At 67.2% G+C, this 57149-nt stretch carries 56 protein-coding genes and 1 tRNA gene (1 of these 57 running past the window's edge); 28 read left to right on the forward strand and 29 right to left on the reverse strand.

Translation table 11 applies throughout. The features are described 5' to 3' along the window. Nucleotides 1–135: 135 nt before the first annotated feature. The gene (locus tag B9C99_RS11980) at nt 136–567 is read left to right on the forward strand and encodes a DinB family protein (RefSeq protein ID WP_253250057.1); all 432 of its coding nucleotides are present in this window, start codon (nt 136–138) and stop codon (nt 565–567) included. Nucleotides 568–579: 12 nt separating this feature from the next. Here B9C99_RS11980 and B9C99_RS11985 read toward each other — a convergent pair whose 3' ends face one another. Next, nucleotides 580–1194 (reverse strand): YdcF family protein, encoded by a 615-nt coding sequence (locus tag B9C99_RS11985; RefSeq protein WP_088897996.1) that lies wholly within the window; start codon nt 1192–1194, stop codon nt 580–582. Between the two features lie 201 nt (nt 1195–1395). Continuing rightward, nucleotides 1396–1797, reverse strand: coding sequence for a nuclear transport factor 2 family protein (locus B9C99_RS11990; protein ID WP_253250058.1), 402 nt, complete (start codon nt 1795–1797; stop codon nt 1396–1398). 804 nt (nt 1798–2601) lie between these two features. Between B9C99_RS11990 and B9C99_RS11995 the strand changes: the two genes are divergently transcribed. After that, nucleotides 2602–3519, forward strand: coding sequence for an RNA polymerase sigma-70 factor (locus tag B9C99_RS11995; RefSeq protein ID WP_088897998.1), 918 nt, complete (start codon nt 2602–2604; stop codon nt 3517–3519). A 101-nt stretch (nt 3520–3620) separates the two neighbouring features. Next, entirely contained in the window at nt 3621–4808 is a 1188-nt protein-coding gene (locus B9C99_RS12000; RefSeq protein ID WP_088898136.1) for an FAD-dependent oxidoreductase, read from the forward strand. On the opposite strand, the gene B9C99_RS12005 is transcribed toward B9C99_RS12000, so the two are convergent. After that, nucleotides 4805–5578, reverse strand: a complete 774-nt coding sequence (locus tag B9C99_RS12005) for a PASTA domain-containing protein (protein ID WP_088897999.1) — start codon at nt 5576–5578, stop codon at nt 4805–4807. The genes B9C99_RS12000 and B9C99_RS12005 overlap by 4 nt on opposite strands. A gap of 300 nt (nt 5579–5878) precedes the next feature. On the opposite strand from B9C99_RS12005, the gene B9C99_RS12010 reads away from it, so the two are divergent. The 5 genes from B9C99_RS12010 (at nt 5879) to B9C99_RS12030 (ending at nt 11019) form a co-directional block, all read left to right on the forward strand. Then, nucleotides 5879–6673 carry an enoyl-CoA hydratase-related protein gene (locus B9C99_RS12010; RefSeq protein ID WP_088898000.1) on the forward strand — a complete coding sequence of 265 codons (795 nt, stop codon included), beginning with the start codon at nt 5879–5881 and terminating at the stop codon, nt 6671–6673. Between the two features lie 31 nt (nt 6674–6704). Then, a complete protein-coding gene (locus tag B9C99_RS12015) occupies nt 6705–7436 on the forward strand; it encodes an SDR family NAD(P)-dependent oxidoreductase (protein WP_088898001.1) in 732 nt (243 codons plus the stop codon). Nucleotides 7437–7462: 26 nt separating this feature from the next. Continuing rightward, nucleotides 7463–9133, forward strand: a complete 1671-nt coding sequence (locus B9C99_RS12020; protein ID WP_088898002.1) for a class I adenylate-forming enzyme family protein — start codon at nt 7463–7465, stop codon at nt 9131–9133. Beyond that, on the forward strand, nt 9130–10278 hold the full coding sequence (locus B9C99_RS12025; protein WP_088898003.1) for an acyl-CoA dehydrogenase family protein: 1149 nt from the start codon (nt 9130–9132) through the stop codon (nt 10276–10278). The genes B9C99_RS12020 and B9C99_RS12025 overlap by 4 nt, the downstream gene beginning before the upstream one ends. Nucleotides 10279–10356: 78 nt before the next feature. Further along, complete coding sequence (locus B9C99_RS12030) at nt 10357–11019, forward strand: TetR/AcrR family transcriptional regulator (RefSeq protein WP_088898004.1); 663 nt, start codon at nt 10357–10359, stop codon at nt 11017–11019. Between the two features lie 51 nt (nt 11020–11070). Here B9C99_RS12030 and eutC read toward each other — a convergent pair whose 3' ends face one another. The 4 genes from eutC to B9C99_RS12050 all read right to left on the reverse strand — a co-directional run bounded on the left by eutC (nt 11071) and on the right by B9C99_RS12050 (nt 16647). Beyond that, nucleotides 11071–11835, reverse strand: coding sequence for an ethanolamine ammonia-lyase subunit EutC (eutC, locus tag B9C99_RS12035; protein WP_088898005.1), 765 nt, complete (start codon nt 11833–11835; stop codon nt 11071–11073). Continuing rightward, nucleotides 11832–13244: an ethanolamine ammonia-lyase subunit EutB gene (locus tag B9C99_RS12040; RefSeq protein ID WP_088898006.1), complete on the reverse strand. Its 1413-nt coding sequence runs from the start codon at nt 13242–13244 to the stop codon at nt 11832–11834. The genes eutC and B9C99_RS12040 overlap by 4 nt, the downstream gene beginning before the upstream one ends. 221 nt (nt 13245–13465) lie before the next feature. Further along, complete coding sequence (locus B9C99_RS12045) at nt 13466–15895, reverse strand: ABC transporter permease (RefSeq protein WP_172414934.1); 2430 nt, start codon at nt 15893–15895, stop codon at nt 13466–13468. Further along, entirely contained in the window at nt 15895–16647 is a 753-nt protein-coding gene (locus tag B9C99_RS12050; protein WP_026061842.1) for an ABC transporter ATP-binding protein, read from the reverse strand. Before B9C99_RS12050 ends, B9C99_RS12045 begins: the two co-directional genes overlap by 1 nt. A gap of 111 nt (nt 16648–16758) precedes the next feature. On the opposite strand from B9C99_RS12050, the gene B9C99_RS12055 reads away from it, so the two are divergent. Together B9C99_RS12055 and B9C99_RS12060 are read left to right on the forward strand one after the other, a co-directional pair. Then, nucleotides 16759–17988, forward strand: a complete 1230-nt coding sequence (locus B9C99_RS12055; protein WP_026061843.1) for a sensor histidine kinase — start codon at nt 16759–16761, stop codon at nt 17986–17988. Continuing rightward, a complete protein-coding gene (locus tag B9C99_RS12060) occupies nt 17970–18620 on the forward strand; it encodes a response regulator transcription factor (RefSeq protein WP_037192291.1) in 651 nt (216 codons plus the stop codon). The genes B9C99_RS12055 and B9C99_RS12060 overlap by 19 nt, the downstream gene beginning before the upstream one ends. Before the next feature lie 5 nt (nt 18621–18625). Here B9C99_RS12060 and B9C99_RS12065 read toward each other — a convergent pair whose 3' ends face one another. Continuing rightward, nucleotides 18626–19486 (reverse strand): SGNH/GDSL hydrolase family protein, encoded by an 861-nt coding sequence (locus B9C99_RS12065; RefSeq protein ID WP_088898008.1) that lies wholly within the window; start codon nt 19484–19486, stop codon nt 18626–18628. A 159-nt stretch (nt 19487–19645) separates the two neighbouring features. Between B9C99_RS12065 and B9C99_RS12070 the strand changes: the two genes are divergently transcribed. Further along, nucleotides 19646–20959 carry a serine/threonine-protein kinase gene (locus B9C99_RS12070; protein WP_088898009.1) on the forward strand — a complete coding sequence of 438 codons (1314 nt, stop codon included), beginning with the start codon at nt 19646–19648 and terminating at the stop codon, nt 20957–20959. Between the two features lie 6 nt (nt 20960–20965). Here the strand turns inward: B9C99_RS12070 and B9C99_RS12075 are convergent, their stop codons facing one another. Further along, nucleotides 20966–21997 (reverse strand): LacI family DNA-binding transcriptional regulator, encoded by a 1032-nt coding sequence (locus tag B9C99_RS12075; protein ID WP_088898010.1) that lies wholly within the window; start codon nt 21995–21997, stop codon nt 20966–20968. Between the two features lie 120 nt (nt 21998–22117). On the opposite strand from B9C99_RS12075, the gene B9C99_RS12080 reads away from it, so the two are divergent. Both B9C99_RS12080 and B9C99_RS12085 read left to right on the forward strand, forming a co-directional pair. Further along, nucleotides 22118–23305 (forward strand): acyl-CoA dehydrogenase family protein, encoded by a 1188-nt coding sequence (locus tag B9C99_RS12080; protein WP_059382746.1) that lies wholly within the window; start codon nt 22118–22120, stop codon nt 23303–23305. Nucleotides 23306–23316: 11 nt separating this feature from the next. After that, nucleotides 23317–24450 carry a CaiB/BaiF CoA-transferase family protein gene (locus B9C99_RS12085; protein WP_088898137.1) on the forward strand — a complete coding sequence of 378 codons (1134 nt, stop codon included), beginning with the start codon at nt 23317–23319 and terminating at the stop codon, nt 24448–24450. A gap of 13 nt (nt 24451–24463) precedes the next feature. On the opposite strand, the gene B9C99_RS12090 is transcribed toward B9C99_RS12085, so the two are convergent. From B9C99_RS12090 to B9C99_RS12100, 3 genes are all read right to left on the reverse strand, one after another. Beyond that, on the reverse strand, nt 24464–24676 hold the full coding sequence (locus tag B9C99_RS12090; protein ID WP_088898138.1) for a DUF4287 domain-containing protein: 213 nt from the start codon (nt 24674–24676) through the stop codon (nt 24464–24466). 120 nt (nt 24677–24796) lie between these two features. Then, nucleotides 24797–25555, reverse strand: coding sequence for a 3-oxoacyl-ACP reductase FabG (fabG, locus tag B9C99_RS12095; RefSeq protein ID WP_088898011.1), 759 nt, complete (start codon nt 25553–25555; stop codon nt 24797–24799). 32 nt (nt 25556–25587) lie between these two features. Next, nucleotides 25588–26349 (reverse strand): SDR family NAD(P)-dependent oxidoreductase, encoded by a 762-nt coding sequence (locus B9C99_RS12100; RefSeq protein WP_088898012.1) that lies wholly within the window; start codon nt 26347–26349, stop codon nt 25588–25590. A 292-nt stretch (nt 26350–26641) separates the two neighbouring features. Here B9C99_RS12100 and B9C99_RS12105 point away from each other — a divergent pair, with 292 nt between their 5' ends. The 7 genes from B9C99_RS12105 (at nt 26642) to B9C99_RS12135 (ending at nt 31923) form a co-directional block, all read left to right on the forward strand. Then, entirely contained in the window at nt 26642–27244 is a 603-nt protein-coding gene (locus tag B9C99_RS12105) for a TetR/AcrR family transcriptional regulator (RefSeq protein WP_088898013.1), read from the forward strand. 103 nt (nt 27245–27347) lie between these two features. Further along, nucleotides 27348–28628 (forward strand): PPE domain-containing protein, encoded by a 1281-nt coding sequence (locus B9C99_RS12110; protein ID WP_088898014.1) that lies wholly within the window; start codon nt 27348–27350, stop codon nt 28626–28628. A 5-nt stretch (nt 28629–28633) separates the two neighbouring features. After that, nucleotides 28634–29377, forward strand: coding sequence for an ESX secretion-associated protein EspG (locus tag B9C99_RS12115; protein ID WP_088898015.1), 744 nt, complete (start codon nt 28634–28636; stop codon nt 29375–29377). Nucleotides 29378–29414: 37 nt separating this feature from the next. Beyond that, nucleotides 29415–29888, forward strand: a complete 474-nt coding sequence (locus B9C99_RS12120) for a DUF309 domain-containing protein (protein WP_088898016.1) — start codon at nt 29415–29417, stop codon at nt 29886–29888. After that, the gene (locus B9C99_RS12125) at nt 29888–30508 is read left to right on the forward strand and encodes an LON peptidase substrate-binding domain-containing protein (RefSeq protein ID WP_088898017.1); all 621 of its coding nucleotides are present in this window, start codon (nt 29888–29890) and stop codon (nt 30506–30508) included. The genes B9C99_RS12120 and B9C99_RS12125 overlap by 1 nt, the downstream gene beginning before the upstream one ends. Before the next feature lie 102 nt (nt 30509–30610). After that, nucleotides 30611–31093 carry a nuclear transport factor 2 family protein gene (locus B9C99_RS12130; protein ID WP_088898018.1) on the forward strand — a complete coding sequence of 161 codons (483 nt, stop codon included), beginning with the start codon at nt 30611–30613 and terminating at the stop codon, nt 31091–31093. Beyond that, nucleotides 31093–31923: an SDR family NAD(P)-dependent oxidoreductase gene (locus B9C99_RS12135; protein ID WP_088898019.1), complete on the forward strand. Its 831-nt coding sequence runs from the start codon at nt 31093–31095 to the stop codon at nt 31921–31923. The genes B9C99_RS12130 and B9C99_RS12135 overlap by 1 nt, the downstream gene beginning before the upstream one ends. Here the strand turns inward: B9C99_RS12135 and B9C99_RS12140 are convergent. The 6 genes from B9C99_RS12140 to B9C99_RS12165 all read right to left on the reverse strand — a co-directional run bounded on the left by B9C99_RS12140 (nt 31885) and on the right by B9C99_RS12165 (nt 38930). Further along, complete coding sequence (locus tag B9C99_RS12140) at nt 31885–32919, reverse strand: ABC transporter ATP-binding protein (RefSeq protein WP_088898020.1); 1035 nt, start codon at nt 32917–32919, stop codon at nt 31885–31887. The two genes, B9C99_RS12135 and B9C99_RS12140, sit on opposite strands and share 39 nt — an antisense overlap. Next, a complete protein-coding gene (locus B9C99_RS12145) occupies nt 32916–33902 on the reverse strand; it encodes an ABC transporter ATP-binding protein (protein ID WP_088898021.1) in 987 nt (328 codons plus the stop codon). Before B9C99_RS12145 ends, B9C99_RS12140 begins: the two co-directional genes overlap by 4 nt. After that, nucleotides 33899–34804: an ABC transporter permease gene (locus B9C99_RS12150; protein WP_088898022.1), complete on the reverse strand. Its 906-nt coding sequence runs from the start codon at nt 34802–34804 to the stop codon at nt 33899–33901. Before B9C99_RS12150 ends, B9C99_RS12145 begins: the two co-directional genes overlap by 4 nt. Further along, complete coding sequence (locus B9C99_RS12155; protein ID WP_088898023.1) at nt 34801–35748, reverse strand: ABC transporter permease; 948 nt, start codon at nt 35746–35748, stop codon at nt 34801–34803. The genes B9C99_RS12150 and B9C99_RS12155 overlap by 4 nt, the downstream gene beginning before the upstream one ends. A 66-nt stretch (nt 35749–35814) precedes the next feature. Continuing rightward, nucleotides 35815–37353, reverse strand: a complete 1539-nt coding sequence (locus tag B9C99_RS12160) for an ABC transporter substrate-binding protein (protein WP_088898024.1) — start codon at nt 37351–37353, stop codon at nt 35815–35817. A 32-nt stretch (nt 37354–37385) separates the two neighbouring features. Then, nucleotides 37386–38930 (reverse strand): ABC transporter substrate-binding protein, encoded by a 1545-nt coding sequence (locus tag B9C99_RS12165; protein ID WP_088898025.1) that lies wholly within the window; start codon nt 38928–38930, stop codon nt 37386–37388. A 313-nt stretch (nt 38931–39243) separates the two neighbouring features. Between B9C99_RS12165 and B9C99_RS12170 the strand changes: the two genes are divergently transcribed. Together B9C99_RS12170 and B9C99_RS12175 are read left to right on the forward strand one after the other, a co-directional pair. Then, nucleotides 39244–39320 (forward strand) — tRNA-Met (locus tag B9C99_RS12170). Nucleotides 39321–39449: 129 nt separating this feature from the next. Next, nucleotides 39450–40580: an AI-2E family transporter gene (locus tag B9C99_RS12175; RefSeq protein ID WP_088898026.1), complete on the forward strand. Its 1131-nt coding sequence runs from the start codon at nt 39450–39452 to the stop codon at nt 40578–40580. A 48-nt stretch (nt 40581–40628) separates the two neighbouring features. On the opposite strand, the gene B9C99_RS12180 is transcribed toward B9C99_RS12175, so the two are convergent. Together B9C99_RS12180 and B9C99_RS12185 are read right to left on the reverse strand one after the other, a co-directional pair. Then, the gene (locus tag B9C99_RS12180) at nt 40629–41276 is read right to left on the reverse strand and encodes a CoA transferase subunit B (protein ID WP_088898027.1); all 648 of its coding nucleotides are present in this window, start codon (nt 41274–41276) and stop codon (nt 40629–40631) included. Then, nucleotides 41273–42019, reverse strand: a complete 747-nt coding sequence (locus tag B9C99_RS12185; protein WP_016695872.1) for a CoA transferase subunit A — start codon at nt 42017–42019, stop codon at nt 41273–41275. Before B9C99_RS12185 ends, B9C99_RS12180 begins: the two co-directional genes overlap by 4 nt. A 154-nt stretch (nt 42020–42173) precedes the next feature. Between B9C99_RS12185 and pcaB the strand changes: the two genes are divergently transcribed. From pcaB to B9C99_RS12210, 5 genes are all read left to right on the forward strand, one after another. Then, nucleotides 42174–43523: a 3-carboxy-cis,cis-muconate cycloisomerase gene (pcaB, locus tag B9C99_RS12190; RefSeq protein WP_088898028.1), complete on the forward strand. Its 1350-nt coding sequence runs from the start codon at nt 42174–42176 to the stop codon at nt 43521–43523. Continuing rightward, complete coding sequence (gene pcaD, locus B9C99_RS12195; RefSeq protein WP_088898029.1) at nt 43520–44692, forward strand: 3-oxoadipate enol-lactonase; 1173 nt, start codon at nt 43520–43522, stop codon at nt 44690–44692. Before pcaB ends, pcaD begins: the two co-directional genes overlap by 4 nt. Next, on the forward strand, nt 44689–45510 hold the full coding sequence (locus B9C99_RS12200; RefSeq protein ID WP_088898030.1) for an IclR family transcriptional regulator C-terminal domain-containing protein: 822 nt from the start codon (nt 44689–44691) through the stop codon (nt 45508–45510). The genes pcaD and B9C99_RS12200 overlap by 4 nt, the downstream gene beginning before the upstream one ends. A 22-nt stretch (nt 45511–45532) precedes the next feature. Next, entirely contained in the window at nt 45533–46744 is a 1212-nt protein-coding gene (locus B9C99_RS12205) for an acetyl-CoA C-acetyltransferase (RefSeq protein ID WP_088898031.1), read from the forward strand. A 165-nt stretch (nt 46745–46909) separates the two neighbouring features. Then, a complete protein-coding gene (locus B9C99_RS12210; protein WP_172414935.1) occupies nt 46910–47344 on the forward strand; it encodes a hypothetical protein in 435 nt (144 codons plus the stop codon). A 33-nt stretch (nt 47345–47377) separates the two neighbouring features. On the opposite strand, the gene B9C99_RS12215 is transcribed toward B9C99_RS12210, so the two are convergent. The 9 genes from B9C99_RS12215 to B9C99_RS12250 form a co-directional block, all read right to left on the reverse strand. Then, on the reverse strand, nt 47378–48412 hold the full coding sequence (locus B9C99_RS12215) for an NADP-dependent oxidoreductase (protein WP_016695878.1): 1035 nt from the start codon (nt 48410–48412) through the stop codon (nt 47378–47380). Nucleotides 48413–48499: 87 nt separating this feature from the next. After that, a complete protein-coding gene (locus B9C99_RS25865) occupies nt 48500–48664 on the reverse strand; it encodes a hypothetical protein (RefSeq protein ID WP_016695879.1) in 165 nt (54 codons plus the stop codon). Between the two features lie 163 nt (nt 48665–48827). Continuing rightward, nucleotides 48828–51314: a glycoside hydrolase family 2 protein gene (locus B9C99_RS12220; RefSeq protein ID WP_088898033.1), complete on the reverse strand. Its 2487-nt coding sequence runs from the start codon at nt 51312–51314 to the stop codon at nt 48828–48830. Nucleotides 51315–51329: 15 nt separating this feature from the next. Next, nucleotides 51330–52289: a DUF1839 family protein gene (locus tag B9C99_RS12225; RefSeq protein WP_088898034.1), complete on the reverse strand. Its 960-nt coding sequence runs from the start codon at nt 52287–52289 to the stop codon at nt 51330–51332. Beyond that, a complete protein-coding gene (locus tag B9C99_RS12230; RefSeq protein ID WP_088898035.1) occupies nt 52286–53242 on the reverse strand; it encodes an amino acid--[acyl-carrier-protein] ligase in 957 nt (318 codons plus the stop codon). Before B9C99_RS12230 ends, B9C99_RS12225 begins: the two co-directional genes overlap by 4 nt. Next, the gene (locus tag B9C99_RS12235) at nt 53239–54426 is read right to left on the reverse strand and encodes an acyl-CoA dehydrogenase family protein (RefSeq protein ID WP_088898036.1); all 1188 of its coding nucleotides are present in this window, start codon (nt 54424–54426) and stop codon (nt 53239–53241) included. Before B9C99_RS12235 ends, B9C99_RS12230 begins: the two co-directional genes overlap by 4 nt. Next, nucleotides 54423–54665 (reverse strand): acyl carrier protein, encoded by a 243-nt coding sequence (locus tag B9C99_RS12240; protein ID WP_024102340.1) that lies wholly within the window; start codon nt 54663–54665, stop codon nt 54423–54425. The genes B9C99_RS12235 and B9C99_RS12240 overlap by 4 nt, the downstream gene beginning before the upstream one ends. After that, a complete protein-coding gene (gene acpS / locus B9C99_RS12245) occupies nt 54662–55090 on the reverse strand; it encodes a holo-ACP synthase (protein ID WP_088898037.1) in 429 nt (142 codons plus the stop codon). The genes B9C99_RS12240 and acpS overlap by 4 nt, the downstream gene beginning before the upstream one ends. A 236-nt stretch (nt 55091–55326) precedes the next feature. Further along, nucleotides 55327–56700: an NAD(P)/FAD-dependent oxidoreductase gene (locus B9C99_RS12250; RefSeq protein WP_059382795.1), complete on the reverse strand. Its 1374-nt coding sequence runs from the start codon at nt 56698–56700 to the stop codon at nt 55327–55329. A gap of 153 nt (nt 56701–56853) precedes the next feature. Between B9C99_RS12250 and B9C99_RS12255 the strand changes: the two genes are divergently transcribed. Next, nucleotides 56854–57149, forward strand: partial view of a LysR family transcriptional regulator gene (locus B9C99_RS12255; protein WP_088898038.1) — the 5' portion only. The gene runs 601 nt beyond the window's last position; 296 of the gene's 897 nt are visible here — the first part of the coding sequence; the start codon lies at nt 56854–56856; its stop codon lies beyond the right edge, outside the window.

Consider the following 57149-nt stretch of genomic DNA (forward strand, 5'->3'; position numbering starts at 1 on the left):
AAGATGGAAATCATCCGCTGCCTGAAACGGTATCTCGTTCGGCAGCTCTATCCACTCATCGTCCAGACGCTGCAGCCTCGACGCCAAACGACCGCCGCTTGACAGCAAGTCAATAGGAGTGTCGCAGAACAACACGTGCTGCCGCGGATCGACGAGGCTGCCGTGCACTGGGAGCCGTCGTCGAACTGCGTGGGCGTTCGGCGGGTCGACGGGCGTCTGGTCGCCGACTGGCCGGACGAAACGGCCGAGGCCCTTCCGGAGCCCACGATTGCGTGGCTGCTCTGGCACATCGAGTGGTGGTGGACGAACACCGTGGCGGTCTGCAGTGGGGGAACTGTGGTCGGGCCGGACGCCTACGAGTGGTCCGGCTCGACCGACCGCATCCGGACTCTTCGCACCGAATGGGCCGCGCTTCTCGAAGCTACCGACATCGAGAAGACGATCATCGGACTCATGCCCGAACCCTCACCTCTATGGGAAGTAGCCGGATGGGTCAACTTCGAACTGGCGAAGAATGTTTCGGAGATCAGTCAGGTACTGACACGGAAGGCGAACACGTCGAGTTGATACTTCCTGCGCTCACGCTGCGACGATGCCCGCGACCGGAATACGTGCGTCGACCGCCTGCCGGAAGTTGATCATCGCGCGTTCGAGATGGTCTCGGTTCGTCACCAGTACAGCGCCCGTGGCTCGCCGTTCGAGCAGAACGTCGTTGGTGAAGCGTGCGTTCTCGACGGTGGAGGTCGACTGCGATTCCTCGGTGATGCGTTCGGGCGGGATGCCTCGCGCGACCAGCCAGTCCTTCATGGCCTGCGCTTCGGTAACACCGTTGCGCGGGACGCCACCGGTGACGACGATCGGCGACTCCGGATAGCGTTGCGCTGCACGAAGAGCCGCTTCGAGCCGTTCTTCGAGCACCGGCCGGATCTTGCCGTCCTCGGTGAGTCCGGCCCCGAGCACGACGAGGTGCGTACCCCGCGGGTTGAGGTCGAGCATCAGCGGGAAGTGCGGTGTCAGCTTCTCGAGCTCGGTGCACGCGATGATCAGCGCGTCGATGGTTCCCTGGCACAGTGGGGTGACGGACAGTGCACCGTTCACAACGGTGTCGATGGCAGGAGTCGCCGCCGCCTGCCCCGTCGATACACCTACCGCGGCTGTGGCCGCGACTGCGGTCGCCACCACCGTGCGTCGCACAGCTCCCACGCGAGTCCCCTTCTTCCCGGATGTCGGCCGTGCCGCACTGTGCCATCTCGACGCGCACTTGTGGGAAGTGGGGGCTCGACGCGAAGAAGTCTCACCATAGGCCGGGTCGGATTCGATGACGGCTGACAATCGGTTTTACATCCGAACCACTGGGCTGTCCATGAACAACCGCGACAATCGTTGCAAGAAGCGCTATTCGGACGTATCGCTGCGTGCGGGTGTGGTGTGGGTCAGGACGCACTGCCACTTCCCGCCTCGCCTGACGAGCACGTCGGTGGTCCATTCATCCGCGTCGAACTGCTCGCCGGCAAAGTGCGCAGTGTTTGTCACCCGGGCCGTCAGGATCGCGGTGTCCCCGTGGACACGCACTCGAATCTCCCCGACCGTGTCCATCGCGGAATGGGTCAGTTCACCGGACGCGACCAATGACAGAAAGCGTCGGCCCGATTCCGTGCCGGATTCGGAGACCATCACCCAGTCGTCGTCCGCGAACTCGGCGATCCGCTCGGCGTCGTTCGACACGATGGCCTCGGCCCAGGCACGGACGAACGCGATCAGTTCGGCTTCGACATCGTCCTGGTTCGGATCGGACACGGCGCCTCCCTCGTGCGCGCTTCCCATGATTCCAGGGCACGCAAGAGCAGAACGTGTGTTCGAGTTGACGACTTCGCACACCCGTGCGACCATCCCTCCACCGACCTGAAAACAGGTCGACCCCGGCAGGTGCGCCAACACCGGACCGGGGTCTGGGCACACGACAGAAGGAACCTGTCATGCACCGTAGGGTGGAGTCTATCCACACGCCTTCGAGAGGCGTATTCCAGCAACGAGCCGCGAGCGCGTTCTTCCGCGCCGGCCGACACACACCCGCTCCCCCGGGTTCACGCCCGACGTCCTGACTTTCCAGCCCTCCGATCCACCGTGATCGGAGGGCTCGAGGCGTTTCACCTGCATCGTCGCGCACGAGGGCCGTTCCGGTAGCCGAGGCGCGTCGACGCAGCTCGTCGCTCGTCTCCCACAGTCCGACGTCAGCGCGCGGACGCTGCGAGCCGGGGCCGTTCCCTGTCTCGAAACCGACTGGGCACCAGTATCCCTCGTCTCCACAGCTGGTGGTGGAGCACCCGATCGTGCGGGTCGACACGAACGACCGGGTCCAGTACGAGCCGCACGTCCTCCGCGACGTGGGGCTATCCGTGCTGGCCGAGACGGTCTATCGGGGCATGGCGACCGGGCAGCCTTGGGGAAGGGGACGACGACTCAGGGACCCGAAGGGTCTCCGATCGGTCGAGGGCAGCCGCCCGCAGGGCGCCCGATTCGTCCCTGATCGAATTCATCCTCGTTGCGCGAACCCCGGGTGGAGTGCTGTGATCGAAGCACGGGTCTACGGGAAGGGCCGACGTGACCGGCGTCGAAGAGTTCGAGAACCTGCGTCCACTGTTGTTCGCCATCGCCTACCGCATCCTCGGGAGCGTGACCGAAGCCGAGGACGCGGTGCAGGACACCTGGGTGCGATACGAAACCTCCGGCGTCGAACCGGATTCGGCCAGAGCCTTCCTGTCCACCGTCGTCACCCGGGTATCGATCAACATGCTCGAATCTGCCCGGGCCAGGCGCGAACACTACGTCGGCGAGTGGCTGCCGGAACCGATACTCGAGGAGCCGTACGACGATCCGGCGCGCTCGGCCGAACTGCGGGAATCGGTCTCGACGGCAGCCCTCGTGCTGCTCGAACGTCTCAGTCCGCTCGAACGAGCCGTCTTCGTGTTGCGCGAGGCATTCGGATTCGGTTTCTCGGAGATCGCCGCGATCGTCGACCGCTCCGAAGCGGCGTGCCGGCAGCTCGCGGTGCGGGCTCGGCGCCACGTCGATCAAGGTTCGGCGCGGTTCGACACCGATCCGCAGGCGCACGAACAGCTCACCGCACGATTCCTCACGGCGTTCCAGGACGGCGACGTCGACGCCCTGCGCGACATGCTGGCAGCCGATGTACATCTCGTCGCCGACAGCGGCGGCAAGACACCTGCCGTACGGAAGATCGTGGTCGGCGACGAGAAGGTGCGGCGGTTGCTCGCCTCGTTCGTCTCGCCCATGGCTCAGCTCGGCATGGTGCTCGAGTCCCATGAGATCAACAGGCTTCCCGGCCTGATCGTGCGGGACGCCGAGGGTGCCATCGTGCAGGTCATGACGTTCGACGTGACGGACGGGAAGATCGGTGCGATCCGGGTCCTCACCAACCCGGAGAAGCTCGCGCACCTGGGACGAGTCGCCGACGTGCGCGCCCTTGTCCAGCAACTGCGTGACCTGCAACGCCCCTGAATTCTGCCGATTGTTCGGCGCGGCATGTCACAAACGACGTAGCTGTCCGGTCCTACATGACGAGGGCTCCCGACGGAGCCAACGAACGGATCGGAGAAGCCATGTTCAACACACGCCCCCGTGTCGTCGTCATCGGCGGTGGATATGCCGGAACGGTCGCTGCCAACCGCATGAGCAGGAAGGCTGCGGTCACCGTCATCAATCCCCGGCCGCACTTCGTCCAGCGAACCCGGTTGCACCAGTTCGCGGTCGGCAACCACCATGCATCCGGCGACTACCGCAAACTTCTGGCGAAAGGAGTCGACCTTCTGGTCGATACCGTGACCCGCATCGAACCCGGCACGCGCACCGTCCATCTCGCATCCGGCGGAACGGTCGGCTACGACTACCTCGTCTACGCCGTCGGAAGTACCGCCACGAGACGGTCCACCGTTCCCGGCGTCGAGGAATTCGCGTTCCCGGTGGCCGAATTCGAGCATGCCGAACGCCTGCAGTACGCGCTGAGCAACCTCGAGCCGGATGCCGTCGTCACGGTCGTCGGGGCCGGGCTCACCGGGCTCGAAACAGCCGGCGAGCTGGCCGAACAGGGACGTCGCGTGCGCCTCGTGTGCAGCGGTGCCATCGGTCCGATGCTGTCCGAGAAGGCCCGTGCCGCAACCTACGAACGGCTCGCGGACCTGCAGGTCGAGATCATCGAGAACGCGCGCGTCACCCGCGTCGGACCCGACGGCTTCACTCTCGACGACGACACCGTCCTCGAGAGTGCGATCACCGTCTGGACCGCCGGATTCGGCGTTCCCGAACTGGCCCGCTCCAGCGGCTTCAGGACGGATGAACTCGGCCGGATCCTCACCGACGAAACGATGACCAGCATCGACGACGACCGCGTGATCGCCGCCGGTGACTGCGCGGCACCGTCGGGAGAGCCGGTGCGGATGGCATGCCAGTCCGCCCTGCCCACCGGCCTGGCTGCGGCCGACACGGTTCTCAGCCGAATCGCCGGTGAGGAACCCGCGAACCTCGATTTCGGGTTCAACGGTGTCGGCGTGAGCCTGGGCCGACACGTCGGCGTCGTCCAGTTCCACGAGCGGGACGACACCCCGAAGGAACAGGCATACTCCGGCCGAATCGCCTCGACGATCAAGGATCTCGGGCTGAAGGCCGCGATGGCGGGTCTGCGGGTCGAGGCCCTACGGCCGGGAACGATGGGGTTCCTCGAGGGTGGCCGGCATCCGTCGAACACCGCCACCACCGAGGATCTCTCCCGCACGGAGCAGCCGATGGCCTAACACCCGCTGAATTCGCCCTCTTTCAGAACCGACAGCACTGGGTCGCCTTCACCGATCGATGTTCCCACCGAGGGGGTCTGGTCGACGACGACCCAGTTCCTGTCCCATACCTGCGCACGTCCCTGACCGGTCGCGTCGACGCTCGTGGAGTAGAACACGCCGGCGGCCTGGATGGTGTCCTGTGCCGCTTGGAGATCCATGCACACGACGTTCGGCATCACCGCGGTGGACGCGACAGCCGCGACCTGCGTGGTGAAAATCCTCGTCGCGGGAGTGGTTTCCGGAGCGACGGTCCGTGCCGTGGTGGCAGCCGAGGTCGTGTACGGCGTGGTGGTCGTCGGTGCGGCAGCGCGAGGAGTCGTACTCGCGTCGTCCTTCGTCGGCGAGTCGAGCCCGTCCGAGATGTCACCGATGATTCCCATGAGGACGATCAGTCCGGCGACGGCAGCGGCGATGACCACCCCGCGGCGGATCCTCGGAGGCTTCGGCGGCTCGGGCGGCGGCGCCATCGCCGCCCGCACATCCCCCGCGAGGAACGCGCGGTGGCCGGCTTCGGCGCGTGCGGCGATCGCGTCCTGCTCGGCCTTGATGCGCTTGCGGCGGTCGCGCAGGGGCTTGCCGATCGCGAGATATCCCAGGCCGGCCGCGAATGCCAGGAACAGGATCGCGTCGGCCCCGTTGCCGTTGACCACTTCCACGATCGCCAGCCACAGCGTGATGGCGGCGAACATCCCCGCTACGACGCGCAGGTAGGGGACGACGAACTTCATGTTTCTCCTTCAATCCGACACCAGGCCCCGTGCGCCGCTGCTTTCCCGACTGCACACGCGCTGAATGCCCTCCTGAACTGGTGTCGGATCGCCACCCCTCGTCGTTACCACGCCCAGTTGTCGATTTCGGTGGGTTGAGCCCCGGAATCCGGGGGCAGATCCACCCAAGTCGGCGAAGCGTCCCTGTGACGGTTGACACACCCTGTTCGTGAATGTAGATTCATGAAAAATGAATAGTCATTCACCCGCAGGAAATGGCTGTTCGATCAGGCTCCTACCTGCAGCGATGAAGGGGAACCCATGACCGACTTCGAAGACATCACCTACGAGATCGACGGCGCAGCCGGCATCATCACCATCAACCGGCCCGAGCGCTACAACGCCTTCCGGGGCAAGACCGTCGAGGAACTGATCAAGGCGTTCCGATCGGCCTGGGCCGACAGCCGCGTCTCGGCCATCATCCTCACCGGCGCCGGTGAGAAGGCCTTCTGCACCGGCGGCGACGTCAAGCAGCGCGCCGAGACCGGCGACTACGGGCCCACCGAGAGCGGCATGTTCGAGATCGGCTACCTCCACAAGCTCATCCGCGACATCCCCAAGCCGGTCATCGCAGCCGTCAACGGCGTCGCCGTCGGCGGCGGACACGTTCTCCACGTCCTGTGCGACCTCTCGATCGCGTCGGAAAACGCCCGGTTCGGCCAGGCCGGACCCAAGGTCGGCTCGTTCGACGCCGGATTCGGCTCTGCCTTCCTCGCCCGCGTCGTCGGAGAGAAGCGCGCGAGAGAAATCTGGTACCTGTGCCGCCAGTACGACGCCGCCACCGCCGAACGCTGGGGACTGGTGAACTGGGTTGTCCCGCAAGACAAACTGCTCGACGAGGCGAAGGCGGTCGTTGCCGAGATCGCCGAGAAGAGCCCCACCGCGATCAAGTTCCTCAAGCAGTCGTTCAATGCCGACACCGACCACCAGGCCGGCCTGAGCAATCTCGCGATGTCGGCCCTCGACCTGTTCGGCAAGTCCGAGGAGGGGCTCGAAGGAGCCAAGGCGTTCGCGGAGAAGCGACCCGCCGATTTCGCGAAGTACGTCAAGGCCTGATCCGAACTTCCCAGACCCGTAAGGATCTCCCATGAGCAACATCGCACTGGTCACCGGCGCCGGTTCCGGAATCGGCAAGGCCATCGCTCTCGCCTTCGCCGCGCAGGGTGATCGCGTCGTCGCCGCCGATCTCGACCTGGCGGCTGCCGAAGCCACGGCCAAGGAGTACCCCCAGCTGATCACGGCACTGCCGGTCGACATCGCCGACCGCGCCCAGGTCGACGAACTCCGCGACCGCACCCACGCAGAAGTGGGCGTGCCCAACGTGATCGTCAACGCTGCCGGCTGGGACCGCACCGATCAGTTCCTCAACGCCACACCGGAGTTCGCCGAGAAGGTCGTCGCGATCAACTATCTCGGCCCGGTGCACATCTGCAGCGCTTTCCTGCCCGGCATCATCGACGCAGGCAACGGTGGTCGCGTGATCAACCTCGCCAGCGATGCCGGCCGGGTCGGCAGTTCCGGCGAATCCATCTATGCGGGCGCGAAGGGTGGCGTCATCGCCCTCACCAAGTCGCTCGCCCGCGAGATGGCCCGGCACAACATCAACGTCAACTGCGTGTGCCCCGGCCCCACCGACACACCGCTGTTCCAGGCCCAGGAGGAGAAGCTCAAAGCTGCTCTAATCAAGGCCATTCCGTTCCGGCGACTCGCGCGACCCGAGGAGGTCGCCGCACCCGTCCTGTTCTTCGCATCCGAGGCCGCATCGTTCATCACGGGCCAGGTGATCAGCGTCAGCGGCGGCCTCACCATGGCCGGCTGATCGACATCGTCAGGGGAGATCGAATCATGAGCGCGTCGTACAACGCCCGGGCCTACCGGGAGTACTTCGAGAACGACTTCACGTATCTCAACGGCTTCCGGCGCAACCTGGGACGGTACGGGAACCGCGTTGCCATCACCGATCCCGAGACCGGAACCCGGTTGACCTACGCCGAACTCGGCGAACGCGTCGACCGAGTCGCCACTGGTCTGGCCGATGCAGGCGTGCAGGCCGGGGATGTCGTCGCCTATCAGCTGTTCAACAGTGTCGAGTTCGCTGAGCTGTATCTCGCCACCCAGGCGGTGGGCGCGGTGGGTTCGCCGATCAACTTCCGGCTCGCAGCCGGCGAGACCGCGTTCGTCCTCGACAAGTCCGCACCCACGGTCTTCGTCTACGACACCGAGCTCACCCCGATGGTGACGGAGGCGCTGGAACGCTCGGCGCACACCCCGAAGGTGATCGTCGCGGTGGGCGACGGCGATCCGGTCTCCGTTCCCGGTGCCACCGTTGTGCGGTACCGGCACCTGGCGGCCGAGCGGGTCGCGCTCCCGCCGTTGCACCGGACGGTGTGGGACGAGACCACCCGCCTCTACACCTCGGGCACCACCGGCATGCCGAAGGGTGTGCCGCTCAACAGCATGATCGAGATCTTCAGCGCGCACGACGTCATCATGCATTTCCCGTTGAGTCCCGAGGACAAGACGCTCAACATGACGCCGTGGTTCCACCGCGGCGGCCTGTACTCCGGAGGACCCAACCCGGTCTTCTACATCGGTGGAGAAGTGGTGCCGCTGCGCAGCTTCGACGCCGACCGCGTCCTCGACCTCGTCGCCGAGCACGGACTCACCTTCCTCATCGGAGCACCCACCAACCTTGCGATGCTCGCGGCCGCGCAGGAGGCCCGTCCGCGCGACCTGTCATCGCTGCGCGGCATCGTCACGATGGGTGCGCCGCTCGAACGTGAAGCGGCACTGCGCTACCAGCAGGTTCTCAACCCGCGGATCTTCAACGGCTACGGCAGCACCGAAGGGTTCTGGAACACCTTCCTTCGCCCCACCGATCTGCCCGAGCATGCCGGCACCGCGGGCCGAGCGTGCACCGACGACGACGTGCGCGTGGTTCACATCTACGAGGACCGACTCGCCCACCACGACGACGTCGTCGCCAAGGACGGCGAAGAGGTCGGAGAGGTGATCGTCCGCTCCCCCAAGGGTTCGAACGCCTACTTCGACTCCCCCGACCAGGAGAAGGCCAAGTTCAACAACGGATGGCTGCACATCGGCGACCTCGCGACGTGGGATGCCGGGGAGTTCGTCACCATCGTCGGACGCAAGGACGACATGCTCGTCTGCGGTGGTGAGAACGTCCATCCGGTGCAGGTCGAGGAAGCGCTCAACTCGCATCCGGGTGTGTCCGACTGCCTCGTCGTCGGCGTGCCCGACGACCGGTGGGGACGCATCGTCGTCGCGTACATCGTCGCCGGCAGCCCGGACGTCACGGCCGACGCCCTCGACGCGCACTGTCGCGAACACCCGATGTTGTCCACCTTCAAGCGACCGCGGGCCTACCGGTTCGTCGAGTCGCTGCCGGTCTCGGCCACCGGAAAGAAACTGCACTACAAGGCAACCCGAACGGCAGCCGACGAATTCGCCGCAGGATTGTTCACCGCACCCACCGACTCGAGGATCACCCGATGAATGCACGCCTCGACTACGAGACCGAGCACCAGCAGTTCCGGGAGGTCGCCCGCGACTTCGTCCGCGACAAGATCACCCCCGTGCACGAGGACTGGGAGCACGCGAGCTGCCTCGACCGGTCGTTGTTCACCGAAGCGGGCAAGCTCGGACTGCTCGCCTTCTCCGTCGACGAGAAGTACGGCGGTCCCGGCGTCGACGACTTCCGGTACAACGCCATCCTCATCGAGGAGGTCAACCGCGCCGGCAACGCCGCAGCCGGCATTGCGTTCTCCCTGCAGAACGACGTGGTGCTGCCCTACCTGACCGAGCTGACCGACGACGAACAGAAGGCACGCTGGTTGCCCGGCGTCGTCAGCGGCGAGACCGTGCTGGGTATCGCCATGACCGAACCCGGCACCGGCAGTGACCTCACCGGCATCCGCACCTCCGCGGTGCGCGACGGCGACCACTACGTCGTCAACGGAGCCAAGACGTTCATCTCCAACGGTCAGAACGGCGACCTGTTCGTCGTCGCGACCCGCACCTCCGACGACCCGCACAAGGGTCTGACGCTGCTGGTCGTCGAGGCCGACACCCCGGGCTTCTCCCGCGGACGCAATCTCGAGAAGATCGGTCTGCACGCCCAGGACACCAGCGAGCTGACGTTCACCGACATGCGGGTGCCGGTCGCGAACCGGCTCGGCGACGAAGGTCGCGGCTTCTACCAGTTGGTGCACAACCTCCCGCAGGAACGATTGTCGCTGTCGATCGGCGCGGTCGCTGCAGCCGAGGGTGTCCTCGCGCAGACCCTCGACTACGTCCGCGAACGGAAAGCATTCGGGAAGCCGGTGTCGAGCTTCCAGAACACCCAGTTCGTGCTCGCCGAGCTGGCCACCGAGCTCGACATCGCCCGCACCTATCTCGACGACTGCATCGCCGAGCACGTGTCCGGGCAGCTCACCGCCGCCCGCGCCGCGCGTCTGAAGTGGTGGGCCACCGAACTCCAGGTGCGTGTCGCCGACCGGTGCCTGCAATTGCACGGTGGCTACGGTTACATGCGCGAATACGGCGTCGCACGCGCTTTCGTCGACGCCCGTATCCAGACGATCTACGGCGGAACCACCGAGATCATGAAGACGATCGTCGCGAAGGATCTCGGGATCTGACGACCGTCCCAGCTGCACGATTCACCCCGCTGAGCACTCGGTACTGTGAATCGGACCGAAAAGCGACGAGGAGCCCCTATGACCACCGACCACGATGCACTTCCCGTGGAAGAGGCCGTGCGGGCAGTTCGTACCAGTTCCCGCCGCAAGCAGGTCCTCGACGCCGCCGTGCAGGTCATGCAGCGCACCGGTTTCCACCAGATGTCGATGCAGGCGCTGGCCGACGAGGCCGGTGTCAGCGTCGGACTGATCTACAAGTACTTCGGTGGCAAGGAGGAAATCCTTCTCGCCACCATCGTCTCGATCCTCGACACCTTCCGCGATCAGATCGAACCTGCGATGGAGGCCGCCGGCGACGACCCGGTCGAACGGCTCGCCGCCGGCATCCGCCGCTATATCGAGATCGTCGACGAGAACCTCGACGCCACCGTTCTCACCTACCGGGAGAGCCGCACGCTCGACGCTGCCGGTCGTGCCCGGATCAAGGAACTGGAGGTCGAGACGTCGGCGCCGCTGCGCTCCGCCCTCGACGACGGCATCGCCGCCGGCATCATGGAGCCCATCGACGTCGACCTGATGGTGTTCGACATCCTGCTCCTCGCCCACGGGTGGGCGCTCAAGCACTGGCACTTCGGATCCATCTACACCCTCGACGACTACATCCGCCTCCAGACCCGCCTGGTGCTCAACACGACGCTGAAGGCGGAGCGGCGCGGGGAGTACGCGCACTTCCTCCGGTAACCACCCTCGACCGAGGGCAGCAGAGCGCGAAATGGTCATCGGAGCGCGCTTTTACGCGCTCCGATGACCGATTCCCGCTCCGCTGTCGGGGTCGGTGAGTGCGGGATCCCGCGAGGTGTCCTTCAACGCCACCCCCGACGCCCCCAACTGTCGCGCGCCGTTCACGAGGGCCGCGACGACGCGCGCTGCATGCTCGTAGGTCATCCCGCCGGGCAGATGGATGTTCGACACGCAGTTGCGTTCGGCGTCACTGCGTCCCGGCCTCGGGTGGTGCGTCAGGTACACGCCGACGCTGTCGGCCACCGACAGGCCGGGACGTTCACCGATGATGACGAGCATCGTCGTGACACCGAGTTGCTCACCGATATGGTCGCCCAGCGCGACGCGCGCCTGCGTCGCGAGCACCGGCGGCGCCACCGTCAGCCCCGGCAGGGCCGCGACGATCGCCGCGAGCAGATCGGGTCCGTGGGCGTCGAGAGCGGTGGACGACAACCCGTCGCACAGCGCGATACCGAGATCGGCCTCCATGCGCGGCAGCGTGGTCCCCTCGGCGAGCTGCCGGCCGAGGTCGGGGCGACGCAGATACGTACTGCGATCTCCTGCTGCGCTTTCCACGATCAACTGCTCACCGAGCCCGAGATCACGAACCCGCTGAGCCAAGGAATGCACATCGAGCGGGACGTGCACGGCGTCGCGCGCCTCGGCATGGGCCGCCACGAATTCCAGATGACGGCGCGTCGGGATGCTGTTCCCGGTGCGTCCCAGGCCGATCCGTGCCTGGGTGTTCCGGCGCAATTCGTCCCACAGGTCGCTCACAAGGCACCTCCGAGTGCGCGCAGAGGGGACGTGCCGACGTCCACCGGCAGGATGCGACCGATATCGTCCGCCATACCCTGCCTGCGTAGCCAGTCCTCGAACTCCGGTGCCGGCCGCAGGTCGGCGGCCTCCCGCACGTACAGCGCGTCGTGGAACGACAGCGATTGATAGCCGAGCATCACGTCGTCGGCACCCGGCACTGTGATGACGAATGCTGTTCCGGCAACGGCCAACAGGGTCAGCAGGGTGTCCATGTCGTCCTGATCGGCCTCGGCATGATTGGTGTAGCAGACGTCCACACCCATAGGCAGGCCGAGGAGTTTGCCGCAGAACTGGTCTTCGAGACCCGCGCGGATGATCTGTTTGCCGTCGTACAGGTATTCCGGTCCGATGAACCCGACGACGGTGTTGACGAGCAGCGGTTCGAACTCGCGCGCAACGGCATAGGCGCGCGCTTCGAGGGTCTGCTGATCCACCGACCTGCCACCGGTTCCGAAATGGGTTCCCGACGACAACGCCGAACCCTGCCCGGTCTCGAAGTACATGACGTTGTTGCCGACGGTCCCCCGTCGCAGCGACCTGCCGGCCTCGTTGCCCTCCCGCAGCACTGCGAGGTCCACCCCGAAGCTGCGGTTGGCGCCCTCGGTACCGGCGACGGACTGGAACACCAGATCGACCGGTGCGTCCTTCTCGATCAGATCGATAGTGGTGGTGACGTGGGTCAGCACGCACGCCTGGGTGGGGATCTCGAATCGCTGCCGGATCTCGTCGAGCAGGTGCAGCAGGTCGGACACCGCGTGCGGCGAGTCGCTCGCCGGATTGATCCCGACCACCGCGTCGCCGCATCCCATCAGCAGACCGTCGAGGACGGACGCGGCGACCCCGCGCGGATCGTCGACGGGATGGTTCGGTTGCAGGCGCGTCGCGAGCCGGCCGGGCAACCCGATGGTCGTGCGGAACGCGCTGGTCACGGTCGCTGCGCGGGAGACCGCGATGAGGTCCTGGTTGCGCATGATCTTGCTGGTCGCCGCGACCATCTCCGGGGTGAGTCCCGGCGCGAGTGCCGCGAGCACGTCGGCGGAGTCCGGTCGGGCCGCGACCTCCAGGAGATGGTCGCGCAGTCCCCCGACGGTCATGTGCGAGACCGGGGCGAAGGCCGTCGCGTCGTGGGTATCGACGATCAGCCTGGTGACCTCGTCGGTCTCGTACGGCACGACCACCTCGGTGAGGAAGGTGGTCAGCGGGAGGTCGGCGAGGGCCAGCTGCGCCGCGGCACGTTCGGCATCCGAGGTGGCCGCGCAGCCGGCGAGTTCATCACCCGAGCGGCGCGGAGAGGCCTTCCCGAGCAGATCGACGAGGCCGTCGAACTCGTAGCCGGTTCCGCCGAGCTGTTGTCGGTAGATCGTCATCGAGGCCTCCCGCGTAGGACCGGTTCGACGGATGTGGACACGCAGTGGAGTGCAGCATTCCACTTTTTCGCCGTCGTGTCCGGCGAGTGTCACGAACGAAACGCCGCTGGTCGTCGCTCGAGGTCCACAACGCAGAAGTGAAGCTCACAACCCTGGTGGTCGACCATGAGGGTTGTGAGCCTCACCTCTCGGTTGTCTACCTACGGCCCCTGGGCCACGAATCACCCGACCGACGAGCGCAAGGCACGAGTCGTGGGAACAACGGCCGCTGCCGACACGATTCCTACCGAGACGACTGCTACGGTTCCTACCGCACTCCACCGGACGGACGGAGACACCGCGCGGCTCACGTCGTCGGAGAGTCCCGCTGCCACCCCGGCCAGAGCCGGCCACGCGAGAAGCACTCCCAGAACGACGCCGACCGTTGCGACCACGAACGCCTCCAGCGCGACGAGTCCGTACACCTGCCGGCGGGTTGCACCGATACGTTGCAGCAGTGCCAGTGCGGACCGCCTGTCCGCTGCAGCCATCGACGTCGTATTGACCACCGCGAGGGCCGCGAATGTCAGCGACATTCCCACCAGCGCGAGTTCGAACAAGCGGAGCAGACGTTCCTCCTCGGCGTTCCCTGCGCTCTCGAACCGAGCAGGCGTCTCGACCTGCACCGCTGTTCCCATCATGGCCTCGGAGAGGGCCTGCTGGTCGGTTCCGTCGACGTACAGGATCGGAGTCATCGCAGTCCGGTCGTGTGCAAGGGCCGTCCCATGATCCACATACGAGAAGGCCGGACCACCCGATACGACGGCCACCACGTCGAGCGGAGCGCTCGTCCCGTCCGGGAATGTGGTCTCGACCGTGGCTCCGGCGCCCAGCCCCAAGCGGATCGCTGCATCCGCGTCGAGCACGACGCTGCCGCCATCCAGCAGTTCCGGGGAACCCTCTCGAACGGTCAACCCCATCGACGAAAGCTCCTCCCCGGAAATTCCCCACGCGTCCAGCGCCCTGTCGTGGAGGATCACCGTGGTGGCGACGGGTGCGACCACATCCGTTTCACCGGCCGACCACACCTTCTCACGCGTGTCGCTCGGCATCGCAGGACTGCCGTCGGCCGGTGATACGACCAGTTCCGAGGGAATGGCAGCGGACGCGGCACCGTCGAATGCCGTGTCCATCGTGTCGACGATGCCCGTGAGCAACACCGCGAAACCGGCGAGCACCAGAATCGGCGCCATTACCGACGACACGCGGCGCGCCCCGTGTGTCGCCTCGGCACGGAACAGCTGCGCGACGGGTCCGGCGCCCGGTACGACCGCCCGCAGCAATCGTGGGAGATAGACCGGTCCGAGAGCCGTGAACCCGACGACGGCTGCCATCACGGCGACGACCGCGAACGAGACCGTCGAGCCACCACTGCCGGCAGCACTCGCGATTGCACATGCCACGGCACCGACTACGCCCACCCCGCCGACGATTCGGCGTCCGGTCGTCATCGGTGACCGCTCCGCGTGGGCTTCACGCAGTGCCTCGATCGGCTGTACCGTCGCCGCCCGCCGAGACGCGAGCCACACGCCCGAGAGGGCGACCCCTACACCGGTGGCCACCGAGGCGAGTACGGGCAGGACCGTAATCGAGAGCTCCCATCCCCGAGGCAGCATGTCGGCCCCACGCATCCATCCACCCAGCACCGGCGCGACCGCGCATCCCAGCCCGGCCCCCGCCACGCTCGACACTGCCCCCACCGCGAGGGCTTCCGTCAGCAGCATGCGTCGGACCTGTCGCGGTGTGGCGCCCACCGCGCGTAACAGTCCGAGTTCGCGGCGACGCTGTGTCACCGTGAAGGCGAAGGTGGTCGCCACGATGAACACCGTGATCATCGCGGCAAGCAACCCCATCGTTCCGAGCAACTGTGACCCGATGTTCCGCGCGCCGCGATCCGCCGAGCTCTCGGTCCTCACCAGATCCGCGCCGGTCAGCACCTCGCCGGTATCCCCGACCGCAGCCGCGAGGTCGTGCCGTACGGAAGCGGGGTCGACACCGTCGTGAAGGACGACACCCACGGCGGTCACACCGGACGACATCGACGCGGCGGTGACGTCGTCGAGATAGATCGACCGACCGTTCGCAACGCCCGACACGGTGACGGGCACCCGGCCGGCAGCAGTGAGAAGAGTGGCAGCGTCGCCAGGTTGCAGACCACTGGATTCGGGGGCCACCACCTGTCCGGCACCGGCCGGCGGTAGACCTGCGGCGATCCGTTCGGTGCCCAGCATCGACGACGACATGTTGTGGCCGAGCGGGTCGTCGTGGTCCGTGGGGGTGAGGATCCGGTCACCATCTGCGAGCTGGGCCGGAAACACCCGATCGGGGATGACCGACGCAACCCCCGCCACATTCTGCAGACGTGTGACGAGTTCGGTCTCGTCGACGTCGTCCAGCGGGCGCCGCACGGGTGTCGCGTTGTACGTCTGGCCCATCTCTTCGGTGACCACCATCAGGTCTGCGTCGGCGTACCGGGCAGATGGTCGTGGCTGCGCGGAGACGATCACGAGTAGGGTCGCAGCCAGCAGACCGATACCGCAGGCGAGGGCCACTCCGCTGCCGAGCAGCGTGCGCCACTGGTGTCGGGCCGAAGACAGTGCAAGGGAGAACATCACGCCTCCCATTCCGTCATCCGGGCACCGATACGTTGCGCGGTCGCACCCGCTCCGAACTCGTCGACCACCCGACCGTCGGCGAGGAACAGCACGCGATCCGCAGCCGCAGCGACGACCGGGTCGTGGGTGACCGTCACGACGGTTTGACCGTTCCGGTCGACAAGGTCACGGAGTTGCCGGAGCACGGTGCGGGACGACGTGATGTCGAGCGCACCCGTCGGTTCGTCGGCGAACAGCACGGATGGCCGACAGATCAACGCTCGCGCGATCGCAACCCGTTGCTGTTGTCCGCCCGACAGTTCGGACGGCAGATGGGCGGCACGATCACCCAGGCCGACGAGGTCGAGCGCCGCAGTGACCTCCTCGGCCTCCGGTTTCCGTCCGTCGAGGCGCATCGGCAGTGCCACGTTCTGTTCCGCTGTCAGCGACGGAACCAGGTTGAACGCCTGGAAGACGAACCCGACCTGACGACGGCGGAAGATCGTCGCCGTCTTCTCGTCCAGCGACGTCGTCTCGACATCGCCCACGCGTACCGTTCCCTCGTCGGGGCGGTCGAGTCCTGCAGCACAATGCATCAGGGTCGACTTCCCGGATCCGGACGGACCCATAATGGCCGTGAAGGTCCCCGCGGCGAACTCGACCGATACATCATCGAGGGCGGTCACCACGTGCTCACCCGGCGTGAATCGCCGGCAGATGCCCTGCAACACAACCTGTCCACGTACTGCGGTTCGAATCGTCGTAGTCATGGCTTCCACTCAAGCGCCCGGAGACGGTCGTGTCGGTCTCCCGGAGACGACAATGTGGAGTAGTGCAAGCACTACTGTGTCGGACGCTGCGGCGCGGTAACGTCCTCCACCGTGGAACCTCGCACCCTTCGTGCCGCGGTGATCCGGTCGCCACGGCGGTTCCTTGCATCGTTGTGGCCCTGGCGCGCCGGGCTTTATCTCGTGACGGGCGCAGCGCTCGGTGCGGTCACCGCAGCCGCCGTCGCCATCGCCGTAGTGCTGTCCGTCTACGTCATCGGCCTGCTCCTTCTGGGAGCTTCCCTCTTGATGGGCATCCCCATCGCTCGCTGGGAACGGGTGCGGCTCCGGCTCGTCGACGAGGAAGCGACATACGACCCGCACGTGCGGGTCACCGAACCGGGTCTGCGCCCGTGGTTGCGCACGCGGTTACGCGAACGAGTCACCTGGCGCGAGCTCGGATACGCGGTCGTGAACGCATCCGTGTTGTGCTGGATCGACGCGTTGGTGCTCGCACTGTGCCTGGGCGTCATCGGCTTCGGAGTGCAGGTGTCTCTGACGGAAGTCGGTGTGCCCCCGCTCTATCGAATTCTCGGCGTTCTCGTCTCGTTGGCGTTGTTTCCGATCGCGGCATACATCGTCGCGGTGTGGGCGGCCGGCCGGGCCGAGATCGCCCGGGCGATGCTGTCGCCTCGGGACGCAGAACTGGATCGCCGCCTGGAGGAGGTGACCCTCTCCCGCAGCGCCCTCACGGAAGCGTTCGACGCCGAACGCCGCCGCATCGAGCGCGACCTGCACGACGGCGCGCAACAACGACTCGTGGCACTGTCCATGTCGCTCGGAATCGCGAAGCTCGATCTCCCTGCCGATTCTGCAGCGTCCACCAGTATCGATGAGGCGCGGGAGCAGGCACGTCTCGCTCTGCAGGATCTGCGCGACCTCATCCGCGGTATCCACCCCCAGGTTCTGTCCGAGCGAGGACTTCCAGCGGCGATCGGTGATGTCGCGGCACGGTCTCCGGTCCCGGTGGACATTCGTATCGACGTGCCCCGTCTACCCGCCGACATCGAGTCCGCGGCGTATTTCGCGGTGTGTGAGGCGCTCGCGAACGTGGTCCGGCACGCCGGTGCCACTCGGGCTTTCGTATGCGGGCACCTGTCCGACGCGACCTTGATCCTCGACGTAGCCGACGACGGCGCCGGTGGCGCCGACCCCGCGCGTGGGACAGGACTCGATGGACTCGGTCATCGGTTGGCCGTACTCGACGGCACATTCACCCTCGACAGTCCTCCGGGTGGAGGTACCCGACTTCGAATGGAGATTCCGTGCCACCGCTACGCATAGTGCTCGCCGAGGACTCCCTGCTCGTCCGGGAAGGAGTCGTGGGGATCCTCCGGCGTTTCGGACACGATGTCGTAGCGGCCGTCACCGACGTCGACGGTCTTGACAAAGCCGTCGAGGACCACGCCCCGGATCTGACGATCACCGATGTGCGGATGCCACCGACACACACCGACGAAGGACTCGTGGCTGCCGTGTCCCTACGACGCCGATACCCGGAGCTCCCGATTCTGGTGCTCAGTCAGTACATCCAACCGGCCTACGCTGCGGAACTGATCGACACCGAGGCCGGCGGTGTCGGATATCTGCTCAAAGACCGGGTGGGTGAGATCGAGCTGTTCGTCTCCGACGTCGAACGTGTGGCTGCCGGTGGCACCGTGGTGGACCCGGAAGTGGTGCGCACGCTTCTTGCGACGAACCGCAGCCCGTTGTCACGATTGAGCAACCGCGAACTCGAAGTGCTCGCGCTCATGGCCGAAGGTGGTTCGAATTCGACCATCGCGGCGAAACTGATCGTCACCGATGCAGCGGTGGCCAAGCACGTGCGGTCGATCCTCATCAAACTCGATCTTCCTCCGGACATGGACGGCCATCGACGAGTGCTCGCGGTCCTGCAGTACCTGCAGCAGCGCTGAGTCGTTCAGCGCCGCACGACGCCCACCACCCGCTGCGCCATGTGCCGCATCCCCACAGCGGTGGGATGCAGAGCCTTCGCCAGCGACAGCGACTGCCGTCCCTCGTAGAAGCGCTGCTCGGAGGGCGCACACGCATCGTGTCCTTCCGAGCCGGACATGACGTCGACGAATTCCGCGCCGGCCTCACCGGCGGACCGGGCGAGTACTCGGTTCATCCGCACGAAGAAGTTCGTCACGAAGGATGCGTCGGCATCGCTGGTGGGGATGTTGGGCCAGCAGCCCCGGTTGCCGAAGACACCGCCGTGCCCGACCAGCAGAACCCGTGCGCGCGGTGCGCGTTGCTGGACGGCGGTGAGGGTCGCGGTGACCTTCGGTCCGAGCGCGCTCAGGGCGGCATCCATGCGCGAGGTGGTGCCCGGATCGGTGCGGCAGTGCGCGTCGCCACCCGGAAGGTCGGTGTAGCACGCAGAGACGATCCCCGACCAGCCGACATCGTTGCCACCGATGCTCAGCGTGACGAGATTCGTGTCCGGAGTGACCGAGTCGATCTGCGGCGGGACCGATCCCGTCGACGTCTGCTGCGGAACGGACGTGATGTGCTCGGTGCGCGCACCCGAACACGCGACATTGACGAAGCTGACGGTCTGCAACGAACCCGCGACGAGGTTCGGATATCCCGCGTCCGCGCGGGCGCATCCGCTGAGCATCGCCGCTGCGTCGAGGTAGGGTCCGGCGGCACGCGAGTCGCCGAGCGCGACGTATCGGATGCCCTGCTCGCTACCCGGCTCACTCATCGCGGACACCGGCCACACCATCGATGCAGCTGCCATGCCGGCGACGATCCCGGCTCGCACAATCGTCTTCATCCAGACCCTCCGGCAGCGTGGTTCTCCCCGGGCATGAGATCGGCACGAATTACAAACGCGTTACGAGCAGCGGGTGAAGATCACGGATGAAGCTCGCATGCACGTCCTCCCACCAGCGCATTTTGTTTACTTCCCCCTCCGAACGGCTACCGTCCCCCTGTGACCGTCCACAAAGTTCTCGACGGCCGCTACGAGCTGAGCGGTCTGCTCGGCGTCGGCGGCAGCGGCGAGATCCACGACGGTTGGGACACCCGCCTCCACCGGCCCGTCGCCATCAAACTGCTCGGACGGGAGGTCGGCAGCAGACCGGACGTACGACGTCGTTTCGAGGTCGAGGCCCGGGCCGCCGCGGCCCTGAACCACCCTCGCATCGTCGCCGTGTACGACACGGGTGAACACGACGGACGTCCCTACATCGTTATGGAACGGCTCCCCGGGCGGACCCTCGCCGACGACGTCGCCCGCGGACCCCTACCCGCCGATCGGGTGCGTACGGTGCTCGCCGGAATTCTCGAGGCACTCGTCGCCGCGCACGCGGCGGGGATCCTCCACCGGGACATCAAACCGGCGAACGTGCTCATCGCGGAGAACGGCGAGATCAAGGTCGCCGACTTCGGTATCGCGAAGAGCGTCGGCGACGACCTCACCCGCACCGGTGAACTCGTGGGGACCGTCGCCTATCTGAGCCCGGACCGCATCACCGGACACCCCGCGTCCGTGACGGACGATCTGTACGCGGTCGGGGTCGTCGGCTACGAGTCCCTGTGCGGGCGGAGGCCGTTCGCCGAGGACAACATCCTCGCGCTGGCACGGGCCATCACGCACGACCGGCCGCAGCCACTCGCCGAACTCTGCCCGGATGCCCATCCGGGGCTCGTCGCAGTGATCGAGCGGGCCATGGCACGAGAGCCTTCCGACCGGTTCCGCAGTGCGCACGAGATGCTCGCGGCATTGCAGAATTCCGACGGAGACCGCGCGGCGACAGCCCTCCTCCCGGCGGGTATGGCTGTCGGACAGACGACCACCGCAGGCACGGACCGTTCCCGTGGAGTTCTCGTCGCGGCGGGTCTGACGCTGGTCGGAGCGCTCACCGTGGGCGGTCTCGCGCTCGGATTCGGGCGGGGCGATTCCCCGCCGGCGGCCACACCGGAGACCCGGACACCGGGCATGTCCGCATCGACGCCCGAACGGGTACCGGCCACCACCGAGCTCCCGGTGACTCCCGAATCGACGGTCGTCCCGGCGCGCACAGCAGACGAGACCCCCGTGGTTCCGCCCGTCGTACCTGCTCCTGTCGCACCGTCGGCGGATGCCGGGCCTCCGAGGTCCGAACCCGAATCCCGCGGGAACAGCGGACCCGGCAACAACAACGGGAACGGCAATTCGCGGGGGAACAGCGGCAACCACAACGGCAACAACGGCAATGGGAACGGGAACAGCGGCAACGGGAACAGCGGCCGCGGTAACGGGTGAGGTCGCTCAGCTCGAGGCGCGCACCACGAGTTCGACGGGAAGTCGCGTCGATTCCGTTTCTCCGTTTCGCACGAGTTCGAGGAGCCGCTCGATGGCGGTCACCCCGATGTCGTGCGCGGGCGACCGCACTGTGGTGAGCGGAACCGGCAGCTGCGCGACGACAGGGATGTCGTTGTAACCGACCACGGCGAGATCACCAGGGATGGACAGACCCAGGTCGCGGGCGACACCGAGAATGCCGATCGCGATGGTGTCGCTGACCGCAAAGATCGCGCGGGGACGATCGGGGCGATCCAGCAGCGCACTCGCGGTCTCCACACCCCCGGCGACGTCGAAGCTCGACCGCACGATCCGTTCGGGCGGCAGCGACACCGATGCTTCCTTCAGGGTGTCGACGAAGCCGTCGCGGCGGTCGCGGGCGGTGCTCGCGTGGTCGGGGCCGGCGATGATCGCCAGGTCGTCATAACCGCGGTCGAGCAGGTGGCGAGCGGCCAGCGCACCGCCCCGGTAGTCGTCGCCCACCACGAACGGCAACCCTGCGTCGGCGTGCCGGGTGACCGCGAGGATGGGCAGCGATCCGAGTGCCAGCGATTCGACGAACGGACGCCCCGGGAGGTGCATGCTGCTCAGCAGCAGGCCGTCGACCTGCCGGCCCACGAGCAGCGCGATGGCGCGACGTTGCGCCTCGAGATCATCGGGTGGGCTCGACAGCAGCACCGAATAGCCCGCCTTCGTGGCGGCTTCCTCGATGCCCTGGTAGGTCGTGGCGACCACGCCGTCGGTGAGTCGCGGCATGACGACACCGAGGGTCGTGGTCTTGCGGGTCCGCAGGCTCGCCGCCCACAGATTGGGGCGATATCCCAGTTCGGCCGCGACCTTCCGCACCCGCAGGGCCGAGTCCGACCAGCCGTCGACCGGTTCGGGCTGGCGCAGCACGCGGGATGCCGTCGAGACGTGGACACCGGCGCGCTCGGCGATCTCCTTGAGCGTCGGGGCGCGGTCGGGACGGGGCATGCGGCTCTCCTGCTTGTGCGGCATCGAGTTCGTGTTCCGGGTTGACGCGCCCGGAGCATGCCTTTAGCGTAGGCCATGCAATCGATCGTGCAAACGTTCTCGCAATCGTTCTGACAAACGTTTCCTCGACCACCGGAGAAGGCCATGTCCAACGCTCAGTCGCTCACCCAGCTGTTCGCCCTCGACTCCCTGCTCGAGCAGGAGGAGATCGACATCCGCGACACCGTCCGCAAGTTCGGCAACGAGCGCATCCGCCCGCACGTGGCCCAGTGGTTCGAGGAAGCGAAGCTCCCGGCACGCGAGCTCGCCAAGGAACTCGGACAGCTGGGTGTGCTGGGCATGCACCTCGACGGCTACGGCTGCGCCGGCATGAGCGCCACCGCCTACGGTCTGGCCTGCCTCGAACTCGAGGCCGTCGACTCCGGCATCCGCAGCCTCGTGTCCGTGCAGGGCTCGCTGGCGATGTTCTCCATCCATCACTGGGGCAGCGAGGAGCAGAAGCAGGAATGGCTCCCCCGCATGGCCGCCGGCGAGGCGATCGGCTGCTTCGGTCTGACCGAGCCCGACTTCGGCTCCAACCCCGCCGGGATGCGCACCAACGCCAAGCGCGACGGTGACGACTGGATCCTCAACGGCACCAAGATGTGGATCACCAACGGCTCGATCGCCGACGTCGCCGTCGTCTGGGCGCAGACCGACCTCGAAGAAGGCGCCAAGGGCATCCGCGGCTTCGTCGTCCCGACCGACACCCCCGGCTTCTCCGCACCGGAGATCCACTCCAAGCTGTCGCTGCGGGCCTCGGTCACCTCGGAGCTCGTCCTCGACGGCGTGCGTCTGCCCTCCTCGGCGATGATGCCGAAGGCCAAGGGTCTGCGCGGACCGCTGACCTCGCTCGGTGAGGCCCGCTTCGGCATCGTCTTCGGTGCCATCGGCGCAGCCCGCGACTGCCTCGAGACCGCCATCGAGTACTCGCAGTCCCGCGAGGTGTTCGACAAGCCGCTCGCCGGCTACCAGCTCACCCAGGCCAAGATCGCCGACATGGCGCTCGAGGTCGGCAAGGGCCACCTGCTCGCCTACCACCTCGGCCGCATCAAGGACCGCGGCGAGATCGCCCCGGAGCAGGTCAGCCTCGGCAAGCTCAACAACGTGCGCGAGGCCATCGCGATCGCCCGCGAATGCCGGACCATCCTCGGCGCCAACGGAATCACGCTCGAGTACCCCGTCATCCGTCACGCCAACAACCTCGAATCGGTGCTGACCTACGAGGGCACCTCCGAGGTCCACCAGCTGACCATCGGCAAGGCCCTGACCGGTGAGGCGGCCTTCCGGTGAGCAATCAGAACATGGCCGAAACGAACGCAACAGCGGCGAACACGACCGGAGCATTGGCCGGGCTGGTGATCGCCGACTTCGGTCGCGTGCTCGCCGGTCCCTACGCCACCATGCTGCTCGCCGACCTCGGAGCGGAGGTCGTCAAGATCGAACGCCCCGGCTTCGGGGACGACACCCGGCACTGGGGACCGCCCTGGGTCGGCGACGAGTCGACCTACTTCCTCGGCGTCAACCGCAACAAGAAATCGGTGGCCATCGACCTGACCACCGACGAAGGACTCGAACAGGCACGCGATCTCGTCGCCCGCGCCGATGTCGTCGTCGAGAACTTCCTGCCCGGCACGATGACCCGGCTCGGGCTCGGATACGAGCAGGTCCGGGAACTCAACCCCGACATCGTCTACACCTCGATCACCGGCTTCGGCGGACACAACAACCTGCCCGGCTACGACCTGCTCATCCAGGCCGTCGGCGGCCTGATGAGCATCACCGGGCCCGACCCGACGACACCCACCAAGGTCGGTGTCGCCGTGGTCGACATCATCACCGGAATGCACGCTGCGCTCGGCATCCTCGCAGCCCTGCGGCACCGCGACCGCACCGGCGAGGGCCAGCGCGTCGAGGTCAACCTGTTGTCGTCGCTGTTGTCGGCGCTGGCGAACCAGTCGTCGGGCTACGTCGCGGCGGGTGTGGTGCCGAAGGCCATGGGCAATCGTCATCCGAGCATCGCGCCCTACGAGGTGTTCCACACCGCCGACCGGCCGTTCGTCCTCGCCGTCGGTAACGACCGTCAATTCGCTTCGCTGGTCGAGGTTCTCGGCGCGCCCGAACTCGCCACCGACGAGCGGTTCACCACGAACACCGCCCGCGTCGCGAATCGGGAGGAGCTGACAAAATTCATCAACGAGTTGCTCTCGGCCAAGACGGCCGACGCGTGGTTCGATGCTCTGACCGCAGCCCGGGTGCCGTGCGGTCCGCTCAACGACATCGCCGACGCGGTCGCGCTCGCCGAACGGCTCGGCCTGTCGCCGGTGGTGTCGATCGACGATCCCGACCGGGAGGCTCCGCTTCGTCAGATCGCCAACCCGATCCGGCTCAGCGCCACCCCCGCGACCTACCGCACCGCACCCCCGCGGTTGGCGTAGTCGGACGCTCTCGTCACTCGGACTTCTGTTCCTTCAGAGTGTGGGCGACGAGAGCGTTGGCGTGCCCGTGACCCATCCCGTGTTCCTGCTTCAGCCAGTTCACGAGCTCCATGTGTTTGGCAAGATCCGACGCTCGGATCATGTTCTTCCACTCCTCGATCGGGCGTCCGTACTTCTGCTCGATCGACGGAAAATACGACTGGGGTCCCTTGACCTTCTCGCTCATGCCGGAGAGGTTAACCGCGGCGACCGACACGGTCGGGTCGTTCCGTTCGATCCGCAACAAAAACGACCGCGGCGCCGCAGTCCCGGATGGGACGCGGCGCCGCGGTCGTACGGAAGGGGATCAGGCCTTCGGGCCACCGGCCACGTAGATGACCTGACCGGACACGAAGCCTGCGCCCTCGGACGCGAGGAACGATGCGGTGTGGGCGATGTCGTCGACCTCGCCGATACGGCCGACCGGGATGTTGGCTGCGATGTTCGACTTGAAGTCGTCGAACGACAGGCCGAGACGCTCGGCGGTCGCGGCGGTCATCTCGGTGGCGATGAAACCCGGCGCGATGGCGTTGGCGGTGACACCGAACTTGCCCAGCTCGATCGCGAGGGTCTTCGTGAAGCCCTGCATGCCGGCCTTGGCAGCGGAGTAGTTGACCTGGCCGCGGTTGCCGAGGGCCGAGGTGCTCGAGAGGTTGACGATGCGACCGAACTTGGCGTCGACCATGTAGCTCTGGACGGCACGCGTCATGAGGAAGGCGCCACGCAGGTGCACGTTCATGACGGCGTCCCAGTCCTCGACCGTCATCTTGAACAGCAGGTTGTCGCGGGTGATGCCGGCGTTGTTGATCAGGACGGTGGGCTCGCCGAGTTCGGTGGCGACCTTCTCGACGGCAGCGGCGACGGACTTCTCGTCGGCGACGTCGGCACCCACGGCGAGCGCCTTGCCGCCGGCGGACTCGATAGCCGAAACGGTGTCCTTGCAGGCAGATTCGTCGAGGTCGAGGACGGCGACCTGGTAGCCGTCGCCGGCGAGCCGCTTCGCGACGGCTGCGCCGATACCGCGTGCGGCTCCGGTGACGATGGCAGTGCGGGGCTGTGTGCTCATAGCGTTCCTCCGTAGGGGGATGGGTGGTGCCGTCAGGTGATGGTGAGTCCGCCGTCCACGGCGATGGTCTGACCGGTGACGTAGGCGGAGGCGTCGGACGCCAGCCAGACCGCAGTGGCTGCGATCTCCTCGGCATCCCCGGTCCGGCCGAGGATGATTCGCGGCTTCATCGAGTCGAGGTAGCCGGGCTGGTACTCGTCCGTCATCTCGGTGTGGAAGAAGCCGGGGGCGATGGCGTTGACGCGGATCCCCTTGCGCGCTCCCCACTGCTGGGCCAGGTCGCGCGTGAGGCCGATGACGCCCGCCTTGCTGGCCGAGTACGCGGCCTGCGGCAGGCCGGCCGTGGTGAGGCCGAGGACCGACGAGATGTTGACGATCGAGCTACCGGGCTGCATCACACGGCCGACGGCCTGTGCCGCCCAATAGGATCCGTTCAGGTTGATGTCGATGACCTGCCGGAACTGCTCGGGGGTCTCCTTCGTCGCGGGGACGGCGGTGCCGATACCGGCATTGTTGATGAGGATGTCCACCCGGCCGAGCTGCTCGACCGCATGGTCGACCATGCGCTGCGCCTGTTCGGGATCGGCGATGTCGGTCTCGACCGTGACGGCCTGCCGTCCGGCCTCCCGGACCAGCGCGGCGGTCTCCTCGAGACGGTCGACGCGACGTGCGGCGAGCACGACGTCGGCCCCTGCCTCGGCCAGCCCTCGGGCGAATGCGACACCGAGGCCCGAAGAGGCGCCGGTGACGATGGCAACGCGGCCGTCGAGACGGAAGCGGTCGAGCACGGACATACGTCATCTCCTCGCTGTGACGGGGCCTACAGGAACTGTATAGCCGACCGCCTTCTCATCCACCAAACAGCCTGTATCCAATTTGATTGGACAGCACTGCCTTTCAGAGCCAGGTCCTATTCTTCTCTTCGGCGGATCCTATGTTGCCGCAGGCATTGCAGCGCGGAGAGGACCCCGCGTCGCACCCACCGTTACCAAGTCGATAAGCACTGGCTTATTTCTAAGCGCTCGCTTATCGTGCGATGCCGTAGCGGGCTTGTCAACACCAACCGGACAGAACGGAAGCGCCCTCGTGAGTGATGCATGGGACGACGTCGTCGGCGGATCCAAGGCCGCTGCTCGCATCCGCACGGCCGCGATAGAAGAGTTCGCGGAGCACGGCTACGGCGGCACCACGACCCGCCGGATCGCGGCGCGACTCGGTATGAGTCCCGCCGCGATGTATCCGCACTACGCGTCCAAGGAAGAGCTGCTCTTCGCCATCGCCTACGAGGGCCACGCCCTCGCCCTGCAGGTCCTCGAGAACGCCGACCGCCCCGACGCCGAGCCGTCCGACCGGCTCGCCTCCGTCATCGGGCGCTTCGCCGCCTGGCAGGCGGAGAACCACCAGTGGAGCCGGGTGATCCAGTACGAACTGGCCGCGCTCGACCGCGAGCACTACCGCACGATCGTCGGACTACGACGGCAGACCACGCAGGTCGTGCGGAGTGTCGTGGACGCCGGCCACGTCTCGGGCGAGTTCACCCTCCCGGACGCCGAAGGTGTCACCCTCGCGCTGATGTCGCTCTGCGTCGACGTCTGTCGCTGGTATCCCTCGGGCCGCTACGACGACGCCGCGACGATCAGCGACCTGTATGCCGATCTTGCCCTGCGTCTGGTCGGTGCCGTGCGTTAGCATCGTCGCCACCATCGGATCGGGGGGATCTACGTGGGCAGGGGGATATCGCGCCGCCGTCGACTCCTCGAGACGCGAGAGCATCGAGGGGGAGCTGTCGTCCATGTCCACGAATGACAACGTCGTCGACCGACTACTGGTGTCGCTCGGGGTCGACGCCCCGGTCCCCGATTCCGTCTCCCGACGGCAGTCCAACTACGACACGCTCGCCGCGCGCATCGACGCGGGAGTCGATCCCGAATACATCGCAGCGTTCGAGAACTTCCACGGCATGGAGCATGCCGACATCCACCGGCTCGCCCAGAGCATCAACCCCGTCGCGATGACCACCCTGGCCACCGAATGGGCCGAACTCGGAAAGGGTTTCAGCCTCACCGTCGCGTGGGGAACGCTGATGATCCGCAAGCTCATCGGCCGGCACTGGGAGGGTCCGGCGGCCGAGGCCGCGATGGACGCGACGGTGCGATTCGGCGAATCCGCACAACAGTTGTCCGATGCCGCACGCGCGACGTCCGAGAAACTCCGCATCGCCGCCGACGTCGGCGAACGGGTGCGAGCGTCCGTGCCTCCCCCCACGGTGAACACGTCGTCGGTCCTGTACGCGCTCGATCCCGTCGCGGGTGCTGCCGCCGCCCGGCAGGAAGAGGCCGTTCGCGCCCAGGCCGTGCGGGTGATAGAAGCCCTCTACAAGCCGTACTACCGCGATTCCGGCACGGCGGTTCCGGTCCTGCCCTCCCCGTATGCCGCCACCACGAGTCGCGCCACCGAAGCATTCGTTCCCCAGGGCTACGGCACACCAGGTGTCGGCGGCGCCCGGACCGCCGGCGACCCGACGGGAATCCCGGCCGGGGACGGAGAACGTCCGGGTGGGCAGACCGCCACGGAAGTGGAGAACCGTACGGACGCATCGACGTCCGGTGAAGGTACGGACGGCCGGTCGGAAGGTTCGGATTCGGCAGGCAGGGCGGGCTCGAACGATCCTGCGGCGACCACTCCTGCATCCACCACCCCGTCAGCGAGCGGCGCCCTGGGAAGCCCGACCGGTCAGTCGTATGGCTCACCGTCCTCCGGATCGGGTGCAGGTGTCGGAGGTGGGCTACCGGGCGCCGGTGGCGTCGGGTCGGCCGGTGGCGCATCGCCCGCGGGTTCGGCTCCGCTCGTCGCGGGAGCCGCACCCACCGGCGGTACTGCGGCTCAGCCCGGTGCCGCCGCGACTCGCGGTGCCGGTGTCCGCCCGTTCGGCATGATGCCCGGCATGGCCCCCGCCTCGTCCCGCGGCGATGAACAGGACAAACGCGCGGCCGGTTATCTCGTCACCGGCGAGAACGGGAACGAACTGATCGGGTCGCTGCCCGACACCGCCCCACCGGTTCTGGGGGCCTGAGCACTGTGGACCAGCATCTGACACCCGATCGATTCCTCGCGTCGTGGACCGCCGCGGGTGGCGACGAGTTCCCCTTCCCTCTGCGCTATCGCACCTCGGCGATGTGGGAGGACGAGCACGCCGCGAACCTGCAGGCCGCTCGCGCGTGGCTGCACGAGAGACCCGATCCTGCCCTCGACGATGCGATGCGGATCCTGCTCACCGGGGAGGTCGCGGTGGAGGTCTACAGCCGCTCCACCGACCCCGTCTGCGAGGTCTTCGTCCGCGCCGCCGCGACCGGCGAGCAGGCCGTCCTCGCCCGCCAGGCTCCCGCCGCGGCCGACATCCGCATCACCACGACCACCGATCTCGCGGGTGCGATCGTCGGACACCTGCCGGTTGTGGCGGCGGGCCGCGAACCGGCACGCACCGCGCCGAGCCGGGATGTGCTCGAGCCGTCCGAGTTCGGCACTGTCCGTCGTCCGGCGGGTGGCACGCACGCAGAGTCGTTGCGCCGGTTGCTGCGTCGCGAACGCTCGGCCACCGGCAGCATCCGCATCCTGCGGTACTCGAACCCGGGGTACACACCCGTCGCCGACATCGGCTGGTTCGACGTCGTGGGCGACGGCCGGTACCTCTTCCTCCCCGGTCCCGACCTCCGCGTCGCACCGGGCACCGTCGGCGCTTTCGTCCGGGAACTGTCGGCGCAGCTGTCCCGGATGCGCAGGCCCTCGCACGAGGGTCGGAGCGGCGTTCTGCGACACCAGTGATCCCTTCCCGAAGCGGCCGTTCGTCTAGGCTGGCGACATGACGGACCGGGACCGCACACCCGACGGCAGGCCGCAGAACGCGCGTCCGCGCGACGCCCTGGGGCGTCCGTTGCCGCCGGGCGAGGAAGGCGTCGAACGTGTTCCCGAAGACCTCGATCTGGATGTCGAGGAGACCATCGCCGAAGGTCAGCGTCTCCTCGACCACGGTTTTCCGTTCCATGCCCACGAGGTCTTCGAGGCGATGTGGAAGAAGGCACCACCCGAGGAACGTCCCCTCTGGCAGGGCCTCGCCCAGCTCGCCGTGGGGCTGACCCACCTGCTCCGGGGCAACCCCACCGGCGCGGCGTCGCTGCTGAAGCAGGGACAGGCGCGGGTGCGGCACTACGAGGACGAACCGCCCTACCGGCTCGACATCGACGGCCTCGCGAGTTGGGTCGATCATCTGCTCACCGAGATCGCTCGTGACGAACCGATCCCCGCTCCCCCGACCCCGCGCCTGAGGATGCCCTGATGCCGACACTTCCCATGTTCCCGCTCGGCACCGCACTGCTTCCCGGGTCCGACCTGCCGTTGCGCATCTTCGAGCCGAGATATCAGCAGCTCGTCCAGGACTGCACGGCATCGCCGGACGGCCCCCGCTTCGGAGTCGTCCTCATCGCCCGAGGACACGAGGTGGGCGGAGGCGAGCAGCGACACGACATCGGTACTGTCGCGCGGATCATGGTCGACACCGAGGTCGGTGCGGGTCGCCGTGAACTCGAATGCATTGCGGAAGAACGCATTCGCATCACCCGCTGGCTTCCCGACGACCCCTATCCCCTCGCCGAGGTGGAGCCCTGGCCCGACACCGATTCGGGGCCGGTGGATTTCGCCGCGATCACCGGGCCGATGGGCCGACTGTACGGGGTGCTCGACCGTCTCACCGGTGGCCGGGCTCCACTGCCTCCCGCCACTACCGAGTTGCCGGAGGATCCCGGGGCGCGACTGTTCGCGCTCGCCCGGTACGTGCCGATGGGGGAAGCGGACCGCTATGCGGTTCTCGCCGCGCCGGGTCCGGCCGAACGCATGACCGTGCTGCTCGAAGCGATCTCCACCGCAGTCGATCTCGCGGAATGGAAGCTGAAGGGCTGAGACGCGTGCGTCCGCCCGGTGAGTGGGAGCATCGCTCCTCCGGTCTCGCGGTTGCGGGCTAGGGTCCGGGACACCGTTCGTCCCCGACCGGAAGGCACCCCGATGGACACCGTCGAACAACGGCTGGCCCGGCTCGAAGCCCTCGAAGAGATCAGGATGCTCAAGCATCGCTACTTCCGGGCGTGCGACGCCAAGGATCCGGAGGCGATGCGCAGGTGCTTCGTCGCCGAGGGTGCCGACATCTACTACGGGCCGGCGCTGGGTAGCTTCGACGACGCCGACGCCCTGGTCGACATCTACTCCCGGATCGCTCTCGAACGGGTCGACGACCGCTACGTCGTGCTCGACATGCATCACGGCATGCATCCGAGCATCCACCTGACCGGGCCCGACACCGCGACCGGCGCCTGGACGCTGCGGTTCCGGCAGGTGGATCTGCGTGCCCGCACCGAACGGGTCACCGCGCTCGACTACGACGACGACTACGTGGTCGAGAACGGCGAATGGAAGATCTCCCGCTGCCACGTGAAGGTGTTGTGGTCGATCCAGCGGGCCCTCACCGACGATGTGGAAGTGGTGCAGTGATGACAGAACCGAAGGTCGCGCTGGTCACCGGCGCGAGTCGCAGCGTCGGCAAGGGCATCGCGTGCGCGCTCGGCTCCGACGGCTGGACCGTCTACGTCACCGCCCGCGGCCCCGTCGGCGTCGACGGACCACTCGACCGCACCGCGGCGGAGGTCACCGAACGCGGCGGACGAGGTATCACCGTGCAGTGCGACCACCGCGACGACGCACAGATCCACGAACTGTTCGGCCGGATCGCCGACGAGCAGGACTCCCGCCTCGACCTGCTCGTCAACAACGTGTGGGCGTCACCGCCGGGGTTCGCAGGTTTCTCCGAACCGTTCTGGAAGCGTCCGATCAGCGACTGGGACAGCCTGATCGGCGTCGGTCTCCGCGCGCACTACGTCGCCTCCGTCGAAGCCGTGCAACTGATGGTGCCGCGCAACAGCGGGATGATCATCAATATCTCGTCGTTCGGCACCCGCGGCTACCTGCATTCGGTGCTGTACGGCATGTCGAAGGCCGGCCTGGACAAGATGGCCGCCGACATGGCCGTCGAACTCCGGGGCACCGGGGTGACCACCCTGTCGCTGTGGCCGGGACTGGTGAAGAACGAGGCCATGCTCGCCCGCGGCATCGACAACTTCGAGGGCTTCTCGCTGGCCAACGCCGAGACACCGGAGTTCATCGGACGGGTGATCGTCGCGCTGGCGGCCGATCCCGAGGTGAACGCGCGCAGCGGTCGCACCGTCATCACCGCAGAGACCGCGCTCGACTACGGCATCGTGGACGTCGAAGGCAACCAACCCGATTCACACCGGGACATCTTCGGAGGCGGGCCGTTGTTCTGATGAGTGCAAGTGGCAGGCGACCTGTCCCCCTCCTGCCACTTCTGTGACAGCCGGTCGACTCTCCCGGCACACCGGCATGACCAGTGGGCAACGGGTGCTGAAGGCGCACCCTGTCGGCGGGTTCGCCGGATCGGGCAGTTCTCCACTCAGGCGAATGCGCTCTCGGCGGCGTTGCCGTCCCGGGTCCGGGACGGGGACCGCGGACAGCAACGCTTGCGTGTACGGATGCGCCGGTTCGGTGAACAGACGTTCCGTCGGTCCCCATTCGACGATTCGCCCGAGATACATCACGGCCGTGGTGTGGGCGATGTGACGCACCACCGCCAGATCGTGCGCTATGAACAGGTAGGCGATGCCCAGTTCCGCGGAGAGCTGTTCGAGCAGCGCGATGACCTGATTCTGCGTCGAGACGTCGAGCGCGCTGACGGCCTCGTCCGCGATCACCAACTTCGGTTCCACGGCGATGGCACGCGCGATGGCGATGCGCTGGCGCTGTCCACCGGAGAACTCGTAGGGATACCGATCGGCGTGCTCCGCGCGCAAACCGACCTGCTCGAGCAGCCGACCGACCTTGCGGCGTCGGTCCTCATCGGAGAGATCGGTATGTACCTCCAGGGGCTCGGCGATCGCATCCCCGACCGTGTGCGAGGGATCCAACGAGGAATAGGGATCCTGGAAGACCATCTGCATATGGCGTCTGGCGGTGCGGAGTTCACTTCTGCTCAGTGCGGTCACGTCTACACCGTCGAGCACGACGGATCCCTGAGCGACATCGACGAGCCGCAGGATTCCACGGGCCGTCGTCGACTTGCCCGAACCCGACTCACCGACCAAGGCGAACGTCTCACCGGGGAAGATGTCGAAATCGACCTCATCCACGGCGCGCACCATCTGCTTCCGGCGCGCCGTTCGGCGACCGACGGGGAACTCCACGCGCAGCCCACGCACCGTCAGCAATGGTTGCTTCGTCTCGACGTCGGCGAGTTCGACGGTCATCGGTTTCCCTCCAGCATCAGATCGGTCACCCGTGCACAGCGAGACATGCGCTCGTTCTCCAGCGCGTGGAGCGGTATCACGGCATCGCATTCGTCGCGGCGATGCGCACAGCGCGGTCCGAAGCGGCACCCCCTCGGCATCGATCCGGGGGCGGGCGGAGCGCCGGGGATGGTGTGCAGGTCGCTGCGACCGTCGATGGTCGGGACCGACCGCAGCAGACCTTGTGTGTACGGGTGCTTCGGAGCCGCGAACAGTTCTTCGGTGCGGGCCTTCTCGACCACCTGTCCGGCATACATGACCACCACCTCGGTGCACAGATCGGCCACCACCCCGAGGTCGTGTGTCACGAACAACACGCCCATCTCGAACCGTTCTGCCATGTCCCTGATCAGGTCGAGCACCTGAGCCTGGATGGTGACGTCGAGTGCCGTCGTGGGTTCGTCCGCGATGAGAAGGGACGGTTCACACGCGAGCGCCATCGCGATCATGACCCTCTGGCGCATACCACCCGAGAACTCGTGCGGGTACTGACGCACTCGGCGGGTCGCATTCGGGATACCGACGAGGTCGAGCACCTCTACGGCGCGCGCCAGCGCCGCCTTCCGGTTCACGCCTCGGTGTCGCCGCACCACTTCGGAGATCTGGTCCCCGACCGTGAAGACCGGATTCAGACTCGTCATCGGTTCCTGGAAGATCATCGCGATGTCGTTGCCGCGTACGTCCGCGAGTTCGCGATCCGGCATCGTCAGCAGATCACGTCCGCGGAACCGGATACCGCCGGAGACGATGCGGGACTGATTCGCCGGCAACAGTCGTAGGACGGACGAGCAGGTGACGGATTTGCCGGAGCCGGATTCACCGACGAGCCCGACGAGTTCGCCGGCCGCCACATCGAAGGAGACGTCCTGCAGGACCGATGTCCAGCCGGAACCGGTCGCAAACTCGACGCCGAGACCGTCGACGCGCAGCAATGGTTCGGTCATCGTTCACTCCGGTTCTCGCGGCCCACCGAGTCACGGATGCCGTCACCGAGGGTGTTGCAGGCCAGAACGGCCAAGATGATCATCAGGGCTGGAATCACCACCGGCCAGGCCGTGTAGTTCCACGCTTCGCGCCCTTCTGCGAGCATGCGACCCCAACTCGCCTCGGGCGGCTGGACACCCAGCCCGAGAAAACTGAGCGACGACTCGGCGAGCAACGCGAACCCGCACGCCAGGCTGATCTGGACGATCAAAGGGGACAGCGTGTGCGGGAGTACATGCATGCGCACGATCCGCGCGGTCGGAGTGCCGATACTGCGGGAGGCCTCGATGAAGGTGCTCTCGCGTACTCCGATCACAGCCCCGCGTACCACGCGGAAGAATCTGGGACCGAACACAATTCCGATCGCGATCATCGCGTTGGTGAGGTTGGTGCCCATCACGCCGACGATGGCCATCGCCAGCAGCAATGGGGGGAAGCTGAGAAATGCATCGGCGACCCGAGAGAGGATCGTGTCCCACCAGCCGCCGAGGAACCCGGCGATCAGGGCAGGCACGACACCGATGAGCAGTCCGACCGACACCGAGATGAGCGCCGCCGAGACTGCGACACGCGCACCGTAGAGCAACCGGGACAGCGTGTCACGACCCAGATTGTCGGTGCCGAGCAGATATCCGTCGGACAACGGAGGCAGCCGACGTGCGGTCAGCTCCTGCACGATCGGGTCGTGCGGAGCAATCAGGGGCGCAAGTAGTCCGAGAACCGCGACGAGGACGAGAAAGACGGCAGCGACCACGGCTCCCGGACGGTTCCGGAATCGGCGAAAGAACCTGTGACGTGGGGATTCGCCGACGGCTACGATCCTGTCGTCTGCCGGCTTCGTCGAGACGGTGATGTCGCTCATGCGGCGCTCCTTGTTCTCGGATTGAGGTAGCCGTAGGAGATGTCGACGAGCAGACTCATGATCACAGTGGCGAACACGCCGAAGATCACGACTCCTTGGATGGCGGGAAGGTCTCCCGAGAGCACCGATTGCACCGCGAAATCCCCGAGACCTTTCAGGCCGAAGACGGACTCGATGACGGCCGTGCCGCCGAGCAGGAACGCGATCTGCATGCCCAGGACCGTCGCCGTCGGAATGAAGGCATTCTTCAAGGCATGCTTCCACAGGACACTGCGACGACTCAGGCCCTTGGCGGTGGCGGTGCGAACGTAGTCCTGCTGCATCACTTCGATCATGGAACTGCGTAGCTGGCGTGCGATCTCGGCGGCCGCGGCCAACCCCAGGGCGATCGCCGGCAACAGCAGGTGGCTGAGCCACGGCCACAACCCCTTCGCGAGCGGGGTGTATCCGGTGGCGGGAAGAACCCGCAGCGTCAGGGAGAAGACGAGCACGAGGAGCAGACCCAGGACGAAGTTGGGTGTAGCGACGCCGAGTGTCGACCCCACGCCGGTGGCACGGTCCTGCCAACTTCCGGGCCTGCTTCCTCCGATGATTCCTGCCGAAATACCCACGAGAAGCGCCACGACCACGGCCACCATCGCCAACGAGAACGTCACGGGGAGACGATCGACGATCATCTCCAGCACCGGGGCCTGGTACGTGAAACTCGTACCGAGATCGCCGCGCACCAGTCCGAACAGGAAGTCGAAGTACTGCACGAGGACCGGCTGGTCGAGGCCGAGCTCCTCACGGACCGTCTCGATCTGCTGAGGTGTCGCCGACTCCCCGGCGATCCGGTGTGCCGGATCGCCGGGAATCAGGAAGATCAGACCGAAGGTGATGGCCGTGGCGATCATCAGCAACGGGACGACCGCCAGCAGCCGCTGTCCGATGAGTCGAAACATTCTGTGCTCCTTCGATTCACGATCCGTGTGTGATCACGGCCGCGAGGCTGTCCGTCGGGCGGTACGTCACGGGGCGGCCACGCCGACACCACGCCATTCGTCGACCACCCGATTGGGCTCGTAACCCACCAACCGGTCCGAGGCAACGGCACCGAGTTCGGCGAAGGCGATCGGCAGCATCGCCGCGTGGTTCATCACCACGGCGTTCACCTCGCCGAGCAGCACAGCGCGTTCCTCCGGGTCGGTAGCGCGGTTGGCCGCTTCCATGGCTTCCCGGAAGCCGGGGATCGCGTCGCGGGAGGGGTTCTGGGGAGATTCCTGACCGTAGAACGAGGTCAGGAGCAGGGAGGGGTCCGCACGACCGACGAGCGTGGTGAGGATGGCATCGAGTTCACCGCGATTGAACGCGGGATTGAGGTCCGTCGGTGTCATGGAGCGGATCTCCATGGTGATGCCGACACGTGCGAGCTGTTCCTGCAGGATCTGACCGATCATCTGGTTTTCGGGGAGGTTGGAAACGCCTGCGACGAAGGAGAATCCGCCCGGTACTCCTGCGTCACCGAGCAGTTGCTTCGCTTTGTCGGGATCGAAGGCATACTGACCGTCGAGGGCCTCGTTGTGGGCGAAGTATCCCACCGGGAAGTTCTGGCTCGCGGGCTCACCGTGCCCCTCGAGTGCCGTCTCCACCACCGATTCGCGGTCCACTGCGTGAGCGAGCGCCTGTCGTACTTCGAGCTTGCCGAACTCGCTCCGGGTTCGGTTCAGATTGAGGACGTAGTTGTTGAGGCTCGTCTGGACGTACGTCTGCAGGCCCTGCTGGTCGGCGGGGTCGAGTGACATCGGCGTCGCCATCGCGGCATCGAGCTGGTCGGAAGCGACGGCGTTCACACGCGTCTGAGGATCTGTCATGACTACCCATTCGAACCCCTCGGCCTGTACCGCTTCCGGGTCCCAGTAGTCGTCGCGCGCAGCGAAACGGTACTGAGCCCCCGGCTGAGATTCGACCACCGTGTACCGGCCGGCCCCTGCCGGGTCGAGTACGAGCGCAGCGTCCTTGTCCGGATCTCCGAAAGCGTTGGGGTTGACGATCATTCCCGGAAGATCCGACAACGTGAGGACGAGTTGCCCGCCGGGGCCGTTCAGGCGGAGCACCACGGTGTGTGCGTCGGTCGCCTCCACGGACTCGACACCCGCGAGCATCGCAGCCGTGATCGAGTCGGGTTCGAGTGCGCGGCGGAGGTTCGCCACCACGGCGGATGCGTCGAGCGGCGTGCCGTCCGAGAAGGTGACATCCTGGCGCAAGTTCAACGTCAGAGTCGATCCGTCCTCGGAGAACTCCCAGGATTCGGCAAGCCCGGGCACCGGATCTGCATTCCGGTCGCGATGTACCAGTCGGTCGTAGACGAGATTCAGCATCGTCGAGTCGCTGGTGATCCGAGTCTTGTGGGGATCGAAGGACGACGCGCCATACGTCGTGGCATAACGCACGGTCGCCCGGGGGTCGATCTCTGCGGTGGCGTCGGTTGCAGCCGACGTTCCGCAGCCGGCGAGAAGCAGTGCGGTCGCGAAGGCAGCGGCGACCGAGGTCAACGACTTACGGGACATGGAATTCCTTAGTTTCTGGAGCGGTCGTCCGGTCAGGAAGCGGCGATGCCGACGCCGCGCCATTCATCGATCAACAGGTTCGTCTCGTATCCGACGACCTGGTCGGTGAGCGTCGAGCCGAGTTCGAAGAACACCAAGGGCACGGCGAGGACGTTGTCCATGGCGGTTTTCGAGACCTCTCCGAGCTTGTCCCCACGGGTCTGCAGGTCGGTCTCGCGGTTCGCGGAGTCGAGCGCCTCCTGGAATCCCGGCGCAGTGGTACGGGAGGGGTTCTGGGGTGAATTCTCTCCGTAGAGAGCGGACAGCAACAGCGCCGGATCGGAGCGGCCGGTGAAGGTCGTGAGGAATGCGTCGGCGTCCCCCCGGTAGAAGGTCGGTGACGCATCCGACGGAGGCAACGGTTCGAGTTTCATCTCGATGCCGACCTGCGCGAGTTGTTGTTGCACGATCTGCGCCACCTGCACGTTCTCGGGCAGATTCAGCAGGATGGCCGTGAACGAGAATCCTTCCGGCAGGCCCGCATCGGACAGCAGCTGTCGTGCCCGGTCGGGATCGTACGGATAGTCGTCGGCGAGATCCGGGTCGTACGCGAAGTAGTCCTCCGGAAAATTCTGCGTGGCCGCTTCGGCGTGACCCTCCATCGCTGTGTCCGCGATGGCCCGGCGGTCGATCGCGTGAGCGATGGCTTTGCGCACCTCGAGGTTGCCGAACTCGCTGCGGTTCCGGTTGAAGTTGAGCGCCATGTGGTCGAGCCGAAGTGCTGTCTCCACCCGAAGACCCTGCTGTTCGGCTGCGTCGATCGTCAACGGCGTGGTGATTGCGACATCGATGTCCCCTGCCGACACGGCGCTCAGACGCGCCTGCGGATCGGTCATCACGGTCCAGACGAAGGTTTCGGTGCCGATCGCGTCGGGGTCCCAATAATCCGCTCTGGCGGTGAACTCGTACTCGGCACCCGGTCGGGACTCCGCGAGGACGTAGCGCCCTGCACCGGCGGGTGTGAGCGCGAGTTGGGTGTCCTTCTCCGGACTTCCGAATGCGTCCGGGTCGACGATCATCCCAGCAAGGTCGGACAACGCCAGCACGTACTGCGCGCCCGGACCGTCGAAGGTCAGCACGACCGTGCGGTCGTCCGTTGCGTCGACCCCGACCACGCCGGCCAGCATGGGTGCCGTGATCGAGTCGGGCTCGAGAGCACGTCGGAGGTTGGCGACCACAGCATCGGCGCCGAGGGCGGCGCCACTGGAGAAAGTCAGACCGTCACGCAGGTGGAGTGTCAGCGTGGTCTCGTCGATCTCCCACGACTCGGCGAGCCCTGGGATCGGTTGGCCGGCTGCGTCACGGTGGACGAGGCGGTCGTAGACCATGTTGAGCATGGTGGCGTCACTCGTGATCCGCGTCTTGTGCGGATCGAACGACGAGACGCCGAAGACGGTGGCGTAGTGCAGCGGAAGCGCAGGATCACCGACTCCGGAGTTCTCGGTGGTGGTCGACCCACATGCGGTGAGCAGCACCGCACAGGTCCCGATCACTGCTCCCAATACACGGATCGGCGACCTCCTCGACCCAGCAGGCATGCCGCCCCTCTCTCGAAATTGTTCGTGCGGACCGGTTTCGAGGCAGCCGTGACACGGCGACCTGATTACGGACCGAAACTATGGGCCTGTGACGCGGCACACTCCGCAGGTCCCGCTGATCGAGATCGACGAACCGGAGGGGTGGCTTCGAAGTCGAAACGAGGGGGAGGTTGTGTGCGTCGGAACTGCGAAAAACGCGCATATCCTCCCCCTCGTTTGTACGGCTCGATGGGCGCGCCGAAGGCTTGGCGATGCGGCCCGGACGAGGGGTGGTCAGAGCACCCTCGGAAGTCGTGTATGGTTGGACATGCAACGCGGGGTGGAGCAGCTCGGTAGCTCGCTGGGCTCATAACCCAGAGGTCGCAGGTTCGAATCCTGTCCCCGCTACCACCGACCGGCCCGGACTCACACGAGTCCGGGCCGGTTCTTTTGTGTCTGCCCCTCGGCCTCGGTACCGCTCCCCCGGCAGCGCTCACCGAGTACATTTCGCCACAGAGTCTCTGCAGAGCGGAGGGTGTGATGACCAAGCGCGCAACCGTCGCCGATCGTCCACGAACTCCCCGCTGGCTCCGGCCCACGATCGTCGGTGTTCTGCTGGCCGTCGCCTTCTATCAGATGTCGGGTTGGCTCTTCCACAATCTGAAGGGCTTCCTCGGCCTGTTGTTCCTGGCGTGGTTGTTCAGCATCACCATCGAACCGATCGTCGACCGCCTCGAGCGGTTCGGGATGCGTCGCGGCGCCGGGACCGGTCTCGTGCTGTTCTCCCTGATCCTGCTCACCGTCGGGTTCTTCGCGGTGTTCGGCACGCTCCTGTTCGAACAGATCGCTCAGTTGCTCACCACACTGCCGGACGCGCTCACGCGCATCACCGATTGGGCGAACCGCACCTTCGACACGAACTTCAAGACCGGGGACGAGCTGTTCAAGATCACGCCCGACACGGTTCGCGATCTCGCGCAACGGTTCACACCCGGTGTCCTCGGCGTCCTCAGCACACTGGTCGGTGCCCTGTTCCAGATCCTGACGATGCTGCTGTTCGTCTTCTACATGTCGGCCGAGGGGCCGAAGATGCGCCGGACGATCGCGAGCTGGTTCCCGGCCCGGCAGCAGCAGCTGATCGCGAACGTGTGGGAGACCTCGGTGGAGAAGGCCGGCGGTTACGTCGTCTCTCGGTTGATCCTCGCCGCCGCCGCGTCGATCTTCACCGGAATCTTCTTCCTCATCATCGGGGTTCCGTACTGGCTGCCCCTCGCGATCTGGACCGGGGTGGTCTCGCAGTTCATCCCGACCCTCGGCACCTATCTCGCGATCGGGCTCCCCGCACTCATCGCCGCGGTGCAGCAACCGCTCGACGGCGTGTGGGTGATCGCCTTCGGCACGGTCTACCAGCAGGTCGAGAACTATGTGCTCCACCCGCGCATCACGGCCCGCACGGTGTCGATCCACCCGGCGGTGGCGTTCGGTTCGGTGATCGTCGGCGCCACCTTGTTCGGCCCGGTGGGGGCGCTGGTGTCCGTGCCGGTGGTGGCGATCCTGCAGGCGCTCGCCGAGTCGTTCGGGCATCGCTACGAACTGATCCCGGAGGTGGGCGGGGAGGAACCGGAGCCCGACGCCCCGGAGCTCACGGCCGACAACGACGACTACGACTGAGAGGGCCGGGCACGAGATCTACTCGCGCCCGGCCCTGTCACTGTCCGATCAGACGATCAGCTTCGCCGCCGTCGCTGCGACGACGTCCTCGGTGGTCACACCGGGCGCCGTCTCGACGAGCTTCAATCCCTCTTCGGTGACGTCGATGACCGCGAGGTCGGTGATGATGCGCTGCACGCATCCACGACCGGTGAGCGGCAGCACGCACTCCTCGAGGATCTTCGGATCACCCTTCTTGGTGACGTGATCCATCATCACGATGACGCGCTTGGCGCCGTGGACGAGGTCCATCGCGCCACCCATGCCCTTGACCATCGCGCCGGGCACCATCCAGTTGGCGATGTCGCCCTTGGCGGAGACCTGCATCGCGCCGAGGACGGCGACGTCGATCTGGCCGCCGCGGATCATGCCGAACGACTGCGCCGAGTCGAAGTACGACGCACCGGGAATCGCGGTGATGGTCTCCTTGCCGGCGTTGATGAGCTCGGGGTCGAGTTCGTCCTCGGTCGGGTACGGGCCGACGCCGAGCACACCGTTCTCGGAGTGCAGGATGACCTCGACGCCGGGCTCGAGATAGTTCGGCACGAGGGTGGGCATGCCGATTCCGAGGTTGACGTACTGGCCGTCCTCGAGTTCCTTGGCGACGCGTGCCGCCATCTCCTCGCGGGTCAGCCCCTTCTTCGTTGCCTGTGTCATGAGCGCACCGTCCGGTTCTCGATGCCGACCTCGACGGGGCCGACGTGTACGACACGCTGCACGTGGATGCCGGGCGTGTGGATTTCGTTGGGGTCGAGTTCGCCGGGTTCGACGAGGTGCTCGACCTGCGCGATCGTGATGCGACCCGAGGCGGCGGCCGGCGGGTTGAAGTTGCGGGCGCTCGCGCGGTAGACGAGGTTGCCGTGGCGGTCGCCCTTCCAGGCGTGCACGAGTGCGTAGTCGGCGACGATGCCGCGTTCGAGCACGTAGGTCTCGCCGTCGAACTCTCGGGTCTCCTTCGGCTGCGACGCGAGGGCGATGCCGCCGTGACCGTCGTAGCGCAGCGGGAGTCCACCCTCCTCGACGGCCGTGCCGACGCCGGCCGGGGTGAAGAAGGCGGGGATGCCCGCGCCACCGGCGCGCAGGCGCTCGGCGAGCGTGCCCTGCGGGGTGAGCTCGACTTCGAGTTCGCCGGCGAGGTACTGGCGTGCGAACTCCTTGTTGGAGCCGACGTACGACGAGATGGTGCGGCGGATGCGGCCCTTCTCGAGCAGCAGGCCGAGCCCGAAGCCGTCGGTACCGCAGTTGTTGCTGACGGTCTCGAGGTCGGTGGCGCCCTGTTCGAGCAACGCGTTGATGAGGATCTCGGGGATGCCGACCAGGCCGAACCCTCCGACGGCGATCGTGACGCCGTCGGGGATGTCGGCTACGGCCTCGGCGGCGGAGGCAACGACTTTGTCCATGTGTGCCACGATACCCTCAGGTGTACGTCATGTGAACTCCCGTCCGCAATGCGAACAAATTCGCGTAGGATCGTTGCGAGCGCAGAACTGCCGCATTAGCCTGTTCGCATAGCGTCCATCCGTCCACATAGCGAACGTCTCGGATCGGAGGTCCGTGTCTCCCTCATCCCCCGACGCCGGGCATCGGGGCCCGCTGTTCGATCCCGTCTTCGGCGCGGACGAACTCGGCGTCGCCCTATCGGATCGCGCGTGGATCGGCGCCCTGCTCGACGTAGAGGTCGCACTGACCCGAGCGGCCGCCGCACTCGGCCGCGTCGAGAACACCCACGCCGACGCCGTCGCGACAGCCGCGGCTTCCCTCGCCGAGGAACTCGATCCCGCCGACCTGGGTCGACGCTCCGCGGCGGGCGGCAACGCCGTCATCCCTCTGGTCTCCCTGCTGCGCGAGCGCGCCGACGCCCCCGCGCGGGCCGTGCACGTCGGCGCGACCAGCCAGGACGTGCTCGACACCGCGCTGATGCTGCTCGCCCGCCGCGCCGGAGGAATCGCCCTGGCGAACCTGCGCTCCGCGGCCGACGGCGCAGCCCGTCTCGCCGCCACCCATCGCGAGACACCGATGGTCGCGCGCACGCTCGGTCAGCAGGCGCTGCCCACCACCTTCGGTGCACTCGCAGCCGGCTGGCTCCTGTCCCTCGACGACGCCGTCGTCGAATTCGACCGCGTCCTGTCCACCCTGCCCGCCCAGTACGGCGGGGCCGCCGGCACGCTTGCCGCCGTCCATCCCGACGGCTTCGCGTTCGCCGACACCGTCGCCGACCTGCTCGGACTCGCGCGTCCCGTCGCCCCGTGGCACACCGCACGCACCCCGATCACGACACTCGCGGGCACACTCGGTGTCGCCGCAGGTGCGGTCGCGAAGCCCGCCACCGACGTCGTACTCATGGCGAGCACCGAGTTCGGTGAGGTGAGCGAGGATGCGCCCGGCGGGTCGTCGGCCATGCCGCACAAGCGCAATCCCGTCGCGGCGATCACCGCGCGTGCCGCCGCCCGGCGCGTTCCCGGTCTCGTCTCGACGATCCTGTCGTCGACCGATCACGAGTTCCAGCGCGCTGCCGGTGCCTGGCACGCCGAATGGGAGACGCTCGCCGACATCCTGCGCCTCACCGGCGGTGCCGCGCACCAGCTCTCGACGAGCCTGAACGGCCTGCACGTCCACACCGACGCGCTCGACCGCAATCTCGCGCTCACCGGAGGGGCGATCCTCGCCGAGAAGGTCACGGCCGCACTCGCCGAACACACCGACGACGCACGCTCGATCGTCACCGATGCGGCGGTCGCCGGCAGGTCGCTCGACGAGGATCCCGCCATCACCGCACATCTCGACCCGCAGGACGTGCGCGAACTTCTCGATCCCACGCGCTATCTCGGCCATGCCACCGACATCGTCGACCGCGTTCTCGCCCGTCACGACAGCACGAACCGAACCACAGGAGATGCCCGATGACCGTCACGCTCAACTACGAACAGTACGGCGACCCCACGAAGCCGACCGTCCTGTTCCTCGGTTCGCTCGGTTCGGACCTGTCGATGTGGGGACCGCAGATCCACGCCCTGGCGACCGACTGGAACGTCGTCGCGGCCGACCATCGTGGGCACGGCGCGTCGCCCGCGCCGTCCGGTCCCTACACGATCGAGGAACTCACTGGCGACGTCGTCGCACTGCTCGATTCGCTCGAACTCGACGCCGTGCACTACGTCGGCCTGTCGCTCGGCGGTGCCGTCGGACAGTGGCTCGCGGCGCGCCACCCCGAGCGCGTGCGCACGCTGACGCTGCTGTGCACCTCGCCGGCCTTCCAGCCCGCCCAGCCCTGGTACGACCGGGCCGCATCGGTCCGCAACGACGGGCTCGCCTCTATCGCCGATTCGATCGTATCGCGCTGGTTCACTCCCGGACTGGCCGAACACGATCCGGAGCTCGTCGCCCGCCACGTCGAGATGGTGAAGGGCACCACCGACGAGGGGTACGCCGCGTGCTGCGAGGCACTGGCGACCTGGGACGGCCGTCCCGACCTGGCCCGGATCGTCGCGCCCACGCTGGTGATCGCCGGGGAGCAGGATCCGGCCACCCCGCCGTCGACGATGCAGCAGCTGGCCGACGGGATCGCCGACTCGGACTTCCACGTCCTCTCTCCCGGCGCACACCTCGTCAATGTGGAGCAGGCGGGACGGGTCACGAAGCTGATCCGCGAACACATCTCGTCGCGTGCCACGCCGTCCGCCGCGCACCGCACCGCGGCGTTCGAGGAAGGCCTGCGGGTGCGTCGTTCCGTCCTCGGCGACGCGCACGTCGACCGGTCCATCGAGTCGGCCACCGAATTCACCCGGCCCTTCCAGGATTTCATCACCCGCACCGCGTGGGGCGATATCTGGGCGCGCCCGGGTCTGGACCATCGCACCCGCCGGCTGCTGACCCTCGCGATCCTCACCGCGGTCGGCAACGAGCACGAACTCGACATGCACATCCGCGCCGCCCTGCGCGCCGGGATCGACCCCGACGATCTTGTCGAGGTCTTCCTGCACACCGCGGTCTACGCGGGTGTCCCCAACAGCAACCGGGCGTTCGCGCTCGGCAAGCAGGCACTCGCCGACACCGAGGGAGGTGCGGGATCGTGAGCACTCCCGACGTCACCGCCCCCGAGGTCGCTCGCGAAAACCCCGGAGCGTCACCCGACTACGTGCAGTCGCTGGCTCGTGGCCTGTCGGTCATCAAGGCCTTCGGCGCACACGCCCAGCGGCAGTCGCTCTCCGACGTCGCCCGCGCGACCGGTCTCACCCGCGCCACCGCGCGCCGATTCCTGCTGACACTCATCGAACTCGGTTACGTCCGCACCGACGGATCCCAGTTCTGGCTCACCCCAAGGGTGCTCGAACTCGGCTACAGCTACCTGTCGGCGCTGACGCTGCCCGAAGTCGCGCGACCGCATCTCGAGGCGCTCGCCGAGAAGGTCAAGGAATCGACCTCGGTCTCGGTGCTCGACGGCACCGACGTCGTCTACGTCGCACGAGTTCCGGTCAGCCGCATCATGACCGTCACCATCACCCTCGGTACCCGTTTCCCCGCCTACGCGACCTCCATGGGACGCGTGTTGCTCGCCGGCCTGAACGACGACGAACTCGACGCCTACCTCGCGCGCGCCGAGTTCGCGCCCATCACCGGCAACACCGTCACCACCGCCGACGAACTGCGCGCCGAGATCGCCACGGTGCGACGCAACGGGTACTGCGTCGTCGACCAGGAACTCGAAGAGGGCCTGCGCTCGCTCGCCGCACCCATCCGCGACGCATCGGGAACCGTTGTGGCGTCGGTGAATCTCTCGACCCACGCGGCCCGCTACCGGATGGAGACCGTGCACGACGAGCTCGTCCCGGCGGTGCTCGCCACCGCCGGTGCGATCTCCACGGATCTCGCCCGCACCCAGACCCACCAGTGAACAATCCCGATCGAGGTACATCATGACCGACGTAGTGATCTGCGAACCCCTGCGCACCCCGGTGGGCAGGTTCGGCGGCGTCCTGAAGGACATCGCCCCCGAGGATCTCGCGGCCACCGTCATCCGCGAACTCGTCGCACGCACCGGCATCACCGGTTCCGACATCGACGACGTCTTCCTCGGCCAGGCCTCCCCCAACGGTGAGGCCCCCGCCCTCGGCCGCGTCGCCGCCCTCAACGCCGGTCTCGGCGTGGACGTTCCGGGCCTGCAGGTCGACCGCCGCTGCGGCTCGGGTCTGCAGGCGATCGTGCAGGCCGTCATGCAGGTGCAGACCGGCGCCAGCGACCTGATCCTCGCCGGCGGCGCAGAGTCGATGAGCCAGGCCGAGTTCTACGCCACCGGAATGCGCTGGGGCGTCAAGGGTGAAGCCGTCGCCCTGTCCGATCGGCTCGCCCGTGCCCGCGTCACCGCCGGTGGCCGCGACTTCCCCGTGCCTGGCGGCATGATCGAGACCGCCGAGAACCTGCGCGCCGAGTTCTCCATCAGCCGTGAGGACCAGGACGCCCTGGCCGTGCAGTCGCACCAGCGGGCCGTCGCCGCGCAGAAGAACGGCGTGTTCGCGCAGGAGATCGTGCCCGTGAGCGTGCCGCAGCGCAAGGGTGATCCGCTCGTCGTCGACACCGACGAACACCCCCGCGCCGACACCTCGATGGAAACCCTCGCCAAGCTGCGCCCGATCCGCGGCAAGGTCGATCCCGATTCGACCGTCACCGCCGGCAACGCCAGCGGCCAGAACGACGGTGCCGCCCTCGCGATCGTCACCACCGCCGAGAAGGCGGCGAAGCTCGGTCTGCGTCCGCTCGCCCGCCTCGCCAGCTGGGCGGTGGCCGGTGTGCCGCCGCGCACCATGGGTATCGGCCCGGTGCCCGCCAGCGAGAAGGCCTTCGGCCGCCTCGGACTGACGCTCGCCGACATGGACGTCATCGAACTCAACGAGGCGTTCGCCGCCCAGGCCCTCGCTGTCACCCGCTCGTGGGGCATCGAGGCCGACGACCCGCGCCTGAATCCCAACGGCTCCGGCATCTCCCTCGGACACCCGGTCGGCGCGACCGGCGGACGCATCCTCGCCACCCTGCTGCGCGAACTCGACCGCCGTGAGGGTCGCTACGGACTCGAGACGATGTGCATCGGCGGCGGCCAGGGACTCGCCGCTGTGTTCGAGCGCATCGCCTGACGGCGAATGACGGCGTTCGAGCGCATCGCCTGACGGCGAATGACGGCGTTCGAGCGCATCGCCTGACGGCGAATGACGGCATTCGAACGCATCGCCTGATGTGACCTACGGTGCTCGCGACGCGATCCCCGTCGCGAGCACCGTACAGTCCGTACGCTCGTGATCATGAGCGATGTACAGATAACTCCACCCACCGAAGCCCCTGCTCCGCCCACGACACGAGCCCGGACCCTCGCGCGTTATCTGCTGGCCGCCTCACTCGTCTTCGCCGGGCTGAGCCATCTCTTCTGGGCCCGCAAGGACTTCCAGGCCCAGGTCCCCGATTGGGTGCCGATGGACAAGGACGGCGTGGTCATGGCATCCGGCGGTGTCGAGATCATGCTCGGCGCCGGACTCGCCGTGGCGAACCGCGACCGCGTCCGCGTCGGCCGCTTCACCGCACTGTTCTTCGCCGCCGTCTTCCCGGGCAACATCGCCCAGTATCTCGGCAAGCGCAGCGCCTTCGGTCTCGACACCGACCGTAAGCGACTGATCCGCTTGTTCTTCCAGCCCGTGCTCATCCTGTGGGCCCTGTGGTCCACCGGAACCCCCCGACGCTGACGCGGCCGGCGCCGGAGGGCGGACCGGTGTCCGTCACTCCGGCGCGACCCGCACGAGCATCTTTCCGAAGTTCTTTCCTTCGAGCATGCCGATGAACGCCTCCGGGGCGTTCTCGAGTCCGTCGACGATGTCCTCGCGGTACGCGAGCTTTCCGTCGCGGACCCATGCCGAGGCCTCACGCAGGAAGTCGCCGTACATCTCCTTCACGAACTCGCTCTGGATGAAGCCGCGGATCGTGAGGCTCTTGGTGAGGATCGAATTGAACAGTCCCGGAAGGCGGTCCTTACGGTCCAGATCCGCGCCGTTGTACTGCGCGACCAGACCGCACACCGGGATCCGCGCATAGGTGTTGAGCAACGGCCACACCGCTTCCTGCACGGGGCCGCCGACGTTCTCGAAGTACACGTCGATGCCGTCGGGAACCGCCTCGGCCAGCTTGTCGGCGAAGTTCGGGTCGCGGTGGTCGATCGCCGCGTCGAAACCGAACTCCTCGATCAGTGCGCGGCATTTCTCCGGCCCGCCGGCGATCCCGACCGCGCGGGCGCCTTTCAGCTTCGCGATCTGCCCGACGGCCGATCCCACCGGCCCGGTGGCGGCAGCGACGACGACGGTCTCGCCCTCCTTCGGCTGTCCGATCTTCAGGAGCCCGGAATAGGCTGTGAAGCCCGGCATTCCGAGCACGCCCACCGCGGTGGAGATCGGTGCGGCCTGCGGATCGAGCTTGCGGACGGTGGAACCGTCGAGGACGGCGTGCGACTGCCAGCCGGCTCCGGCCAGCACGTAGTCGCCCGGCTCGAGACCCTCGTACCGCGATTCGACGACCTGGCCCACCGTTCCGGCGACCATCACGTCCCCGAGTTCGACGTGCGCGGCATACGACTTCGCGGTGCTCATCCGACCGCGCATGTACGGGTCGAGGGACAGGTAGACGACGCGCAGGAGGATCTGGCCGTCGCCGACCTCCGGCAGCTCCACGGTCTCGAATCGGAAGTTGTCGGCGGTGGGCGCCCCCTCCGGGCGCGACGCGAGAACGATGCGGGTGCTCTGACTCGTCGTGGCTTCACTCATGCCGACAGTGTGCCGCACGCGCAGGTGTCCTAAACGCTGCGCACGGGCACCCCGGCAGGCACGATGCCGGGCCGGAGACGCTCCCGATCAGGCGCTGCGCTGTACCTGTCCGCGAGGCACCTGGTAGTTCGAGAACAGCTGCGAGTGGATGACCTCGGTGAAGGACGGTCCGTCCTGCTCCACGCGGGCAGGACGGCGAGTGGACGAAGCGGTGCGCGAGGCACCCATCTGCGACGTGGAGCGGATCGCCATGTCGATCTCCTCTCGGAAGGCGGGGAGAGGTGGCCACCGGCACCGTACAGAAGGTGCAAATCGGGTGAGCGACCCCTTGGGAGATACATATACCCCGTCGATGCCCGATATGCACCTGTCGATTTCGGCGCGCCGCACACCGGCCCGCCGGGAACGCCGGAAGCTACCCGTCGACCTCGCGGACGTCGGAGGCAGGAAGCACCCGGATGGGCGCGCTCGTGGCCGAGTTCGATGCCCCCACCCGACCGCTCAACGTCGCGGCCGGATCACAGGCCCGCACGGCGATCGTGCGAGAACCTCCGGGAAGCAGATGGAACCAGGAATCCTGCAGGTCACCGCCGGTGACGTCGAGGTGCACGTACTGCGCCACCCCCTCGGTCCGCACCTCCACGCTCCACCCACCCGGGACGGGCCGAGCGGTCGCAGCGAGGCCGATTCCGCGCTCGACGGGCCGTGCCGGACCACCCACGAGATGCACCGACTCCGCCAGCACCGCACCGGTGGGGTCCACCAGCCGGGCGGTCGCGGTGTCGAAGGTGCGCGGCCCGAATCGATACACAAAATTGACATCGGAGAAACCGCCCGTCACCGACGCCCAGGAGAACACCCGGCTCTCGTGCGGCTCGAGATGCAGCGGCACGGACACGTCCACCGGCACCGCACCCGAGGGCGTGTGGGCCTGCAACTGCAAAGTCACGTCGAGAACGTCGGCGGTGTCGTTGATGGCGTCCACCCGCAGGCCGTCGAGGCCGTCGTCGGTGAGGAGGACGGTGACGGGCGCGAACACCCGGGCCAGCACCCACCACGGCGCCTTCGGGTTCCCGTCGGCGTCGAGCACACCCCATCCGGCACCCGGCTGCAGGTCGCGGGCGGACAGGATCAGGGCACCGCGACATCCGGATCCGGATCGTCGCCAGTACTGCAGTACCTCGGTGAACGCTTCGCAGCTCGCTGCCCGTCCGAGCGCGAGATACCGCGCGGGGTCGGCCCACCGCATCTCGGCGGGGTCGACCCCGAAGATCGTGCGCACATAGTGGTCTCGTACGTCCTCGAAGTCCCACGACGCGCCGTTGTCGCGCGGCACAGCCGCCTTCCACCGCGGATGGTGACCGGCGACATTCACACTGCCGAACTCGGCCTCGATCGCCGTGTCGGAGGGCGGGATCGAGAACGCGAGGCATTCGGCGGCGAAGCGCACGCCGGCGGCACGCACGTCGCTGAGTGGACGGCGGTAACCCCCGACGCCGAAGTAGTGCGCCACACCCGAGCCCACCGCGATCGGCAGTGTGTCGCTCCCCGGGGGCGCGGAGGGTGACGACGACACCCATACCGTGCCCGGTAGCTCGCGGTCGACGATCGCAGGCAACCAGTCGTCGAGCGCCGGGATGGATGCCTCCGTCAGACCGAGCATGGCCGGTTGCTGCTCGGTTTCGCTGCCCCCGCACATCACGACGGGTGCCGGGTTCCCGCCCCATCGACGCGCCAGCGCACGGACCTCGTCCTCGAGCAGCGCGCGGAAGTGCGGATCGTCGGGCGGATCGGTGGTGGCGAGCATGACGTCCTGCCACACCATGATGCCCAGTTCCGCACACGCGGAGTAGAACTCGTCGTCCTCGTAAACCATCGTGCCGGGGATGCGGATCGTGTCCACGCCCGCCGACACGCAGCGTTCGAGGATGCGCCGCGTTCCGGCCGGGTCGTTCAGTGCGATCGGGTCGGTCGGTGTCCACACCAGTCCGCGGCAGAAGACGTCGATGTCGTTGATCCGCAAGCCGAATCCGTCGCCCGAAATCTGCTCCACCGATCGGAAACCGATGGCGCCCAATTCCATCCGATGCCCGTCCAAAAGGAGTTGGGCTGCATACAGGTTCGGGTCGCCGTAGGTATGCGGCCACCACCGTTTCACCTCGGGGAGCGTCACCTGCATGTGCACGCGTGCTGTCCCGTCGGCTCCGTATTCGGGCCGGGCGTGGGCCGTCGACCCTCCGATCTCCACAGCGACTTCGCAGACTGCAGCGCCGGCCAACACGAGGTCGACGTCGACGATCCCGTCGGATCCGCGCACACGCGTTCGTATCTCACGTTCCAGCACGAGGGGTTCACCGGAATTGACGAGACGCACGGGACGCCACGGTCCGACCGGCGCCGGAGCTCCCGCGTAGACCGGGGCACGCCCGAGCATCGTGGTGCGGAACCACCGCAATCCCTGAGCCGACACGAGCGACGAGCGCCACCGTCCGCGTGGTCGACGCTTGCGGAGAGCAGCGTCGAGCGAGGCGCACCGGATCGCGATCCGCGTCGTCGACGGCAGGTCGTCGAGGACGACGGTCAGCGGCACGAACATCGATTCCGACGTCGCGACGAGGGTGCCGTCGACCCACACCTCCGCGAGGGTCGCGAGCCCGTCGAAGGTCAGACGCCACGGTCCGTCGCCGGACACCTCGACATCGGTGACGAACCACCAGTCGTCGCTGTCGGGTGACGACGCCCGGGCCGCCGCGACTCCGTCGGCCTCCCGGATCGCGCCTGCCGCCGTCCCGGGTATGCGGACCGGCAGCCAACAACCGTCCTCCGGTAGATCACCGGGATTCTCGACCGACCCGGGAGCGACACGGAGACAACGCCATCGGGAATCGTGCAGGACATCCATGTGCGCCGAACCCCGTCACCGCACACCGGCGGCGCGGACGACGGTCGCCATGGCGTCCTCCCAGGCATCGGCCATTGCCGTCAGTTGGTCGCCGGGGTCGACGCTGCGGCCGCGTGCCGCGCGCGCCATCCGGAACTGCACGCTCTTCGCGCCCTCGGCGACCGCGCGGAAGCCGTCGGCGGCGGCAGCCGCACCGGGATATCCGCGACCGTCCATGTAGATGCTCACGTCCGCGGCGAGTTCGGCGGTGGCACCGCACTGGCGGAGCACGCCGAACGTCCACGGATGGAAGACATCCATTCCGCCGGTGCGGATCGGGTCGACGTCGGCGAGTACCCGCTTGCCGAGTTCGCGCACCGGATTCGAGCCGGCGCGCATGCGCAGGTGCCGGAGCACCACCGAGTCGAAGGCATCGCACTGCGGTGGCACCGCATCGAGACGGACCTGTTCGAGATAGGGAGGCCAGGTGGGCACGGGCACGTCGAGGCCGAACACTCCGCGGAAGTCCTCACCGGTGAGGACGTGATAGCCGCTGTTGTGGAAGTACTCGAGCGTCTCGGTGTCCCGGTCGATGAGATTGGGCACGATCGTCGTCTTCGAACGACTCTCCCGGTATCCGGTTCCCTCGGTGTCGGGCAACCAGAAGGCGTCCACCTCGATCGTCGACAGCAGGCCGGCGGCGGCGTTGTCCTCGAGGTGGTCCACCGGGCGGCGCCAGACGTTCATCTCCGCGACGTCGATCCCGTAGAGCGCGAACAGATCCTCGGGGCGGAACTTGAGGAAGGTCCACTGGGCGCCGTCGAACCGGGCCGAGAACGCGCACGCCGCCGCGGGGACCGGGTCGTGGCCGAGCGAATGCAGCACCTCGACCCACAGGTCGACGTAGCAGTTGGTCTCGGTCCAGATCCGGTCGGCAGCGTGCACGAAGTGCGGTGAGTACCCGTCGACGCGGACGTCGATGAGCCGATCGCTCACGGGAACATCCTGTCGCGTACCGCAGCGGGCCAGCGGTCGACGTCGAGTCCGTGGGTCCGCAGCAGCGCCAGGGCGATCCGCTCCATGCCGAATCCGACACACGCGCTGTGCGCGACTTCGCCGTCGGCGGTGCGGATCTCGAAGGTCTCGCCGAAGTGTTCGCGGTGGCAGTTGCACGAGACCACGGCGGTGCCGTCGTCGAGGTCGCCGTAGAGCCGGACGGTCAGCTCGGTCTTGAGGTTCTCGGTGCGCTGGTTGACGGCCAGCATGCGCCCGGCCCGCCCGAAGAAGGGGTCGTTGGCAGGCACGGCGGTCGCGTCGAGACCCAGCGAGTCGAGCACCTCGAGTCCTCGCTCCACCCAGGAATCACGATGCTGCGCAGCGTCGTTCTCGGTGCCGATGCGCACGAACTCGTGCATCCGGAAGGCCTGCATGCGAGCCGGGTCGACTGCCGGTTCGTGCCGGAAACAGTAGCCGAGGACGTCGAGCAGTTCGCCGTCCTCGCGCAGTGTGCCGGTGTACCGCGAGTAGGCGGGATGGCATGCGGCGGAGACGAGCACGGTGTCGGCGGGTTCGAGCCACGGATCCCACGCCTCGCCCCGCGACCGCGCGGCGAGCAGTTCGGCGTGCTCGGTGTTGCTGCCCGCGAAGGTGTTCACCGCTCCGGTCAGGTGCGGGAACGAGGCGATGTAGTCGGTGCGCTCGAAGCTCGTCCGCGGGAAGACCGGAGGGAAGCGCAGGCGCGTCGCGGCCCGGCCCGGACCCGCCGCAATCACTACGCGGTCGATGCCGTCGACGATGTCCTCGAAGACACCCGACCGTCCGTAGAGTCCCGGAACACCGGTCTCCACGAGCAGTTCGGCCTCGAGCAACTGCTGCCGGAAGTCGAGGCGGGCGCGCTCGAGCTCGGACAGCTCGTCGGTTGCGGTCCTGGTAGTGGCTGTACTTGTCACAGCGTCCCCCGGTAGGCGATCGACAACTGGGCCGAGTTGTTCATGATGCGGTCGTTGTTGACCATCACGGCGGCGCCGTGCGCGTCGCGCAGGTGACGGCCGAGCGAGTACTGCGAGTCCTCGCGGTATCCGGCGATCCCGCAGATGAGCATCGCGCGGTTCACCAGATCCACGACGAGCGTGGACGCGGTGACCTTGAGGTTGTTCATGGCGAGCGAGAAACCCATGCCCGACATCGATTCCTCCTGCGCCGACGCGGCGGCGTCGAACCGGGCGGCCGACGCGGCGACGAGATCGGAGAATTGCTGGTGCACGGCGGCTGCTTCGGCGAGTCGCAGCGCACCGGGCGGCGTGACGCCCGGGCTGCGGCGGGCCGCCGACCGCACGAACGAGCGGGCCTTCTCCATCGCCGCGTCGGCGATTCCGAGCCACACCGCCGACCACACACTGTGCGAGACGGGAAGCATGGTGCGCGACGAGATCTCGGCGTAGGCCGTGCCGACGACGCGATCGGCGGACGTCGTGGCGGTGAGGACGAAGCCGGGGCTGCACGTGCCGCGCAGTCCGAGGGTGTCCCAACTGCCGGTGGGCTCGAGGGTCACGTCGTCGCGTCGGCACACGACGAGCACCTGGTCGCTGGGCGGGCTGTCGGCGGTGCGACGCGCGGTCACCAGGATCGCGTCGGCGTACTCGCCGTACGAGATGACCGGTGCGTTCTTCGTCAGCGTGACGGTGTCGCCGTCGCGGGCGACGGCGCAGACACTGCTGCGCACGTCGCCGCCGGTGCCGAGTTCGGTGGTCGCCGAAGCGATCAGGTAGTCGTTCGCCACCGCTTCGGCGACGAAGGCGGCCACACCCGGGGCGGAGTGATGCACCAGCGACAGGATCTGCGTCTGGTGCATCGCGAAGATCATCGCGGTGGAGGCGCAGTACCGGCCGAGGATGCGGGCGACGGCGCACAGCTCACCGAGGGACGCGCCCTCCCCACCCTGGTCGACGGGGACGGCACAGTTCAGCAGTTTGTGGGCGCGCAGCGCGTCGACGGCCTCGTGCGGGAACCGACCCTCACGATCCACGTCGGCGGCCGCGGGACCGGCGCTGTCGCGTCCGACGAGTTCGGCACGGGCGAGCAGTGACAGCCCGGCGTTCTCCGCGACGGTGAGCGGCACGGATGTCGACGTCACGCGACGCCCAGTTCCGTCAACGCCGACCTGATGGCGCCGACGCTCGCGAAGGTGCTCTTGCGCAGCAGTTCGTCGGGGAATTCCACGTCGAAGGCGTCCTCGAGGGCGAGCATCACGTTCACACTGGCGTGCGATGTCAGGCCGAGCTCGTAGAGGTCGGCGGCGGGATCGAGCGCAGTGCTGTCGACCGACAGCTTCGCGTGCTCACCGAGGACCTTGCGGATCACCTGCTCCGTCATGGGTGTTCTCCAGTTTCTGCTTCGTCGACGCGGGTCGCCACGACCGTCGCGATGGCGTATTCGGGCTCGTGGGAGATCGAGACCTGTATGTCGGTCACCTGTTCATCTCGCGCCAGGGCGGCCGCGTTACCGGCCAGTACGACAGTGCATCCGCCCCAGTCCGCGCGGCGGATCTCGATGGCCTGCCAGGGAACCGCGTGCTCGCGCGGACGCAGGACCTTCATGACGGCTTCCTTCGCGGCGAAGCGCGCCGCGAGGCGTTGGGCGCGACCCGGTCCGGTGCATACGTCCAGCTCGTGCGGGGTGAACACGCGCTGCAGGTAGCGGTCGCCGAAGCGATCGATGCTCGACGCGATGTCGCGGACGGTGACGACATCGCAGCCGACACGTGTCGTCGCGACGCGGGGGCCGCTGCCATCGTTCATGGGTCACTCCTCGGGATGCGCTGCACACGCTAGCCGCAGGTCGGCCGATCTACACCACTCGAACAGCTCTGGCTCGCAGGACATCCCGGAAATCACCCCGACTTTCACCCGCCGGTCGCGGCAGTTCGCGCGGTGACCCGGGACTCGCTACCGCAACACGCCGCGTCGATCCCGGCTCGGCGCGCGAACGACGAAAGGCCCCGGCCGGGTGGTCGGGGCCTTTCGGGGGTCTGGAGTTATGCGGACGTCCGCACGGGTTCCTTGTCGCTCTTCGGCTCGTCCTTCGCTGCCGGCTCCTTCTTCTCCGCGGCGGGCACCGGGACGGTGTCCTGCGCGTAGTAGAAGTGCGGGCGACGGTGTCCGAGGAAGGAACCGCACCAGGACATGACCGCGATGTAGCGGTTGCGGAAGCCGACCAGGTAGACGAGATGGACGGCGAGCCACAGCACCCACGCGATGAAGCCGGTGAGCTCGATCTTCCCGACCCGCGTGATGGCGCGGAACCGGTTGATGATCGCCATGCTGCCCTTGTCCTTGTACTGGAACGGGGTGCCCATCGCGACCTTGCCGGTGATCATCTTCGCGACGTGGCGGCCACCCTGCATCGCAAACGGCGACTGTGCCGGCAGGTTGTCGAGGGTGACCATGTCGCCGATGGCGAAGATGTTGTCGCTGCGGCCGACGGTGAAGTCGGGGTCGACGAGCAGGCGTCCGCCGCGGACCGTCTCGCAGCCGGTGCGCTCGGCGAGCACGTCGGCGAAGTCGTTGGCCTGGATGCCGGCCGACCAGATGATGGTCTCCGCGGTGAGGCGGCGGGTCTCCTCGGTCGTGGGCGTGGTGAGCGTGGCACCGTGCTCGTCGATGTCGGTGACCATCGTCCCGAGGACGACGTCGACGCCGCTCTTCTCGAGCGACTCCTTGGAGTACTCGCTGAGCTTGCCGCCGAACGGGGGCAGCACCTTGTCGGCGCCCTCGACGAGCGTGACGGTGACGTCGTCGGCGCGGATGTTGCCGATGTTCTCGGCGAAGTAGCGCTGCGCGAGCTCCTTGATCTGTCCCGCGAGCTCGACGCCCGTCGGGCCGGCGCCCACGACGATGAAGCTGAGCAGATTCTTCCGACGCTCGGCATCGGTGGTGACGTGTGCTTCCTCGAAGCACCGCACGATCTGGCGTCGCAGCTTCTCGGCGTCCTCGACCGTCTTGAGCGCGTACGTCAGGTCGGCGAACTCGTCGCGCCCGAAGTACGCCTGGCGGGCGCCGGTCGCGGCGACGAGGTACTTGTAGCCGAGGCGCAGACGCTGACCGCCGGCCTCGTAGACGACCGTGTTCTCCTCGGGAAGCACGTCGACGACGCGGCCCAGGCGGACGTCGGCGTTGGGGTACTCGGCCAGGATCGCGCGCACGGAGGGGGCGATCTCACCGGGCGAGAGGACACCGGTCGCAACCTGGTAGAGCAGAGGCTGGAAAAGATGCTCGGTGGTCTCCGAGATGAGAACGAAGGGCGTGCCGGCCTTGGCGAGCTTCTTGGCGGTGGCCAATGCTCCGAAGCCGGAACCCACGATGACTACATCTGTCCGATCGACCAGGGTCACTGTGTCCGCATCGTCCATGCTGTCGTAAACCTCCACGTACTTGTCATCTCCGTTGATGTATGACTCCCAAGGTAGGTACGAAGGACCCTTGTTATCCACTAACCTGGGATATTCGAAAAACTGTTATCTGCTTTGCTCATAAATGCAGATGGCACGTTCCCGGGAGGAGCCATGGATTTCCGTCAGCTGCGCTACTTCTTCGCCGTCGGCGAGGAGGGCAGCTTCTCCCGTGCTGCCCAGCGCTGCTTCATCTCGCAGTCGGCGATCAGCCATCAGATCGCGAAGCTCGAGCACGAACTGGGCACCACCCTGTTCGACCGCACCACCCGTTCGGTCAAGCTCACCTCGGCCGGCCGACGCCTGATGCCGATCGCCGCCGAGGTACTCAGCCTCGAGGCGAAGGCCCTGGAAGTGGGCCACGAACCGCGGGAGAGCATCCGCATCACGGCGAACATGAGCTTCGCGTC

The sequence above is a fragment of the Rhodococcus sp. BUPNP1 genome (genome assembly GCF_002215235.1).
In the GTDB taxonomy this organism is placed as follows: Bacteria; Actinomycetota; Actinomycetes; order Mycobacteriales; family Mycobacteriaceae; genus Rhodococcus.

Bases quoted from the DNA above. Each gene is read 5' to 3' on its own strand.
- B9C99_RS12000 (WP_088898136.1), top strand. From the start codon at position 3,621: ATGTTCAACACACGCCCCCGTGTCGTCGTCATCGGCGGTGGATATGCC.
- B9C99_RS12005 (WP_088897999.1), bottom strand. From the start codon at position 5,578: ATGAAGTTCGTCGTCCCCTACCTGCGCGTCGTAGCGGGGATGTTCGCC.
- B9C99_RS12010 (WP_088898000.1), top strand. From the start codon at position 5,879: ATGACCGACTTCGAAGACATCACCTACGAGATCGACGGCGCAGCCGGC.
- B9C99_RS12015 (WP_088898001.1), top strand. From the start codon at position 6,705: ATGAGCAACATCGCACTGGTCACCGGCGCCGGTTCCGGAATCGGCAAG.
- B9C99_RS12020 (WP_088898002.1), top strand. From the start codon at position 7,463: ATGAGCGCGTCGTACAACGCCCGGGCCTACCGGGAGTACTTCGAGAAC.
- B9C99_RS12025 (WP_088898003.1), top strand. From the start codon at position 9,130: ATGAATGCACGCCTCGACTACGAGACCGAGCACCAGCAGTTCCGGGAG.
- B9C99_RS12030 (WP_088898004.1), top strand. From the start codon at position 10,357: ATGACCACCGACCACGATGCACTTCCCGTGGAAGAGGCCGTGCGGGCA.
- B9C99_RS12040 (WP_088898006.1), bottom strand. From the start codon at position 13,244: ATGACGATCTACCGACAACAGCTCGGCGGAACCGGCTACGAGTTCGAC.
- B9C99_RS12045 (WP_172414934.1), bottom strand. From the start codon at position 15,895: ATGTTCTCCCTTGCACTGTCTTCGGCCCGACACCAGTGGCGCACGCTG.
- B9C99_RS12050 (WP_026061842.1), bottom strand. From the start codon at position 16,647: ATGACTACGACGATTCGAACCGCAGTACGTGGACAGGTTGTGTTGCAG.
- B9C99_RS12065 (WP_088898008.1), bottom strand. From the start codon at position 19,486: ATGAAGACGATTGTGCGAGCCGGGATCGTCGCCGGCATGGCAGCTGCA.
- B9C99_RS12075 (WP_088898010.1), bottom strand. From the start codon at position 21,997: ATGCCGCACAAGCAGGAGAGCCGCATGCCCCGTCCCGACCGCGCCCCG.
- B9C99_RS12080 (WP_059382746.1), top strand. From the start codon at position 22,118: ATGTCCAACGCTCAGTCGCTCACCCAGCTGTTCGCCCTCGACTCCCTG.
- B9C99_RS12085 (WP_088898137.1), top strand. From the start codon at position 23,317: ATGGCCGAAACGAACGCAACAGCGGCGAACACGACCGGAGCATTGGCC.
- B9C99_RS12090 (WP_088898138.1), bottom strand. From the start codon at position 24,676: ATGAGCGAGAAGGTCAAGGGACCCCAGTCGTATTTTCCGTCGATCGAG.
- fabG (WP_088898011.1), bottom strand. From the start codon at position 25,555: ATGAGCACACAGCCCCGCACTGCCATCGTCACCGGAGCCGCACGCGGT.
- B9C99_RS12100 (WP_088898012.1), bottom strand. From the start codon at position 26,349: ATGTCCGTGCTCGACCGCTTCCGTCTCGACGGCCGCGTTGCCATCGTC.
- B9C99_RS12110 (WP_088898014.1), top strand. From the start codon at position 27,348: ATGTCCACGAATGACAACGTCGTCGACCGACTACTGGTGTCGCTCGGG.
- B9C99_RS12120 (WP_088898016.1), top strand. From the start codon at position 29,415: ATGACGGACCGGGACCGCACACCCGACGGCAGGCCGCAGAACGCGCGT.
- B9C99_RS12125 (WP_088898017.1), top strand. From the start codon at position 29,888: ATGCCGACACTTCCCATGTTCCCGCTCGGCACCGCACTGCTTCCCGGG.
- B9C99_RS12130 (WP_088898018.1), top strand. From the start codon at position 30,611: ATGGACACCGTCGAACAACGGCTGGCCCGGCTCGAAGCCCTCGAAGAG.
- B9C99_RS12135 (WP_088898019.1), top strand. From the start codon at position 31,093: ATGACAGAACCGAAGGTCGCGCTGGTCACCGGCGCGAGTCGCAGCGTC.
- B9C99_RS12140 (WP_088898020.1), bottom strand. From the start codon at position 32,919: ATGACCGTCGAACTCGCCGACGTCGAGACGAAGCAACCATTGCTGACG.
- B9C99_RS12145 (WP_088898021.1), bottom strand. From the start codon at position 33,902: ATGACCGAACCATTGCTGCGCGTCGACGGTCTCGGCGTCGAGTTTGCG.
- B9C99_RS12150 (WP_088898022.1), bottom strand. From the start codon at position 34,804: ATGAGCGACATCACCGTCTCGACGAAGCCGGCAGACGACAGGATCGTA.
- B9C99_RS12155 (WP_088898023.1), bottom strand. From the start codon at position 35,748: ATGTTTCGACTCATCGGACAGCGGCTGCTGGCGGTCGTCCCGTTGCTG.
- B9C99_RS12160 (WP_088898024.1), bottom strand. From the start codon at position 37,353: ATGTCCCGTAAGTCGTTGACCTCGGTCGCCGCTGCCTTCGCGACCGCA.
- B9C99_RS12165 (WP_088898025.1), bottom strand. From the start codon at position 38,930: ATGCCTGCTGGGTCGAGGAGGTCGCCGATCCGTGTATTGGGAGCAGTG.
- B9C99_RS12175 (WP_088898026.1), top strand. From the start codon at position 39,450: ATGACCAAGCGCGCAACCGTCGCCGATCGTCCACGAACTCCCCGCTGG.
- B9C99_RS12180 (WP_088898027.1), bottom strand. From the start codon at position 41,276: ATGACACAGGCAACGAAGAAGGGGCTGACCCGCGAGGAGATGGCGGCA.
- B9C99_RS12185 (WP_016695872.1), bottom strand. From the start codon at position 42,019: ATGGACAAAGTCGTTGCCTCCGCCGCCGAGGCCGTAGCCGACATCCCC.
- pcaD (WP_088898029.1), top strand. From the start codon at position 43,520: ATGACCGTCACGCTCAACTACGAACAGTACGGCGACCCCACGAAGCCG.
- B9C99_RS12205 (WP_088898031.1), top strand. From the start codon at position 45,533: ATGACCGACGTAGTGATCTGCGAACCCCTGCGCACCCCGGTGGGCAGG.
- B9C99_RS12210 (WP_172414935.1), top strand. From the start codon at position 46,910: ATGAGCGATGTACAGATAACTCCACCCACCGAAGCCCCTGCTCCGCCC.
- B9C99_RS12215 (WP_016695878.1), bottom strand. From the start codon at position 48,412: ATGAGTGAAGCCACGACGAGTCAGAGCACCCGCATCGTTCTCGCGTCG.
- B9C99_RS25865 (WP_016695879.1), bottom strand. From the start codon at position 48,664: ATGGCGATCCGCTCCACGTCGCAGATGGGTGCCTCGCGCACCGCTTCG.
- B9C99_RS12220 (WP_088898033.1), bottom strand. From the start codon at position 51,314: ATGGATGTCCTGCACGATTCCCGATGGCGTTGTCTCCGTGTCGCTCCC.
- B9C99_RS12240 (WP_024102340.1), bottom strand. From the start codon at position 54,665: ATGACGGAGCAGGTGATCCGCAAGGTCCTCGGTGAGCACGCGAAGCTG.
- acpS (WP_088898037.1), bottom strand. From the start codon at position 55,090: ATGAACGATGGCAGCGGCCCCCGCGTCGCGACGACACGTGTCGGCTGC.
- B9C99_RS12250 (WP_059382795.1), bottom strand. From the start codon at position 56,700: ATGGACGATGCGGACACAGTGACCCTGGTCGATCGGACAGATGTAGTC.